The following is a 55,741-nucleotide window of genomic DNA, read 5'->3' on the forward strand; positions in this document are numbered from 1 at the left end:
GGTTTGCACTTTCCGGCTCGACCGTCGCAGCAGTGGGCGTCGGCGGCAGTGGCGGCAAGGCGGGTAAAGGCGGCGTGGTCGACGCGACCGTCGGCGGCACCGTCAACACCTCGGGGGATCGGTCGACCGGCATCGTTGCCCAATCGATCGGCGGCGGCGGCGGCAATGGCGGCTTTTCCGGCGCTGCCAGCTTCGGCGCCAGTGTGGGTGTCGGCGGCAGTGGCGCAGGCGGCGGCGATGCCGATGCCGTCACGCTGCGCACGGCTGATGGCGCGATGCAATCGATCACCACGGACGGCGCGGATTCGGCCGGCCTGATCGTGCAGTCGGTCGGCGGCGGCGGCGGCAATGGCGGCTTTTCCGGCACACTGTCGGCGATTGCCGGCTTCGGCATGGGGGGAAGAGGCGGCGCGGCCGGCAAGGGCGTGGCGACGGAAGCCACCTATAATGGTTCGGTCGAGACTTTCCGCGAAAGGTCGGCCGGTATCATCGTGCAATCGATCGGTGGCGGTGGCGGAAATGGCGGCGGCCAGTTCGGCCTGAGCGTCAACGCAAGCGTGGGCATCGGTGGTTCGGGCGCGGGGGGCGGCGAAGCCGGGACGGCAAAGTTCTTCTCGACGACAACACTTGACGTCACGACCCATCAGTCGGACTCGGCCGGCGTCATCGTGCAGTCGGTCGGCGGCGGCGGTGGCAATGGCGGCTTCTCGTTGAACGGCGCGGGTCTTGTGGCTGCTGTCAGCATCGGCGGCAAGGCCGGCACTGCCAGCGACGCCAAGGCAGTGACGGTCGGCATCAATTCAGGGCTGATTCACACGCTTGGTGACCGCTCCACGGGTATCATCGCCCAGTCGATCGGCGGCGGCGGCGGCAATGGCGGCGGCACGGCTTCCGCCGGCCTCGGCGCCAACGTCACAATCGGTGGCAAGGGAGGTGGCGGCGGCACGGGCTGGACCGTCGATGTCACCAATGGCGCGGCGGTACACACCGAAGGTGTCCAGTCTCATGGCATCCTGGCGCAGTCGATCGGCGGCGGTGGCGGCTCAGGCGGATTTGCCGTCTCGGTTGGCGGGCCGTCCTTCTCGCTTGGCGGCGATGGCGCGTCGGGCGGCGGGAGCAAGAAGGTCTATGTCGAAAACACAGGCCTGATCAGCACGGACAAGGATATGTCGATCGGCATCTTCGCGCAGTCGGTCGGCGGCTCGGGCGGCGACGGCGGGTTTGCGATGGCGGCCGGCGCCTTTGCCGCGGTCGGCATCGGTGGCAAAGGCGGGGCCGGCGGCGCGGCCGGCGAGGTAGAGGTCAAGAACACCAGCAACATCACGACCGTGGGCTCCCTCTCACACGGCATTCTCGCCCAGTCGGTCGGCGGCGGTGGCGGCAATGGCGGATCTGTCGGAACGTTTGCCGTCGGTCTGTTCGGCGCCGCTTCCGTGGCGATCGGCGGCGGTGGCGGCGATGGCAATCTCAGCAACCAGGTCACGGTCACCCACAAAGGTGACATTCATGTCGGCGGCATGGGCTCGAAGGCCATCCTTGCGCAATCGGTCGGTGGCAGTGGCGGCAACGGCGGTTCGGCTTATTCAGGCGCGGTCAGCGCTGGTCTCTACGTGTCCGCTTCGGTCGGGGTTGCCGTGGGTGGCGAGGGCGGCAACGGAGGCAATGGTGGAAAGGTAACGGTTCGGGCTGATGGCAACCTGATTGCCGACACCGACGCAGCCGGTTCCGGCGGCATCGTTGCCCAGTCCATCGGCGGCGGCGGCGGCAATGGCGGCCGCGCTGCCACGATTTCGGGTGCAGCCAGCACGGGGGTCAGCGTTTCACTCGGTGTCACTGTTGGTGGCTGGGGTGGCGACGGTGGCAAGAGCGACCTCGTCATCGTCGACAGCGGCATGAATGGCGGCGGCAGCATCGTTACCAAAGGCGCCAACGCGATCGGCATCCTCGCGCAATCGGTGGCCGGTAGCGGCGGCAATGGCGGCGATTCCTGGGGAGCTGCAGGCGGCTTCGGGGTCAACGCCAGCATCAATGCGACAGTCACCATCGGTGGCGGCGGCGGCAAGGGCAACATCAGCGGCGATGTCGCCGTTCACAACGCCATGACGATCAAGACGGGTGGGGACATGAGCGCCGCGATCGTTGCCCAGTCGATCGGCGGCGGCGGCGGCAACGGCGGAGCGACCAATGGCGCGACGGCCGATCTCGGTACAGAAAACGGCGTCAACGTCGCCGTCAACGTTGGTGTCGGCGGGGCGGGTGGCACAGGCAACAAGTCCGGTGCCGTGGATGTTACGAATTCCGCCAATTTGACCACCGACGGCGACTATTCGTCCGGCATTGTTGCCCAATCGATCGGCGGCGGTGGCGGCATGGGCGGTGCGACAAACACGCAGGCCTTCCACGTCGGCGGCACCGCCGGCACGAGCGTTACCGCAAATGTCAGCATCGGCGGCAATGGCGGCGAAGGCAACGATGCCGCCTGTGCCGCGGACGCCGGTGGCAATGCCACTTGTTTCGATGGCAAGGTCGGTGTCGCAGTCGATAATTCGGGCGAGATCCGCACAAGCGGGTTCAACTCGGTCGGCATCCTCGCCATGTCCATCGGCGGCGGTGGCGGCGGCGGCGGCTCGGCTTCGACCAAAGAGGATATCGTCGGCCCAGGCGATGCTGGCGAGACTTCGGTCGGTATCGGCGCGGCGATCGCCCTCGGTGCCGGCGGCGCCGGCAATGGCGGCACGGTTTCGGTGACCAACCGCAATCTGATCGTCACGGACGGCGCCGATTCCTATGGCATCAGCGCCAATTCGATCGGTGGCGGCGGCGGTGTCGGCGGCTCGTCCAGCTCTGGCGTGCTTGGCACTTACGCAATCGGCGGCTCGCTTGGCGGTGCGGGTGGCAAGGGCGGCAATGGCAACCAGGTCGATGTCGTCAATATGGCCGGCGCAACGATATGGACCAAGCAGGAGCGCTCGATAGGCATCTTCGCGCAGTCGGTCGGTGGCGGCGGCGGCGCAGGTGGTGCCGGCGAAAGCAAGGGCAAGAGCGATGGCGGTGAAGTCGCGGTAAACCTGTCGCTTGGCGGCTCGGGTGAGGTCGGCGGCAACGGCGGCAAGGTCAATGTCGAAAACAGCGGCATAATCCAGACCGACAAGGCCAATTCCCACGGCATCCTGGCGCAGTCGATCGGCGGCTCCGGTGGCGTCGGCGGCGCGTCCGGCACGTCATCCACCGACTCGAAGATCGCCATCACGCTGAGCCTCGGCGGCGCCGGCGGCGCTGGCGGTACCAGCGACAAGGTTCACGTCCAGAACTTCCAGAGCGGTTCGATCCTGACGCAGGACGACAACTCGCACGGCATCTTCGCACAGTCGGTGGGCGGCGGCGGTGGTGCGGGTGGCGCTGGCTCGACGGAGACCGGTAAGGCCGAGACGGCCGTTACCATGTATATTGGCGGCCAAGGCGGCAGTGGCAGCATCGGCGGTGAGGTCGAGGTCAACAACTTCGGCAAGATTGAAACACTGGGCTATATCTCGCACGGCATTTTTGCGCAGTCGATCGGCGGTGGCGGTGGTGCCTCGGGTGCCGCGACCGGCGCATCGGAAGCAGACATGACAATCGGTGGCGGTGCCAGCATACCCAACGGGATTCCGATCCCGGTGGTCGGCGACCCCAACGACCCCGACAACGAGGCCGATGGTGGCAAGGTCACCGTCACCAACGATGGCGAGATCATCACACACAAGGATGGGTCATACGGCATCTTCGCCCAGTCCATCGGCGGCGGTGGCGGATATGGCGGCACGGTTTCGTCCGACTTCGCCGGGTCCGACTCTTTTGCCCTCAGCCTGGGCGGCAAGGGCGGCAACGGCGGCGATGGCGGAGATGTGAGGGTTGAGGTTTCCGGATCGATCGAAACCTTCGGCGCCCGCGCGCATGGCGTCGTGGCGCAGTCGGTGGGCGGCGGCGGCGGTGTCGGCGGCGACGCAAAAGGTAAAACCTCGAACGCGCTCGGCATCGGCGGCCTTGGCGGCAATGGCGGCGATGGCGGCGACGTGACCGTGATCCGCACCGGCACCATCACCACGCATGGTGTCGATGCGGTCGCCATCATCGCTCAGTCGGTCGGCGGCGGCGGCGGCATCGGCGGCGCCGGCTTCGGGCGCTTCGGCGCCACGGCGGATGGCGGCAGCGGCATCGACAACAACACCATCGGCTTCAACACATTTGCGGGTGCCAAGGGCAATGGCGGCACGGTGACCATCCAGCAGGACGGCGAGATCGTCACCGATGGCGAGCGGGCGCACGGCATCGTGGCCCAGGCGGTGGGCGGCGGCGGCGGCCTGGCCGGCACGCTCTCCGCCGGCGCTGCCGGTTCCGGCGGTGGCATCGGCGATGCCGCGGCGGCGACGGCGACGGCCATGAGCCAGGTCTGGGTCAAGGGTGCGAGCTCGTATGCCATGTTCGGACAGAGCGCGACCGGCATCGGCGACGCGCACGCGGTTACGCTGACCGCGGGCGACAGCCTGTTCGCGCAGGGTGCTGGTTCCGTGGCCGCCTACGGCGAAAGCACAGCCAACGGCGCGAAAGGCAACATCACCATCAATCTCAACGGTCATTACACGATTGGCGGTGCCGGAACCGGCGTTGCCGCCATGCTCGTCGGCGGCGCCAACAACGCGCTGACCAACCACAGCCTGCTCTACGCAATGGGAGCGACGCCGACATTCGAGATCCAGGCAGCGGATATCCAGGCATTCCAGACCTTCCTGTTGGCGCCCGGTCCCGTCGTGCCGACCAATGCGATCCTGGAATCGCTGCTCGACGATTTCAGTCCGCTGGCCATTACCGGCACGTCGGGTGATGACCATGTCGACAATTCGCGGCTGGGCGACACGCTGGGACGCGTCATCGGCAACATCGATCTCGGCGGCGGCGACAACAGCTTCCACAATTTTGCCGATGCCTCGATGGTCGGACTGAAAACCATCGATCTCGGCGGCGGGCTGTTCACCAATGACGGGCTCTATACCAACCAGGGCATCGGCGTGGTGGCGAAGGTGGATGTCGGCGGCGGCTTCAAACAAAACCTCTCCGGCGATTTCGTCACCGATGTGGATCTCAACAACCAGATCACGGATGCCCTGGCACTAACGGCGGCCGGTGACTTCAACGGCGAAGCGCCGCTGAATTTCCTGTCGATCGATAAGCTGTTCACAGAATATGTGGTCGCCAATGGCTCGGGGATGACCGACTCCGGCATAGCAGCGAAGACCTTGCATCCGGCAGTGGGCTTCAACTTCCAGTTCCGGGTGGATGGCGGCACCGATCTCGTTCTTTACGCCGACAACCCGACATTCCTGGAACTGGCGCAGGATCCGGGGTCCGGCACCACCGATCCCGGCGTGTTCCAGATGGCGCAGTACCTTGACGATGTCGAGGCAGCATCGACCCCGGACAACCCGATGGCCAGGCTGATCAACATGCTGCGCTTCCTGCCCAATGAAGAGGAACTGGGTGCAGCATTGACCCGGCTCACACCGCATTATGCCGTGCATACGTTCAACATGATCAACCGCGAAGCCGACATGATGCTGGAAGCGGCGCGTGAGTGTACTGGCGTGCCTGCCTACAAGAATCCCGACGGCCGCTGCGTCTGGGCAACGATCAGCCCGCAGGCCGAGTACAGCCGCGACGCGGGCGCTGGCACTACAAGCCGCGACGACGTCCTGAAGACGATGTCGCTTGGCGGCATTGGCGAGATCGGCCAGAACTGGTCGCTTGGTGCCACGATCGGCCGCACAGAGTTCGATTCCAAGATCGGCTTCAATGGAGACCTGCTGTCGGAGACCACCGGTGAGGCCTGGCAGGCCTATGCGCTGGCCAAATATACCAACAAGAATTACTTCGTGGACTTTGCACTCGGTGGCGGCACGGGCTCGTTCAAGGGCGAACGCGACACCCATATCGACCCGGCATTCTACATTCCGGGCGAAACGTTGGCGGGTGATTATCTCGACGAGGTAATGCTGCCTGGCATCGGCAGCAGCGTCACCTACACACAGAAGACCGCGATGTTCGGCGGCTCGGCGCGGTTGGGTTTCACCCGGGAGATGGGCGCCTTCTATCTGCAGCCGACAGTGCAGTTCGACGCGCGCTGGCTGCGTGTCTCAGGCACGGAGGAGGGTTCGGTCGCCGCCTTCAACTTCGATGGCTCGGCCAACACCTACTATTCTGCAACCCCTGCAATCGAGATCGGCACCGACATCGCGCTCAGCGACATTGCCAGCCTTCGCGTCTACGGCAAGGCCGGGGCGGAGTTTTCCAACAAGGAGTGGGAAATCGAAGGTCGCTTCGCGGCGGCGGAGAATCTGCCTGGCAACCCCGCATTGCACTTGACGGAGGCCGTCGATTCGCCGCTCTATCGGGTCGGCGCCGGCCTTGAACTGAATGGCGTCAATGGCGTCGGCATGTCCGTCAGATATAATGGCGCCTTCGGCGAAACGGTTAAACAGAACGCGATCAGCGCGTCTCTCAAGGTCAGCTTCTAGCTGGCCCGAGGCGGAGCCGGGCGGGAGGGGTCTTGATGAGGAAGTTCGCGTATTTCGTGGCGATGCTGGGTGTTGCCTGCACCGTCGGTGTGCCGGCCGCGGCGGCGCAAACCAAGAGCGACAAGGCGGTCGCGGCACCGGCTGCCGCCGATGCGCCGCAGTTGCCCGGTGGCGCGTCGGCACTGTCCGAAACCCACGGCGACTGGACGGTCAATTGCCAGATATCAGGCGCGACCAAAACCTGCAGCCTGTCGCATCAGCAATTCAACAAGCAAAACAATCAGCGCCTGCTGGCGATCGAGCTGTCGAGCAAGACCGGCGAGGATGCCACGGGAACGCTTGCGCTGCCGTTCGGCCTGGCGCTGGCCAAGGGGGTGAGCCTGACCATCGACGATCAGAAGCTGGACGGCAGCCTGGCGTTCAACACCTGCCAGGTCGTCGGCTGTCTGGTGCCGGTGATGTTCGATGCGACTGTCACGCCGCTGCTGAAATCAGGCACCACGCTGAAGATCGACGCTTTCGCGGCAGACACCGGACAAGCGGTGAGCTTTTCCATTCCGCTCAACGGCTTCGCCGGCGCACTTGCCCGAACCGCGGAGCTTTTGACCAATTGATGTGAGCCGCAGGACTTAAAGCGCGCGCCGCCTGAACGCAGTCTCGCGGCAGGGCGGTGCGTCACTGCAGCAGAACATTTTTCAGTCAAACGACGATTGTTTTAAGCCGTTCGGCGATCAGGGCGGCAAGCCGAGCCGCCACTTCGTCCTTGCTCATCTCCGGCCATTCCTCGACACCGGCCTTTGACACGATCCGCACCCGGTTGCGATCGCCGCCCATCACGCCCGAAGAGCCGACGCCGCTTCCCTGCGACACGTCGTTGGCAACGATGAGATCGGCGCCTTTCTTCTTGAGCTTGGCCTCGGCGTTGCGCAGGAGATCCTGTGTCTCGGCGGCGAAGCCGATAACCAGGCCGGGTCGCTGGCTGTGATGGCCGACGCCGGCGAGAATGTCGGGATTCTCGACCATGCGCAGCACCGGCGGCCCTTCGCCCGCGACCTTCTTGATCTTCTCACCGGCCGAGTTCTCGGTGCGCCAGTCGGCCACGGCGGCGACGAACACCGCCGCATCTGCGGGCAAGAGCCGTTCCACCGCGTCGCGCATCTCCTGCGCACGCTCGACGTGAATGGTCTTCACTCCGGGGGGATCGGCGATGCCGACAGGGCCGGAGACGAGGCGCACATCGGCGCCGAGCCTGGCCAGTGCTGCCGCGATGGCATGGCCCTGCTTGCCGGACGAGCGGTTGGCGATGTAGCGCACCGGGTCGATCGGCTCATGGGTCGGGCCGGAGGTGACGATGATCTTGCGCGCCGACAGCGGCCTGGGGCCGACATCGAGCAGCGCCTCGACCGCAGCAACGATCTCCAGCGGCTCGGCCATGCGGCCTTCGCCCGCCTCATTGCTTTCGGCCATCTCGCCCCTGGCCGGACCGACGAAGGTGACGCCGTCCTTCTGCAGCGTCGCGCGGTTGCGGCGGGTGGCCGGATGCGCCCACATTCTGGGGTTCATGGCCGGCGCCATCAGCACCGGCTTGTCGGTGGCGACAAGCACGGTGGAGGCCAGATCGTTGGCGTGGCCGTTTGCGAGCTTCGCCATCAGGTCGGCGGTGGCGGGCGCCACCACCAGCAGATCGGCCTCGCGCGACAGCCTGATATGGCCGACATCGTGTTCGTCATTGCGGTCGAACAGCTCGGTGAAAACATGGTCGGCGGAGAGCGCGCCGACCGACAGCGTGGTGACGAATTCCTGCGCGGCCGATGTCATGACCACCCGAACCGCGGCCCCGCGCTCGCGCAGCCGGCGGATCAGATCCAGCGCTTTGTAGGCGGCGATGCCGCCGCCGATGATGAGCAGGATGCGCTTGCCGGAGAGGCTCATGCACCCTCCCAAGGATTGACTATGCTGATACCGCAATCGGAAAAGTCAGCAACGTTTCTAGTCACCACCGCAAAGCCCCGCGAGCGAGCAACCGAGGCGATCTGTGCGTCAAATTCGCGTATAGGACGTCCCAGAAATCGTCTGTTCGAAACAATCTCCGCGTATGCTTCGGCTTCGCGGTCACCGAACGCGAGCACTGGGGTCTTGAGCCATTTGGTGAAAAAGGCCCCGATGACACTACCCAGTGCAGCCTTACGCGTTCCGTCCGGCATGTTCGCAAGCCCAACGAGCAGCTCTGCCTTGGTCATCGCCGTGACATATGAGCGGGTCGCGAGCGAGCTATCCATCCAGGTAGCCACCCCTGCATCCGGCCGTGGTTTGAAGGTTTCCGAGATAACATTCGTATCCAGCACGAACATGGTTAGTCAAATTTCAGTGGCTCGCGCGTAGGGCCGCGCTCCGGCAACTCGACATCGAAACCGCCATGGGGCTCAACCAGCCTACGAATCGCGGCATAGAGTGACTCTCCCCGAGGGTCTTGGTCCACACCGTCCGAAAGAACACTCTTGGCAAGAACGCTACGCGCTTCCTCTTCCATTGAGACTCCCCTCACGGCAGCTCGCTCACGCAGTTTCTGCTTCACGTTGGTGTCGAGATTGCGGATGGTAAGTGTGCTCATGTTTTTGCTCCTTACCTCAACCTAGTCCATGAAAGCGTTGCTTTCAATGATAGCAATGCCGGCACTGCTGTCACCGAGAACTCAGATCATCTTCCAGGCGATATAGACCAGCGTCACGGCAATCACCCAGAGTGCCCAGCGGCCGGAACGGCTGTAGCGCGCCTCGGCCTTGCCGATGGCGTGGGCGGTGGTCTCGTCGAAGCGCAGGCCGTGCTCGGCCATCAGGTCGATCTCGCGCGACAGCCGGTCAGTGCGCGCCGCAAGCTCGGGCACCTGGCGGGCCAGCGTCAGCAGCGCCTTGGCGCCATCGCGCGCATCCATCATCATGCCACGCGGCCCAAGATTGCCTGATATCCAGTCGCCGACCACCGGCTCGGCAGTCTTCCACATGTTGAAGGCCGGGTCGAGCGTGCGCGCCACGCCCTCCACCACCACCATGGTCTTCTGCAGCAGGATCAGTTCGGGCCGCGTCGCCATGTCGAAGAGCTCGGTAACCTCGAACAGCAGCGTCAGAAGCTTGGCCATCGAGATGGTCTCGGCCGGCTGGCCATGGATCGGCTCGCCGATCGCCCGGATCGCCTGCGCGAAGGCCGCGACATTGTGCTGGCGCGGCACATAGCCGGCCTCGAAATGGACCTCAGCGACGCGCAGATAGTCGCGCGTGATGAAGCCGTAGAGGATTTCGGCGAGGAAGCGGCGCTCCTTCTTGCCGAGCCGGCCGGCAATGCCGAGATCGACGGCAACGATGGTGCCGTTCGCCTCGACGAACAAATTGCCCGGATGCATGTCGGCGTGGAAAAATCCGTCGCGCAGCGTGTGGCGCAGGAACGACTGGATCAGGTTTGTGGCGATGGTTTTCAGATCGTGGCCCGCCGCGACCAGTCCGGCAATGTCGTTCATCTTGACGCCGTCGACCCACTCCATGGTCAACACGTCGCGGCCGGTACGCTCCCAGTCGACGGACGGCACGCGAAAGCCGGGGTCGTGCCTGGTGCTTTCACCGAGCTCCGAGAGGGCCGCCGCCTCGAGGCGAAGATCCATCTCGATCTTGGTGGTCTGAGCCAGCGTCTGGGTGACCTCGACCGGCCGCAGCCGGCGGGACGAGGGGATGTATTTCTCCTGCAGGCGAGCGGCAAGGAAATAGCTTTCAAGATCCTGGAAGAAGCGGCGGCGCACGCCGGGCCGGATCACCTTGACCGCCACCTTGGTGGCAACGCCGTCATGCATGGCATCGGCGGCATGGACCTGGGCGATGGAGGCGGCGGCGACCGGATCGCCGAATTGAGCGTAGAGATCGCCGACTTTGCGCCCGAGCGAGGCTTCGATGGCCGCTATGGCTTCGGCCTTCGGAAAGGTGTGCATCTTGTCCTGCAACATGGCGAGATCGAGCGCCATGTCGTTGCCGACGACGTCGGGCCGCGTCGCCAGGAACTGGCCGAGCTTTACATAGGAGGGGCCGAGCCGGACGACCGCCTTGGCCAGCCGGTCGCTGCGCTCATAGGCCAGCGCGCGGCGGCGCGTGAACAGCCGTGCCATCCGCCAGCCGAACTTCGGCAGGCCGGACAGTTCCTCACCCGGCAGAGCGGCGACGACACCCTCGCGGACCAGCACCCAGCCGGCCCTTACGAGCCGGAATCCTGCACTGACATTGCTCATGGCAGCGCCAACCCTGCCGGCTCTTTGAACCGGCATAGCACGCGTCGATTGTGAGAAATGCGGTCCGGCCTCAAAGCTTCCAGCCCGAATGAAGTGCTGCAATACCGCCGGAATAGTTGCGGAAGGAAACGCGGTGGAAGCCGGCGCGGGAAATCATCGTCGCGAAATTCTGCTGGTTGGGAAACCTGGCGATCGATTCGACCAGATAGGAATAGGGCTCGCCGTCGCCGGTGACCATCTTGCCGATCTTTGGAATGGCGTTGAACGACCAGGCTTCATAGGCCTTGTCGAGCAGCGGCATCTCGACCTCGGAAAATTCCAGGCACAGGAAGCGCCCACCGGGCTTCAGCACGCGAAACGCTTCGCCCAAGGCCACCTCGATGCGCGGTACGTTGCGGATGCCGAAAGCGATGGTATAGGCATCGAATGTGGCATCAGGGAAGGGCAGTTCCTCGGCATTGGCCTCGACGAAATCGGTGTTGCCGGACAGGCCCTTCTTTTCGGCCCGGTCGCGGCCGACAGCCAGCATCGAGCCATTGATGTCGAGCACGGTGGCATGGGCATTGCCGTGGCTGGCATCGACGATGCGAAAGGCAATGTCGCCGGTGCCTCCGGCAACGTCGAGCACCTTCCAGCCCGCCCGTTTAGGCGGATTGAGCCAGGTGACCATGGCGTCCTTCCACAGCCGGTGCAGGCCGGCCGACATCAGATCGTTCATCAGGTCGTAGCGGTTGGCGACCTTGTGGAAAACATCGTTGACCAGGGACTGCTTGTCGCCAGCCCCTACACGCTTGAAACCATAGGAGGTTTCCATGCCGCCCGCGGCCGTGGTTCTCTCAACTGACATTTTTTTGATCCGTCATAAAACCGGCGGGACCATAGCCGATCGATGGTGCGGGCGCTATTGTTTAAGGCGCGGTGTTCAGCCGCGCTTCCAGGTGGCGGGTTTTCGAGACCTGGACGGACCGACGGGATGATTGAATGCCTTTGAAAGCGGAACTGCACTGCCACATCGAAGGGGCAGCGGCGCCCGAACTCGTCATCCGCCAGGCGCAGAAATACGGCAAGGACACCTCGCCCTATATCCAGAACGGTTCCTTCGTCTGGCACGATTTCACCTCCTTCCTGGCGGCTTATGATTTTTCCGCCGATCTGTTCCGGACCGAGGAGGACTATGCGCGGCTGGCCGACCACTATCTGACCAGCCTTGCCCGCGACGGCGCCATCTATTCCGAGGTGTTCACCTCGCCGGACCACGCTAAAAAAGCCGGCCTGTCGCCCAAGGCCTATACCGACGCGCTCGGCGAAGGCATGGCCCGCGCCAAGGCCAAGACCGGCATCGAGGGCCGCATGATCGTCACCGGCGTGCGCCATGTCGGCGTCGAGTCGATCGAGCAGGCGGCGCGCTTCGCGGCGCGCTGCGGGCATCCGCTGGTCACCGGTTTCGGCGTTGCCGGCGATGAGCGGATCGGTGATATGGAGGACTATGTCAGGGCTTTCGAGATCGCTCGCGAAGCCGGGCTCGGCATCACCATCCATGCCGGCGAACTGACGGGCTGGGAGACCGTCCAGGCGGCGCTGGATCACATCCGCCCGTCCCGCATCGGCCATGGCGTGCGCGCCATCGAGAACCCGGACCTCGTCCGGCGCATCGCCGACGAGGGTATCGTGCTGGAATGCTGCCCCGGTTCCAACATCGCGCTCAAGGTGTTCGACAGTTTCGCCGATCATCCGTTTCCGGCCCTGCAGGCGGCAGGCTGCAAGGTGACGCTCAATTCCGACGATCCGCCCTATTTCTGGACCTCGCTCAAGCGTGAATACGATATCGCTGCCGAGCATTTCTCGATGAACGACAAGGCGCTGACCGCCGTCACCAGAACGGCCATCGAGGCCGCTTTCGTCGATAGAAAGACAAAGACGGCACTTCTTGCCCGGTTGAACAGCGCGGCACGCTGATTTCCGCCGACAAAGCTGTGGTCGGTGCGGGCCAAGCGGTTCCTTGGCCGGCGCATTGCCGCTAGGGTTCGCCCAGGCAGCTTGAAGCGCGGCGCGTCCGAAAGGGCGATGCGCGCATTTTCGGGCGCAGGCATCAGGAGAACACCATGCAGGGCGTCACCGTCGTCGACCACCCGCTTGTCCAGCACAAGCTGACCATCATGCGCAAGAAGGAAACCTCGACGGCGGGCTTCCGCCGGCTGCTGCGCGAAATCTCGCTGCTGCTCGGCTACGAGGTCACCCGCAATCTCGAACTGACGACGACGACCATCGAAACGCCGATGGAAACGATGGAAGCGCCGACGCTCGAGGGCAAGAAACTGGTCTTTGCCTCGGTGCTGCGCGCCGGCAACGGCTTGCTGGAAGGCCTGCTCGACCTGGTGCCGGCGGCGCGCGTCGCCCATGTCGGTCTCTACCGCGATCACGAAACGCTGGAGGCGGTCGAATATTTCTTCAAGGCGCCGAGCGACCTCGCCGACCGGCTGGTGATCGTCGTCGATCCGATGCTGGCCACCGCCAATTCGGCGATCGCGGCGATCGACAAGCTGAAAGAGCGCGGCGCCACCAACATCCGTTTCCTTTGCCTGCTGGCGGCGCCCGAAGGCATCGAGCGCTTCATCAAGGCGCATCCGGACGTTCCCGTCTTCACCGCTTCGATCGACCGCCAGCTCAACGAGAAGGGCTACATCATGCCCGGCCTCGGCGACGCCGGCGACCGCATGTACGGGACCAAGTAATATCAGACCAAGTCGCCTGGTACGATTTACCAAATATTTACGAAAAGGCGCGGTTTTGGCGCGCGTTAAAGCGGCAAACACCATCCGGGCTTAACGATCGGCTGTCACTACAGCGCCGCGCGTCCGTTTCGGACGCGCAAAGGACGCTGTAGCACTTTGATTTTGTGCATGAGCCTTTCCGAAAATCGTTCCCGATTTTCGGGGTCATGCGGCGAGGCCGATCCATGCTGCGCAAACTTCTGATCCTCGCCGTTTTCGCCGGTACATCGGCATCGATACCGATTGTGTATCAGTCGAATCCGCAACTCGTCGAAAACCTGCTGAGGTCGGCGGTGCCGGGCAAACAAGCGGTCGAAGCCCAGCCGAACGTCAATCTGGCATCGGTGCCCAACAAGCCCGCGGCACCGCTGCCGATGGGCCGCAAGGTCCTCGTCGCGGCAGACGAACGCGGGCATTTCTCGTCACCCTTCAAGCTCAACGGACGTCAGGTCGACGGCATGATCGACACCGGCGCTACATTGGTCGCCATCAACATTTCGACGGCACGCAGGATCGGCCTGTCGCTGAACGCTTCCGACTTCAACCGCGAGGTCAACACCGCCAACGGCACCATCAAGGCGGCTGTGGCCATGATCGACCGCCTGCAGATCGGCAGCATCACCGTCAATGACGTCCAGACCATCGTGCTCGACGACAGGGCGCTGCGCACCAATCTGATCGGCATGAGCTTCCTCAACCGGCTCGACAAATACCAGGTCGAGAACGGCACGCTGCTGCTCGTCCAGTAAGGCTATTCGTTTTCCCAAATTCCCAAGGGAAAGCGCTATGCGCTTTTTCCCAGGGAGAACCGTTTCACACTTTTCCTGGAATTGCTCTAGCCGCGCGGCAGAATCCGCCGGATGACCGACTTGTCGGCGGGCGGCTTCGAGGCACCGACCATATAGGCCGAAAGCACGGTTGCCGCGGCGGCCTCGGCATCGGCCGATGAGCGGGCATGGATCAGCGCCAGCGGCTCGCCGATCCCAACCTCCGCACCGACCGGCAATAGTCTGGTGATGCCGACCGCAGGGTCGATCTGGTCGTCCGGCCGCGTGCGTCCACCTCCCAGGCCGACCACTGCGAGCCCGATATCGCGGGTGGCGATGCCGGTGACGAAGCCATTTGCGGTCGCCTTGACGGCAAGTTCGATCGCCGCCGCAGGCAGATATTTTTCCGGTTTCTCGATGAAATCGGCGGGGCCGCCAAGCGCGGCCACCATGCGTGCGAAAGTGGCGGCGGCGCGGCCGCTGGCGAGCGTCTCGGTGGCGCGCCGCATGCCATCCTGGTTGGACGACACCAGCCCGGCCGACTGCAGCATTTCGGCGGCCAGCGCCAGCGTCACATCTTCGAGCCGACGGTCACGATACCGGCCGGTGAGGAAATCGACGGCGTTGCGCACCTCGACTGCGTTGCCGGCGGCCGACGCCAGCGGCTCGTTCATGCCGGTGATCAACGCCGAGGCCTTCAGTCCGGCGCCGTTGGCGATCTCAACCAGGCTGTTGGCGAGTGCGGTGGCGTCGCGCGATTTTTCCATGAAGGCGCCGTTGCCGACCTTGACGTCGAGCACCAGCGATTGCAGCCCGGCCGCCAGCTTCTTCGACAGGATCGAAGCGGTGATCAGCGGCACCGATTCGACCGTGCCGGAGACGTCGCGGATCGCATAGAGTCGTCGATCGGCGGGCGCGAGGTCGGCGGTCTGGCCGATGATGGCACAGCCTGTTTCGAGCACCGCCTTGCGAAACAGCGCGACATCGGGCTGGCTGATGTAGCCCGGGATGGCATCCATCTTGTCCAGCGTACCGCCGGTGTGGCCAAGGCCACGGCCCGAGATCATCGGCACATAGGCGCCGCAGGCGGCGACGATCGGCGCCAGCATCAGCGAGACATTGTCACCGACGCCGCCGGTCGAATGCTTGTCGGTGACCGGGCCAGGCAGGTCCGACCAGTCGAGCACATCGCCGGAATCGCGCATCGCCAGCGTCAGCGCCACGGCCTCGTCGCGGTTCATGCCGTTGAAGAACACCGCCATGGCGAAGGCGCCGGCCTGGCCGTCGGTAACGGCGCCTGACGTCACGCCCGCGACGAAGCCGGCGATCTCGTCCTCCGACAGCCTCAGGCCATCGCGCTTGCGGCGGATGATTTCCTGGGGAAGCATCAGATCTCCAGCAGTCCGTCGCGGAACACGCGCTGCAGGATCGTCGCCAGCCGCGCGCCGCCGACCGGCGCCATGTCCTTGGTCTCCTGGTGCGAAAGCTCGGCCCCGGTCATGCCGGCCGCCAGATTGGTGATGACCGAACAGGCGGCGACGCGCAGTCCGAGGAAGCGGGCGAGAATGACCTCCGGTACGGTCGACATGCCGACCGCATTGGCGCCCATGATGCGCGCCATGCGGATTTCGGCCGGCGTTTCGAAGCATGGGCCGGAGAACCACATATAGACGCCCTTGTGCAGGGTGGTGCCGGTCGCTTTTGCCGCCCGCTCGATGGCCTGGCGGATGCCGGCATCATAGGCTTCGGTCAGGCCGACGAAACGCCGGTCGCTTGGTTCGCCGATCAGCGGGTTGGTGCCCGAGAAATTGATGTGGTCCGATATCAGCATCACCGAGCCCGGCGGCATGTCCGGATCGACCGAGCCGGCGGCATTGGTGAGGATCAGTTTCGTGATGCCGATGCCGGCAAGCACTTCCAGCACCGGCCGCATCGCCGCGGCGTTGCCGTGCTCATAGTAATGGGCACGGCCCGACAGCAGCAGCACCGGCACGCCGGCAAACAGCCCTGCCACCACTTCGCCGGCGTGCCCGGTGACACCGCTTCTGGGAAAGCCGGGCAGGTCGGCATAGGAGATGCGGATCGGGTCCTCGATCTGGTCGACCAGACCGCCGAGGCCCGAGCCGAGCACCAGTGCCGTGGCCGGCGCCAGGCCGTCCAGCCTTTCGACGAGATGATCCAGGGCTTTTTCCGTCATCGTTGCCAGCTGTTCATTTGAGCCTGTTGCTCATTTCAAAATATCGCCGCGGAAGCCGTAAGGCAGCATGTCGCCCATGGTCACGGTTTCGGCCACACCCGCATTGTCGCAGAGATAGAGCTTTGTTTCCGGCCGGCAGAATTCGGCAAGCCGCTGGCGGCAGCCGCCGCAAGGCGAGCATTTGGCCATGCGTTCGGCAAGCACGGCGATTTCCACGATCTTGCCGCCGCCGCCCATAATATAGTGGCCGAGCGCCGTGGTCTCGGCGCACCAGCCTTCCGGATAGGAGGCGACTTCGATGTTGGCGCCGGTAAAGACGCGACCGTCCTCGGTGCGCAAGGCAGCGCCGACCGGAAACTTAGAATAGGGCGCGTAGGCCTTGGCCATGGCGGCCTTGGCGGCCTCGAACAGATCATGCGACATTCAGCGTTCTCTCCGATGATCGTGTTCAAAACCCGGCGCAAAGCCGACCCGTCGCTCAACGTTCCTTGACATAAGGCACGCCGCCGGCGCGTGGCGGGATTGCCTTGCCGATGAAGCCGGCGAGCAGGATGACGGTGAGGATGTAGGGCAACGCCTGCATGAACTGCGCCGGCACCTTGCCGATGATGGGCAGCGGGGATCCTTGCAGGCGGATCGACGCAGCGTCCAGGAAGCCAAACAGCAGGCAGGCGAACATGGCGTTGACCGGCTTCCACTTGGCGAAGATCAAGGCTGCCAGCGCGATATAGCCCTTGCCGGCAGTCATGTCCTTCACGAAGCCGCCATTTTGCACCATCGACAGGTAGGCGCCGGCAATGCCGGTGAGGATGCCGGTGCAGATCAGCGCCCGGTAGCGCAGCCAGGCGACCGAGATGCCGGCGGTGTCGACGGCGGCCGGGTTCTCGCCGACGGCGCGAAGGCGCAGGCCGAAGCGGGTGCGAAACAGCACCCACCAGGTGAACGGCACCATCAGGAAGGCAAGATAGACCAGGATCGAGTGGCCCGACAGGAGTTCGGCATAGATCGGTCCGATGATCGGCACGTCGCGGATGGCCTCGGCGCCCGGCAAGGTGATGGCCTCGAAGCGCTCGCCCGGTTGCAGCGCCGGCGTGCGCCCGCCCTGCTGGAACCAGGCCTGGCCGAGGATGATGGTTGAGCCGGCGGCGATGAAATTGATCGCCACGCCGGAGACGATCTGGTTGCCGCGATGAGTGATCGAGGCAAAGCCGTGGATCATGGCGAAGGCGACCGAGATCACGACCGCCATGCCGAGGCCGAGAAAGGCCGAATGGAACACGGAAGCTGCGGCCGCACCGGCGAAGGCGCCGACAAGCATCTTGCCTTCGAGGCCGATGTCGAAGATGCCGGCGCGTTCCGAATAGAGCCCGGCGAGGCAAGCAAGCAGCAGCGGCACCGAGAGGCGGATGGTGGAGTCCAGTGTCTGGATGATCGCGTTGAACACATCCATCTCAGGCACCTTTCCCCTTGACCGCTTCCATGCCGACCGATCGCGGACTGAACGAGGCAAACAGCGCCTGGATGTAGCGCCGGAACATGTGCTCGAGGGCACCGGCAAACAGGATCACCAGGCCTTGAATGATGACGATCATGTCGCGGCTGATTGCCGGCATCTCGAAGGCGAGTTCGGCGCCGCCCTGGTAGAGCATGCCGAACAGGACCGCCGCCAATACGATGCCGACAGGGTGCAGGCGGCCCATCAGCGCCACGGCGATGCCGACGAAGCCGGCGCCGGAAACGAAGTCGATGGCGACATTGTGCTGATCGCCCATCACCGGATTGAGCGCCATCATGCCGGCCAGTGCGCCCGAGATCATCATGGCGGTGATGATGATGCGGGTTTCGGAAATGCCGGCATAGCGTGCCGCCTTCGGGCTGTGACCGTAGGTGCGCATCTCGTAGCCGAGCTTGGTGCGCCAGATCAGCAGCCAGACCAGGAAGGCCATGACCAGCGCCAGCAGGAAGGTGACGTTGAGCGGCGCCGAACGGATCTTGGCGCCGAACAGCTCGATGATCCAGTTGAGTTTGGGCAATTCCGCGCCGGCGAGGAAGTTGCGCGTCTGCGGCGCTTGCGAGGCGGCTGGCTTCAACGGGCCGACCAGCAGGTAAACCATGATCGAGGCGGCGATGAAGTTGAACATGATGGTGGTGATGACGATGTGCGAGCCACGCTTGGCCTGCAGATAGGCCGGGATAAGCGCCCACAATGCGCCCACCGCCGCCGCAGCAATGATCGCCAGCGGGAAGGTCAGCCACCATGGCAGTGTACTGTCGAAGCTCAGGCAGACGATGGCGATGCCAAGGCCGGCGATGTAGGCCTGCCCCTCGGTGCCGATGTTGAACAGGCCGCAATGCGCGGCAACCGCGACCGAAAGCCCGGTGAAGATGAAGGTGGTGGCATAAAACAGGGTGAAGGCAATGCCTGTGCCTTTGCCGAAGGCGCCTTCGACCAGGATGACGGCGGCGCGCAACGGATTCTCGCCGACCAGAAGCACGACGAAGCCGGCGACGACGAAGGCGACGAACAGATTGATCAGCGGGATCAGGCCATAGTCGGCCCAGGCCGGCAGTTTGGCGTAAGGCGTGCTCATTGCGCGGCCTCCTGGTGCTCGATGCCGGCCATCAGCAGGCCGAGCTCGCCCTCGGTCGCTTCCGGACCGCGCTCGCCGACGATGCGGCCGGCAAACATCACCAGGATACGGTCGGACAGCGAACGGATCTCGTCCAGCTCGACCGACACCACCAGCACCGCCTTGCCCTGGTCGCGCATGGCGATCAGGCGCTTGTGGATGAACTCGATGGCGCCGACATCGACGCCGCGTGTCGGCTGGCCGACGATCAGCACGCCCGGGTCCTGTTCCATCTCCCGTGCCAGCACGATCTTCTGCTGGTTGCCGCCGGAGAAATTGGCGGTCTTCAGCCGGCAGTCGGCCGGGCGGATGTCGTATTTGGCGATCTTGTCCCTGGCATCGTTGCGGATGGCATCGATGTTGAGGAACGGCCCCTTCAAATAGCGGGGATCATCGTGATAGCCGAGGATCGAATTCTCGTTCTCCTCGAAGGCCAGCACCAGCCCGACGTGATGGCGGTCCTCCGGCACATGCGCCAGGCCACGGTCGCGCAACTCTCCGGGGTCGGCGGCACCGGTCAGGTCGATCGGCTTGCCATCCAGCATGACCGAGCCGGAAACGGCACGCCTGATGCCGGAAATCGCCTCGAGCAGTTCGGATTGTCCGTTGCCGGCGACACCGGCGATGCCGACGATCTCGCCGGCCCTGATATCGAAGGAGATGTCGTCGACCATGGTGACGCCGCGCGTATCCCTGACCGTCAGGTTCTTGACTGCGAGCTTGACGGCGCCGGCCTCTGCCTCGCCCTTCTCGACCCGCAAGAGCACGCGCCGGCCGACCATCAGCTCGGCCAGTTCCTCGACAGTCGTTTTCCTGGTCTCGCGCGTCGCCACCATCGTGCCCTGGCGCATGACCGACACCGTGTCGGTGATGGCCATGATCTCGCGCAGTTTGTGGGTGATCAGCACCACCGTCTTGCCCTGGTCCTTCAACTGCCGAAGGATGCGGAACAGATGGTCGGCCTCGGCCGGCGTCAAAACGCCCGTCGGTTCGTCGAGGATCAGGATCTCGGCGCCGCGATAGAGCGCCTTCAGGATCTCGACACGCTGCTGCAGGCCGACCGGCAGTTCCTCGATGATTGCATCGGGATCGACTTCCAGCCCGTATTCACGCTCCAGCCGCTCCAGTTCGGAGCGCGCCTTGGCGATGCTCTTCTTCAAGAGCGCATCGCTTTCGGCGCCGAGGATGACGTTCTCCAGCACTGTGAAATTGTCGACCAGCATGAAGTGCTGATGCACCATGCCGATGCCGAGCGCGATGGCGTCATTGGGGGTCTTGATCGAAGCCGGCTGGCCGCCAACGCGGATCTCGCCGCTGTCGGCCTGGTAGAAGCCGTAGAGGATCGACATCAGCGTCGACTTGCCAGCGCCGTTCTCGCCGACAATGCCGTGGATCGTGCCGCGACCGATCTCAAGATTGATGTCCCGGTTGGCGCGCACCGCACCAAAACTCTTGTTGATGCCGATCAACTCGATTGCGGCTTGCGCCATGCAGCCTGTCCCACTCTTATTTTTTTATCGCTTGGTCAAAACGCCTAGCATGACGCTCCGCCCGTGCCAATTGGCGGAGCAGGTTCACTCTCGACAAATCCCGGTGCGCTTGTCAATTTGCAACGTGGCCGGGGCCTTCACATTCGCTAGTATGGCGGAGCCGAAATTCGCATTGCGGCGCAAGACATCGCGGCGCAAGACATCGCGGTGAAGACTGGGGAATTCACATGACCATACCCGCCGACCGGCTGACGACGCTGGAAATCCGCGCCGCCGAGCAGGAGAAGACCATCGAGGAACTGTCCGGCCAGATCGCCGAGCAGTGGAAAGTGATCGAGCGCATGCAGCGCAAGCTCGACGCGCTGACGGATCGCTTCCTGGCGCTGGAGGAGCAGACGGGAGATGAAGTGCCTGTAACCAAGCCGCCGCACTGGTGAGGAAAAAGGGAAGGGCGCATGCCATGGCCAGTGAAAGCGATCGCATTGCACGGGCCAGCGACTATGTGCGTGGCCTGATGAACGATGCGGAGCGCGAACGGGCCGAACGTGATCTGGAGATCGACCCGGCCTTCCGCGACGAGGTCGTGCGACTTGCCGAGCGCATGCACGTCTTCGACCGTGCCGAACCGGGGGATGGCGAAGAGCGCTGGAAGCAGATCACGCAGCGCATTGGCGACCTGCCGCAGATGCGTAGTTCTGGCCTGAGCGACGCCAGGCCGCCAACCGTGATCCGAAGCCTGTCGCAGCGGCCATACGGCGTCGGCGTGCACGCGCTGGGCGGCCGGCGTGGATTTGTGGTTGCCGCCGGACTGATGGTGGCGTTCGCGCTCGGTTGTCTCGCCGCGAAGCTGCTATAGGCGAGGCCGGCGAGACATCAGAGCCATCGTCTCGCCGTCCGAACGGCATATCTCAACGGTGTTCCAGCCGAGGGCCGCGTAGAAACCACGCGCATCCCATGTGTAGAGATAGAGCATCTCGACGCCCCGTGACGCCGCATGGGCTTCCGTTGCCTTGACCAGCGCGGTGGCGATGCCTCGGCGTCGATACCTTGCATCGACAACCAACCCGGCCAGCCATGGCGTCAGATCATGCGCGGGCTCCAGTTCGTGGCGCACCAGCAGGCATGTCCCGACCGGGGTGTCGCCGATCCGGGCCACGAATGCCGCCTCGAAACCGTCACCGGCGATCAAGTCGCGAAGCCCTGCCGCATCTTCCCCGAGAGTCCTTCCGGTTCCCTCGAAAAAGGCAGACAGGCGCAGTTGCGCGACCGCTGCTACGTCGTGCTCGCCCATGGGTCCGATCGTCGGCTGCATCTGTATCTCGAAACGGTGTCCGGCACGGAGCGAAGGTTTCGCTCGATCCGGTAAAGGCAAAACCGCCGGGCTGGCGCCCGGCGGTTTGCAGATCATGGCTGTGTGTTCGTGCCGCTCAATAGGGGCAGGCGTTGTCAGTCGTATAGTCGTGTACTTCGACCTTGCCGGCAATGATGTCGGCCTTGGCTTTTTCGACGGCCGCCTTCATCTCGTCCGTCACCAGCGCCTTGTTGTTGTCGTCCATGGCGTAGTCGACGCCGCCTTCCTTGAGGCCGAGATTCTCGACGCCGCCCTTGAAGGTGCCGTTCTTGCCGTCCATGAAGGCGGTGTAGACGGCGACGTCGACGCGCTTCAGCATCGAGGTCAGCACCTTGCCGGGCTGCAGGCCGTTCTGGTTGGAATCGACGCCGATGCCAAGCTTGCCGGCATCTGCCGCCGCCTGCAGCACGCCAACGCCGGTACCGCCTGCCGCGGCGTAGACCACGTCGGAGCCCTGGTCGATCTGCGTCTTGGCGATCTCGCCGCCCTTGGCCGGATCGTTCCAGGCAGCCGGCGTGTCACCCGTCATGTTCTGGATGACATCGGTCGCGCCGGCCGATTTGGCACCGCCGACATAGCCGCATTCGAACTTGCGGATCAGCGGGATGTCCATGCCGCCGACGAAGGAGACCTTCTTCGACTTCGAGGCCATCGCCGCCATGATGCCGACGAGATAGGAGCCTTCGTTTTCCTTGAATACCAGCGAGCGGACATTGGGCATGTCGACGGCGTCGTCGATGATGGCGAAGTTGAGATCGGGATATTCGGCCGCGACCTTCTTCAGCGCATCCTCCCAGGCGAAGCCGGCCATGACGATCGGGTTGTGGCCGTCCTCGGCGAAGCGGCGCAGCGCCTGCTCACGCTGCGAGGCGTTGGAGACCTCGAATTCGACGTAGGCCGTGCCGGTTTCCGTCTTGAATTTCTCGGCGCCGTGATAGGCAGCCTCGTTGAAGGATTTATCGAATTTGCCGCCGAGATCATAGAGGATGGCCGGCTGGACATCCGCGGCGAAAGCCGGAAGAACCATTGCGGTTGCGGCCAGGAGGCCGAGAACGATACGTTTCATGTGATCCACACCCTGTCGGTTATTTTTTCCGTTACGCACCGCATGCCGGCCCGGTTCTCCGGCAGGCATGCGACGTCAGCCAGGAGTGTATTCCCTCCCGCTCGGCGGCAATCTGGCATGGCCCGAAACAAAATTCACGCGGAATTTTGACCTTTTGGAAAAGCTTGGTGCGGGCAAGCCGCACCGCAGCTTGTGTCAGGCGGAGGCGGCGGCAGGGATGGCGCAAGCGACACCGGTGCCTTTGAGGTTGCACGTGCCGTAAGGATTCTTCGCCAGATATTGCTGGTGATCGGCTTCGGCGAAGTAGAATTCGGCCGCCGGGGCGATCTCGGTGGTGATCCTGCCGTGGCCGGCACCGCGCAGCGAGGTCTCATACGCATCGCGCGAGGCGCTCGCCGCCAACAGTTGCGCCTCGTCGCTCGTGTAGATCGCGGAGCGATAGGCGGTGCCGACATCATTGCCCTGGCGCATGCCCTGCGTGGGATCGTGGCTTTCCCAGAACAGCTTCAGAAGCCCAGCATAGGAGACGATCCCGGGGTCATGGACCACCAGCACCGCTTCGGCATGACCGGTTAGCCCGGTGCAGGTCTCCTGATAGGTCGGATTGGGCGTGAAGCCGCCGGCATAGCCGGCCGCGGTGACCCAGACGCCTTCGACCTGCCAGAACAGCCGCTCCGCAGCCCAGAAGCAGCCGAGCCCGAACATGGCCGTCTCCAGCCCCTCGGGATAAGGACCCTTGAGCGGTCTTTTCAAGACCTTGTGCCTGGATGCGGTCGGGATCGCCCTGGCGCGGCCCGGCAGGGCCTCGGAGGGCTTCGGCAGATTGAGCTTCTTGTTCAGCATGTCGCTGAGAAAGAACATGCGCGGGTTTCCCTCTCTTCGCGGAAAGCGGATCAGTTTGCGACGAACTGTCCGGCGCGACGTTGCCGCCTGTAGCCTATCGCATAGAGCAGGAAAGCCAGCACCGCGAACACGGCGAAGCCCGGCTGGTTCAGCACCCAGGCGATGGCGCCATCCCATAGCAGCGGGCTGGTCTTGGTTCGGATGAAGGTCTCGAAGGCGGCCCGCGTGTCGGGCGAGACCGCGAGCCAACTGCTGTTGAGCGGGGTCAGCACCAGCACGGAGGCCGCCACTGTGCGTGTCGCGTCGAGCACCGCCATGATGACGGAAATCGACAGCGCGATCATTGCGGCAAGACGAAAGACGAAGCGAAACATCAGAACCCTCCTCCGGGCTGGTCCTCTCCCGAGGGGCTTTTCAGAGATAGAATGCGCATGGCTGGATCGCAATCGCCATACGCGAATTTGCAGACTCCAAACTCAGGTCAACGGAGGGCCGGACGACAGTCAGTCGGGTCGCTTTTCATTGACATGTGAGGGCAGCTATGCTAATAGTTTGGGTATGGCGTTGACTTGCGCCGACGACCCGCCGCACAGGCGGGTTTTTGCGTTTGGTGCTCGCAAACCGACGCGCCGGCGAAGTCTCCCAAGACCGTGTGAACCCGGATTTGTTGCCCGCGCGAATTATGCGGCCGGCTTCCTTTTGTGCCGGTGGACACGCCAGACAGCAAAAACGCCGCCGCCGATGGCGCCGATCACCAGACCGGCCAGGCCGGTGAACACGGCGAAATAGCCGCAGGCGCCCTCGAAACAGCTCATCTCGGTGGCATCGGCGATCACCGAGCCGATGGCGAATCCGCCCACGGCGCCGATGACCGCGCCCAGGACGATGCCGAGCAGCGCGGCGATGACCGAGACGAAGGCCGATGGGCTCTCGGTTTTCGGATTGACATAAACGGCATCGGCTTCGGATCCATGGCGCAGCAGATAGATGCAGAGCGCGCCGATGGCGATTTCGGCGCCGGTGATGACAAGCGCCTGGCCCGAGAAGACGAATCCCGGCACCGTAGGGGCATAGGCATGGATGACCAGCAGCCCGACGATTATGGCAATCTGCCAGATCGTGAACTGGCGCGGGAAGCGGGCCGAGCGGCCGAAGGCGAGGCCGAGCAGGTAAAGCCCCCATAGGATGGTGACGATGTCGACGACGAGCCCGCCATAGATAAGGTAAAGCACGCTGTCTGGCAGGCCGGTGGCGCCGACCGCGGGCCAGACGGAGATCAGGCCGTAGACTGACCACGCCATGACGAAGACAAGCCAGCCCACCGGCACGAAGGACAGCCCGCTGTCCGGCCGCCTGACTGGCGTCTGTCCATTGCTCGATGTCATGTCCGCACAATGCCCCCGCAAAGCCTCGGCACCCGACAGGCAACTCCGGGGGAAGTCAAGGGCGGCCGTCCCTGCGGTCCTGCCTGTGCACACCATTGCAGCGGCGGCGCCCGCAAAAACGGGCATGCCGGCGGCCTCGTGAAAGACTGTGTGGCCGGCAAAGCGAATAGACTGCCGTTATGGCTTGGCATTCGCCGTCGGATCGACTAGATGAGCCCCGCGCCTGTTGCTTCGACGGCTCAGGTGCAGGGGAAGGCGTTTGCTGGTTGGCGACGCCGATGGCGAAAGTTTCGTCTTGCCCCAAGGGAGGTGCATCTCCCCAACCCGCGCGGCAAAACCGGCCGACGCGACATGCATGGACGGAGAGGTGGCCGAGTGGTTGAAGGCGCACGCCTGGAAAGTGTGTTTACGGGAGACCGTAACGCGGGTTCGAATCCCGCTCTCTCCGCCATCCTGCTTCGCTCTACGAGCTTCGCAGGACAAGCCCGAGCCTTTGCGCGAAGCAGGGCGGTAAACATCCCGCCGCGCTCTGCCCTTGAAACCTGCCAATCACAGGAGATGGCATGCCGAACGATGTAATCGTGCGCGACAGCAATGGCGCTCAATTGAATGACGGCGATTCCGTCACGCTGATCAAGGACCTCAAAGTCAAAGGCACTTCGGAAACGATCAAGCGCGGCACGTTGGTGAAGGCTATCCGCCTGAACGGCAATCCCGGCGAGATCGAATGCAACACCAAGCAAGTGAAAGGCCTGGTGCTCAAGACCGAGTTCGTGAAGAAGGCGTGAGCCTCAGGGCGGCAAGCGATCTCGATGGCTCCTTCGGGATTTTGGAGAGCCTGCCGTCGCCAAGTGGAAGCGGAGCCGTTGAGCGTCCGGCACATGATCGTTGCGCTGCGAAATTGATAATTTCGCCGACCAGGCACAATCAAAAACCGCCAAGACCCAAGTCTGGAACCTCCGGCCTCGTTGCGCGTTTCAGGGCGTCCCGTTCGCGGACCCGCCGGATATCTCTCCAAGCGCGCAAAAAAACCAGGAGCCCGCTTCATGCACGACAAGCTGTTTCATTCCCCGGTCGCACTCTCGGTCGGCCTTGGCTTCAAGCGCGAGATTGCGTCGCTGGCCGAAATGCACGACTTCCTTACCAATTGGACGACCTCCCGCCGCGGCCCCCTCTACCGCAACGCGGTGGAAGCATGTGAACTCGCCATCCCAGGCTATGTGACCATCGAGCAGGCCCGCCACGCGCTCGTCCAGTTTGCGCAAGCTTCTTGTATCCTGTGGCCGGACCTCGAGCCGGTGGCGGGCGTGCACGCCGTTGCGCGTGGCTATGGCGGCTACGCCGCCTGAAGATCGATACCCTCCGTGGCGGCTAAAGCCACACCACCATAGAAGGCCCGGCTGGCCCCAGCCGGGCTTTCCCGTTTCCGGCAGCTCGCAAGCAAATCGCAATCCTGTGGCTGGCCGCCTGCCTTGCGCGACAATCCCTGCGTGGAGTGTTGGGAAGAGCCCGCGCAAAAATCTTTATGAAATTCCTATTTCTTTCCACTGCGCTCCGTCTCGAACCTTTATGGCGATCGGGTCCATATTCCCTTCAGAAAACACATTCGGTTTCGTCGCCAAAGATGCGACGGGACACTTTCGATATATTGCGAACTCTCCTGTCAAGTTCGCAAAGTACAAAAGAACAAAAGGAATAAAAACAATGGATATGGCCGTTATCGGAATCGGAATTTTGTTCTTTGCCCTTTGTTTCGCCTACATAAAAGCTTGCGACGCTCTCTAGAGCGAGGCTGAAAAAATGATCGTCGACTATATTCTCGGTGGCGGCGTTACGCTGTTCCTGCTCGCCTACCTGACCTACGCCCTCGTTCGTCCAGAACGCTTCTGAAGGCACGGAAAGCCACAGCCATGACACTGAACGGTTGGATACAGATCCTGGTCTATTGCGGGATCGTCATATTGCTGGTGAAGCCGCTCGGCGGCTACATGCACCGCGTCTTCGACGGCGACCGGACGCTGCTCTCGCCCGTCTTCGGCCCGCTCGAGCGCGGGCTGTACCGTGTTTGCGGAACCAGCGAACGGGAGGAACAGCACTGGACCACCTATGCGGTCGCCCTGCTGCTCTTCAACCTTGCCGGCTTCCTGGTGCTCTACGCCCTGCAGCGCCTGCAGGGCAGCCTGCCCTACAACCCGGCCGGCATGACAGCGGTTGAACCAGGGCTCGCCTTCAACACCGCCGCCAGCTTCATGACCAACACCAACTGGCAGAACTATGGTGGCGAGAGCACGATGTCCTATCTCGTGCAGATGGCTGGGCTGACGGTGCAGAACTTCGTTTCGGCGGCCACGGGCATTGCCATAGCCATCGCGCTGATCCGCGGCTTTGCCCGGGCTTCGGGCAAGTCGATCGGCAATTTCTGGGTCGATATGACCCGCTCCACACTCTATTTGCTGCTGCCGTTCTGCGTCGTGCTGACGCTGGCCTATGTCTGGCTCGGCATGCCGCAGACGCTGGGCGCCTATGTCAACGCCACGACGCTCGAAGGCGCGCAGCAGACCATCGCCGTCGGCCCGGTCGCTTCGCAGGTGGCCATCAAGATGCTCGGCACCAATGGCGGCGGCTTCTTCAACGCCAATGCCGCGCACCCGTTCGAGAACCCCGACGCGATCTCCAACCTGATCCAGATGGTGTCGATCTTCGCCATCGGCGCCGCCTTGACCAATGTCTTCGGCCGCATGATCGGCAACCAGCGCCAGGGCTGGGCGATCCTCTCGGCCATGGGCGTCATGTTCATCGCCGGTGTCGCCATCTGCTACTGGGCGGAAGCCGCCGGCAACCCGCTGGTGCATGCGCTGGGCATCGACGGCGGCAACATGGAGGGCAAGGAGACACGTTTCGGCATCGCCTTGTCGGCGCTGTTTGCCGTCATCACCACGGCCGCTTCCTGCGGCGCTGTCAACGCCATGCACGGCTCGTTCACGGCGCTCGGCGGCATGATCCCGATCATCAACATGCAGCTTGGCGAAGTCATCGTCGGCGGTGTCGGCGCGGGCCTCTACGGCATCCTGATGTACATCGTCGTCGCCGTCTTCGTCGCCGGCCTGATGGTCGGTCGCACGCCCGAATATCTCGGCAAGAAGATCGAGGCCAAGGAGGTCAAGATGGCGATGCTGGCCATATTGTGCCTGCCGCTGGCGATGCTGATCTTCACGGCCATCGCCGTCGTGCTGCCGACCGGCGTGGCGTCGATGGGCAATGCCGGCCCGCACGGCTTCTCCGAGGTCCTCTATGCCTACACGTCGGCGGCGGCCAACAACGGTTCGGCCTTTGGCGGCCTCAGCGGCAACACGCCCTGGTACAACATCACCATCGGCATCGGCATGCTGATGGGCCGCTTCCTGGTCATCATCTCGGCGCTGGCCATTGCCGGCTCGCTGGTGGCGAAGAAAACGGTTCCGGCCTCCGCCGGCACCTTCCCGACCGACGGCCCGCTGTTCGTCGGGCTGCTGATCGGCGTCATCCTGATCGTCGGTGGCCTCACCTTCTTCCCCGCGCTCGCCGTCGGGCCGATCATCGAGCACCTGGCGATGGCTCACGGGCAGACCTTCTGAGACCGCCATGTCGTGGTTCAATGCCATGCGCCGCAAGGTCGCCCACAGGGACGATCACGGAAAGGAGGAGGGACCTCCTCCTTTCCCGACCCTGTCGACGTTTCTCGGCCTTGCGGCAGTCATGCTCGTCCTCTGGCTGCTGGCCTACGGGCCGCCCCATCTCTTTTCGGCATCCGATCATCCGGTGCCGTCCAACAACACCGAAGCCGGAGCTTCAAAATGAGCAACTCGAAATCAGCCAGCATCATGGATGCCAGCATCCTGCTTCCCGCCATCGGCGGCGCCTTCCGCAAGCTCGACCCGCGCACGCTGGCCAGGAACCCGGTGATGTTCGTCGTTGCCGTCGTCTCGGCGCTCACCACCGTGCTGTTCGTCAAGGACCTGGTCTCCGGCGGCGGCAATCTCGGCTTCACGCTGCAGATCATCATCTGGCTTTGGTTCACCGTGCTGTTCGCCAACTTCGCCGAAGCGGTCGCAGAAGGCCGCGGCAAGGCGCAGGCGGATTCGCTGCGCAAGGCACGCACCGAGACCAAGGCCAAGCTTTTAACCGGTGAAGACCGCACCAAATACAAACTTGTGCCCGGCACCAGCCTCAAGGTCGGCGATGCCGTGCTGGTCGAGGCCGGCGACATCATCCCGTCCGACGGCGAAGTGATCGAAGGCGTCGCTTCGGTCAACGAGGCCGCGATCACGGGCGAATCCGCGCCGGTGATCCGCGAATCCGGCGGCGATCGTTCGGCGGTCACCGGCGGCACGCAGGTGCTGTCCGACTGGGTTCGCGTGCGCATCACGGCGGCTTCCGGCCACACCTTCCTCGACCGCATGATCTCGCTGGTCGAAGGTGCGGAGCGCCAGAAGACGCCGAACGAGATCGCGCTCAACATCCTGCTCGTCGGCATGACGCTGATCTTCGTGCTGGCCACCGCGACGATCCCGAGTTTTGCTTCCTATTCGGGCGGCTACATTTCGGTGACCGTTCTGGTGGCGCTGTTCGTCACCTTGATCCCGACCACGATCGGGGCGCTGCTTTCGGCCATCGGCATCGCCGGGATGGACCGCCTGGTGCGATTCAACGTGCTGGCCATGTCGGGTCGCGCCGTGGAAGCCGCAGGCGACGTCGACACGCTGCTGCTCGACAAGACCGGCACGATCACGCTCGGCAACCGCCAGGCGACGCAGTTCCGCCCGGTCAAGGGCGTCACCGAACAGGAACTGGCCGACGCGGCCCAGCTTGCCTCGCTCGCCGACGAAACGCCGGAAGGCCGTTCCATCGTCGTGCTGGCCAAGGAGAAATACGCCATCCGCGCCCGCGACATGGCAACGCTGCACGCCACCTTCGTGCCCTTCACAGCACAGACCCGTATGAGCGGCGTCGACATCGATGGTTCGTCGGTGCGCAAGGGCGCCGTGGATTCCGTGCTTGCCCATGTCAACCAATCGACGGTCGCAGCCCATGCCACGCGGCCCGGCAGCGATACCGTCAGGGATCTCCAGGCCATCGCCGACGAGATCGCCAAGTCCGGCGGCACGCCGCTGGCGGTCGAACGCGACGGCCGCCTGCTCGGCGTCATCCACCTCAAGGACATCGTCAAGGGCGGCATCAGGGAGCGCTTCACCGAACTGCGCCGCATGGGCATCCGCACGGTGATGATCACCGGCGACAACCCGATGACGGCGGCGGCGATCGCCGCGGAAGCCGGCGTCGACGACTTCCTCGCCCAGGCCACACCGGAGGACAAGCTGAAGCTGATCCGCGACGAACAGGCCAAGGGCAAGCTGGTTGCCATGTGCGGCGACGGCACCAACGATGCGCCGGCCCTCGCGCAAGCCGATGTCGGTGTCGCCATGAACACCGGCACGGTCGCCGCCCGCGAGGCCGGCAACATGATCGATCTCGACAGCGATCCGACCAAGCTCATCGAGATCGTCGAGATCGGCAAGGCGCTCTTGATGACGCGGGGTTCGCTGACGACCTTCTCGATCGCCAACGACGTCGCCAAATATTTCGCCATCATCCCGGCGATGTTCGCCGTCTTCTACGTCGCACCGGGACAGACGACCGGTCCGCTGCAGGCACTCAACGTCATGCATCTGGCGACGCCGCAGAGTGCCATCCTGTCGGCCATCATCTTCAACGCGCTGATCATCATCGCGCTGATCCCGCTGTCGCTGAAGGGCGTCAAATATCGGGCCATCGGCGCCGGCGCGCTGCTCAGCCGCAATCTTCTCGTCTACGGCCTCGGCGGCCTCATCGTGCCTTTCGTCGGCATCAAGGCGATCGACATGATCGTCACCACGCTTGGCCTCGCTTAACTCTTTGTTTTAACGCAATTCCCTAGGGAAAACCGCTTCACACTTTTCCTGGAATTGCTTTGAGGAACATCTCCATGCTCACCCAGATAAGACCCGCGATCATCATGATCGTCTTCTTCACGGTCCTGACCGGCCTGATCTATCCCCTGGGCATGACCGGCATCGCCCAGGCGCTGTTTCCGCGGCAGGCCAATGGCAGCCTGGTCGAGAGGGACGGCAAGATCATCGGCTCCGAATCGATCGGCCAGGGGTTTGCCAGCGACAAGTATTTCCACGGCCGCCCTTCGGCTGCCGGCGACGGCTACAATGCAGCCTCCTCGAGCGGCAGCAATCTCGGCCCGACCAGTCCCAAGCTGATCGACCGCATCAAGGGCGACGCCGAGAAGTTGAAAGCGGAAAACCCGAACCAGCCTGTTCCGATGGATCTGGTGACGACGTCCGGCAGTGGCCTCGATCCCGACATCAGCCCGGAAGCCGCCTACTTCCAGGTCGCTCGGGTGGCCAAGGCCAGGGGCATCGAGGAAGCCAGGGTCAAGGCGCTTGTCGATGCCCAAGTCGAGGGCAGGGAACTCGGCTTCATGGGCGAGCCTGTGGTCAATGTGCTTGGCCTCAACCTTGCGCTGGACGTAGCGAAAGAGTGAATGGCGGCGGCCGGGGATCGACAGTACCCCCGGCGCCATCCATGATCGATCCCGATGCCTGACGACAGAAGCAGCGACACCAGACCCTCGCCCGACGCACTGCTTGACCATGCCGAGCGGGAGGGTCGCGGCCGCCTGAGAATTTTCCTCGGCGCGGCACCGGGCGTCGGCAAAACCTATGAGATGCTGATGTCGGGCCGCGCCAGGCTGGCCGACGGCGTGGATGTGGTGATCGGCGTCGTCGAGACGCATGGCCGCAAGGAAACAACGGCCCTGGTCGAGGGCTATGAGGTCATTCCCCGCCGCAAGGTCGACTACAAGGGGCGTATCCTCGACGAGATGGATATCGACGCCATCCTCGCCCGGCGCCCGGCGCTGGTTCTTGTCGACGAGCTCGCCCACACCAACGCGCCCGGCAGCCGCCACCCCAAGCGCTACCTCGACGTCCAGGAGATCCTGACGCACGGCATCGACGTCTATACGACGCTTAACATCCAGCATGTCGAAAGCCTGAACGACGTCGTCGCCCAGATCACCAAGGTCAGGGTTCGCGAGACGGTTCCCGATTCCATCATCGACCAGGCCGACGATGTCGAGATCATCGATCTCACCCCCGACGACCTGATCAAGCGGCTCGAGGAAGGCAAGGTCTATTTCCCCAACACCGCGCAGCGCGCGATCGAGAACTATTTCTCGCCGGGCAATCTGACGGCGCTCAGGGAACTGGCGCTGCGCCGCACCGCGCAGCGTGTCGACGACCAGTTGCTCATCCATATGCAGGCGCACGCCATTCCAGGACCGTGGGCGGCAGGCGAAAGGGTCCTCGTCTGCCTCGACGCGCGACCTGGAGGAGCGGCCCGCGTGCGCTATGCGCGCAGGCTGGCCGACCGGCTGCGTGCGCCGTGGACGGCGCTGCACGTCGACAGCACGCGCTCGGCCAGCATGCCCGAGAATGACAAGGACCGGCTGGCGACGAACCTGCGCCTTGCCCAGCAGCTTGGCGCCGAGGTGACGACCATTCCGGGTCAGAATGTGGCGCAGGACATCGTGCGTTATGCGACGGCGAACAATTTTACCCATATCGTCGTCGGCAGGCCGACCCGGTCGCGCTGGCGCGAATTGATCGAAGGCTCGCTCACCTACGATCTCATCCGCAATGCCGGCGATATCAGCGTCCATGTCATTTCGGGAAGCGAACGCGGCACCGAGGCGGCGTCGCGGAGCGTCAAGGCGGCCGACGAGCAGTGGCAGTTCGAAATCTGGCCCTATCTCAAGGCGACGGCCTTTGTCATCGGCTCGCTCGCCTTCGCCGTCCTTCTCGATCAGTTTCTCGACGTTCGCAATCTGGCGATCATTCTGCTCATCGGGGTGCTGGCATCGGCGGTGACCGGCGGCCTGTGGCCGGCTCTGTATGCTTGTTTCGTCAGCGCCCTTGCTTTCAATTATTTCTTCCTGGAGCCGCGCTATACGCTGACGATCAGGGATCCGGAGAGCATCGTCGCGCTTGGCGTCTTTCTCGTCGTTGCGGTCATTGCCAGCAATCTGACGGCGCGCGTGCAGCGCCAGGCGGTCGCCGCCCGCTCGCGGGCGCGGGCGACGGAGGATATCTACCTCTTTTCGAAGAAGCTCGCCGGCGCCGGGACGCTGGACGACGTCCTCTGGGCCACCGCCTTCCAGATCGCCTCGATGCTGAAGCTGCGCGTGGTGCTGCTTTTGCCGGAAGACGGGACGATCACCGTCAAGGCCGGCTATCCGCCTGATGACACGCTGGCCGAAGCCGACATCGCCGCCGCCCGCTGGGCCTGGGAGCACAATCGTGCCGCAGGTCGCGGCGCCGACACGCTTCCGGGTGCCAAGCGCCTCTATCTGCCCTTGCGGACCGGGCGCACGGCCATCGGCGTCGTCGGCCTCGACAACGACAAGCAGGGACCGTTGCTGACGCCCGAGCAGCAGCGGCTTCTCGACGCACTGGCCGACCAGGCGGCAGTCGCCATCGAGCGTATCCAACTGGTCGCCGACGTCGACCGGGCCAAGCTCGCCGCCGAGGCGGACAGGCTGCGCTCGGCGCTGCTCACCTCCATTTCCCATGATCTGAAGACGCCGCTCGCCGCCATCATGGGCGCCGCCGGCACGCTGCGGGATTTTTCAGCAGCACTTCCCGAACCGGATCGGGCCGAACTGCTGTCGACGGTGCTCGACGAATCCGAGCGGTTGAACCGCTTCATCGCCAATCTGCTCGACATGACCAAGATCGAGTCCGGCGCGATGGAGCCGAACTACGCCTTTCACTATGTCGGCGACATCGTCGGCTCCGCCCTGCAAAGGGCCAGGAAAATCATCGGCGAGCACAAGATCGAGACGGACATCCCCAGGGATTTGCCGATGTTGAAGGTCGACCCGGTGCTGTTCGAGCAAGCGTTGTTCAATCTTCTCGACAATGCGGCGAAATATGCCCCGGCCGGCTCGACGATCCGCGTCCAGGGCTGGACCGACAATGGCTCCGTCCTGCTGCAGATCATGGATGAAGGGCCGGGCATTCCTCCCGGCGATCTGGAACGGATTTTCGACACCTTCTACCGGGTGCGCAAGCGCGACCAGATCCGCGCCGGCACCGGGCTCGGCCTGTCGATCTGCCGCGGCTTCATAGAGGCGATGGGTGGCACGATCACGGCGGCAAACCGGACCGACGGTTCGGGCGCGGTCTTCACCATCAAAATGCCCAAGCCGGCAAATCCGCCCAACTTCGACGCTTCGAATACCGACGATGTGGGTGACCTGGCATGACAAACTCGAACGTCAGGATACTGGTCGTCGATGACGAGCCGCCGATCCGCAAGCTGCTGCGCGTCGGCCTCGGCAGCCAGGGCTACGCGATCAGCGAGGCGCCGAATGCCAGGGCGGCCATCGAGCTGATGGAGGCGGAGAAGCCGGACCTCGTCCTGCTCGACCTTGGCCTGCCCGGCATTAGCGGCCATGAGTTGCTGCGCAAATGGCGCGACGACGGCCTCGACATTCCGGTGGTCATCCTGTCCAGCCGGACCGACGAGGCCGGTATCGTCCAGGCCCTGGAGCTCGGCGCCGACGACTATGTCACCAAACCCTTCGGCATGAACGAACTGGTCGCACGCATCCGCGTGGCGCTCCGCCACAAGTTCCAGCAGCAGGGAGAGAAGCCGATTTTCCAGACCGGCGATCTCAGCGTCGATCTGGTCAAGCGCATCGTCAAGGTCGAGGGCAAGGAGGTAAAGCTGTCGCCGAAGGAATACGACATCCTGCGCATGCTGGTGCAGCACGCCGGCAAGGTGCTGACCCACCATTTCCTGTTGAAGCAGGTCTGGGGCGACTCGTCCGACGTGCAGTATCTCAGGGTCTATGTGCGCCAGCTCAGGCAGAAGATCGAGAAGAGCCCCGACCAGCCACGCTACATCACCACCGAGACCGGCGTCGGCTACCGCCTGCGCGAGGTCGAATGAGCGGGTTGGGCGCTTCTAGCCAGTAGCTTCCAGCTGCTGGCCAAGCGGCTTGGAAACCCGCAAGGCCGCGAGACAGCCGACAATGCCGAGCGGGACGAAGGCAAGAAACAGCCAGGACGCGACATTCGCCGCCGCGTCGTGGTTCAAACCTTGCGAAAAGCCGCTGGCATTGGCGACGATGCCGGCAAGGGCTGCACCCACGGCGTAGCCGATGCGCTGCATGGTCGGCACCGCCGCCGAGGCGATGGTCTGCTCGCTCTTCGGGGCGGAGGCGACGATGACGCGTGTCAGGAACGGCCAGGCGATGCCGAAGCCGCCGCCTTGCAACAGGGCACAGATCAGGATGAGCGGGATGGAGCCCAGGGGTATCGTGTAGGCAAAGCCGGCGATGCCGGCCGCGATCATCACCGCGCCGCCGATGATGATCAGCCGCTCGCGCCGCGGCGGCGCGTTGGCGACCAGGATCGACAGGATCGACCAGGCGATCGATTCGGCGGCGATGATGTAGCCGGTGGTCAGCAGCGGAATGTCGTGAAGGCTGGTCAGCAGCAGCGGCCCGTAGACGCCGAAGGAACAGGTGGCCACCGAAAAAGCGGCAACCATGGTCATGCCGGCGCCGACCGGCGTGCGCCATGAGAACAGCCGCGCCGGGAACAGCCGCGAAAGCGGCTTCAGCGCGTCGATGGTGAAGAACAGCAGCAGGCCGATGAGGCCGAAGGCCATCAGCAGCGAAGAGCGCAGCAAGGCGATGTCGACGCCGGCCGAGGCGATCAGCACCACGGCAACGGCAAGGCAGGCAAGGGCCGCGAACGGGAAGGGCGGCGCCCCGCCTGCGCTCGCCTTCGGCCTCGTCGCCTCCGGCGTGTCGAGCACGATGAAACTTGCCAGCGCCATGGCTGCGCCGCCGAGGGTGAAGATGCCGAAGGCCCAGCGCCATGACAAAAGCTCGGTCATGATCGCGCCGAGCAATGGTCCGCTGAAGGCGGCGACGCCCCAGATCGCCGACATGATGCCGAAAAGCTGCGGCCAGATGGCGCGCGAGAACAGTCGTTCGACCGAGACGAAGGCCAGCGACACCAGCGCACCGCCGCCAAGTCCTTCGATCAGGCGGCCGGCGAGGAACAGTTGCATGGAAGGCGAGGTGGCGCAGATCAGGGCGCCTGCTGCGTAGAGCAGGGCTGCGACCACCATGTTGGTGCGCAAGGGGACATAACTCACCAGCCGTCCGGCGGCCGCGCCGGCAACGATGGCACCGAGTTCGTAGATCGCCAGCGACCAGCCGACGAGCTGCACGCCCGCCAGTTCGCCGACCATGGCCGGCATCACCGTTGCCACCATCGTCTCGTTGGTGGCGTGCAACAGGATGCCGAGGCTGATGAAGCAGAAGCGCGCCAGGTCGCCGCTTGCCCATAATCCGCGCCAGTCGACCTTGTTTGTGCTGATCTCGGTCATTTCCACCCCTGTCTTGCATATCTCGACGCCAGCGCAGGACGCCAGAAGCCAGTGCGGCTTTCCGGCAGGACCATGCGGTTCGACAGCGCCGGATCGGGCGCCGCATCGAGGCGTTGTTTCGTTCGGGGCAGGCTTGTAAAACCTCAACCGGGGTTGAGCTCAAGCGGTTTTTTGAGGACCGTTCGCGCGGCAGCCTTTCCGATTGGCGGGTTCGTTGCGCGATCAGTTCTCGGTGCTGCGCAGCTGGAACTGGCTGACGCCGATCGCGAGGTTCATGCCGGTCTGCGTCTGCAAGCTGAGCGGCTGCAAGGTGAAGGCTTGCGAGGAGCCGCCGACCAGCAGATTGGCGCCGGCGCCGACGGCGGCCGTCACCTCGGCGCTGGCGCCGATGTAGTCGCCGGCCAGCGCACCCGGCGCGTAGATGTTCTTCAGCGGCGTCAGCACGATCCACTGCATGACCGTCTGCTTCGTCGTGCCGATGTCGAGGCCGTATTTGTTGACGGCGCCGAAATAGGCTTCCGACGCGAAGCTCTTGTCGGCGGGGTTGAAGGTGCAGCTCAGATCCTTGCTCGAGCCGAAGATGAAGCCGGTGCCGCCGCCAATGGCACAGTCAAGCGTACCGAGCTCTATGCCTCGGTCCTGCGCCTGCGCTGCTCCGACAAACACGGTAGCGAATATGGCAGCGATGGCTGTCTTCAGCATGATGGTCCCCTCAAAAATCAACGGCGCGGAACCATCCTATCTGGTTCCGCGCCGCGGGGTGAGGGGTCATGGAGCGCACGGCTCCATGCGATCACTTGAATGAATGGATCAGCTGGAGCGAGGTCACGGCCACGGCAAGGTTGACGCCGGTCTGCGCCTGGACGCTGAGCGGCTCCAGCATGAAGGCGCTGTCCAAGCCGCCAACCAGCAGATTGGCGCCGCCGCCGGTCACCACGCTCGCCTCGGCGTTGACGCCGTAATAGCTGCCGGCGAGATCGCCTCCGTCACGGTCCCGGGTCGCAGCCAGCACGGCCCAAACGAGCTGGCCCTGATGCGTCTGGCCGACATCGAGGCCGATCTTGGAGATGACGCCTGTGTAAACCTCGGACGGCCCGTGATGATGAGGCCGGAAGACACAGGACACGCCCTTGTTGGAAGCGACGATATAAGCGGTGCCGCCGTCGATGGTGCAATCGAGCGTGCCGAGTTGCAGCTTGCCGGCGCTGGCTGGAGCCACCGCGAACATCGTCGTGGCGAGGGCAGCGGCGCAGGCGAGTTTCTTGATCATGGGAGGGTCCTTTCGCAAATTGCTTTTCGATAACGGCTTGGGAGGCCAGACCGTTCCGCTGAAAACTTGGCGCGATCAAGGCAGGGGCCGAAAGCCTCCTGCCGGGGTTAATGCGCGGTTGCGAAGTGCGTCTTTTCGGACACGCCAAGGATCCCGCGGCATTTGGATGTCACGCGGATTTGTATGGGAAGCGTTTGCCGAAACCGAGATCAGCTGACGCGGGCGAGGCCATCCTTGGCCGGCTGGTAGGTCGGGTCGAGGCGAACGGCTTCCTTATAGGATTTCGCGGCTTTCGCCTTGTCACCGCGCCGCTCGTAGATCAGCGCCTGGTTGGCCCAGGCCTCGGCGTTCTTGCCGTCGAGCTTGATCGCCATGTTGAAATCGGAGAAGGCGTTGTCCTCGTCATTGGTCGCCAGATAGGAGAGGCCGCGGCCGTTGTAGGGCTCGGCGGCGTCCGGCGCCAGCGAGATGGCGGTCGAGAAATCCTCGATGGCGAATTTGTGCTGGCCCTGGCTCTGATAGATCAGGCCTCGATTGTGGTAGGCGCGCGCGTCGGTCGTATCGAGCTGGATCGCCTTCTGAAAGTCGTTGAAGGCGTCCTGGGTGCGACCCGCCTTGCGGTAGAGATTGCCGCGGCCGATATAGGCGGCGTCATAGTTCGAGTTGATCTGGATCGAACGGTTGTAGTCCGCGAGCGCGGCTTCCTGGTTGCCGAGGAAGCGCTGGATGAGCGCACGATTCGAATAGGCCTGGAAGAAATTCGGATTGAGCTGGATGGCTTGATTGAAATCCTTGAGCGCCGCCTGGTATTGGCCGCCACGGCCATAGGCCGAGCCGCGCACATTGTAGCCTTCGGGATCCTGGGGATTGCGCTGGATGACCGCCGACAGCGAGGAAATGTTCTCGCTCGAGCCTTGCGCCTTGTCGATGTTGTTGAATTCACCGGTCGGGCCCGCCGTTTGGCAGCCGGCAAGCGCCAGTCCGGAGAGCAGGGCCGCTGTCAGGGCGAAACCACGCAATGCGGTCCCGCGCTCCACGCTCGTTGCGTTCATGTCTGCCCTGTCCTCACTTCAAGCCGCGTCGTTCAGATCCGGCTCCCCCTCCGGACCGGTCACATCAAAACAAAAAGGTGGCGGCGATTCCACATCGCGCCACCTCTGATATCCTTCGAAAAGGACGAAAAATTGGCGTTAGAACCGCGGCGGACGCGGAGCGCCAGCTGCACCACCAGCGGCGCCGGCAGCAACAGGGCGCGGCGTCATCGGCAGCAGGCCTTCGCGCTGGGCGCGCTTGCGGGCCAGCTTGCGGGCGCGGCGAACGGCTTCAGCCTTTTCGCGGGCGCGCTTCTCGGACGGCTTCTCGTAGTGACCGCGCATCTTCATTTCGCGGAAAATGCCCTCGCGCTGCATCTTCTTCTTGAGAGCGCGAAGCGCCTGATCAACGTTATTGTCGCGGACGAGTACCTGCACGGGCAATCCTGTCTTTCGGGTTTGATATCAACAGGCAAGCGATCATAGCCGCTAGCCTCCGCGGCGGTTTACACCACGAATTGTGGCGGCTGATAGCAGAATCATGCCGCGCTGTCCACAGCGGAAATGAATTTGCGGTGCCAGCCGCAGTCTGTTTGCCTTGAGATAAGGAGCCGACTAGGCCGTCGCGAGGTGCAGCCGCTCGAAATCCTCGAAGAACTCGCCGTAGTCGCAGGTGATCTCCTCGCCCACGGCGATGTCGCGGGTCGCGGTGGCCCCGCCATATTGCGAAAAATCCGTATTCGGATTGCTGGAATGGTTCATGAAGCGGCCATTGTCGACTTCATAGACCATGAAACCTGGCCGGTCGGGGCTGGGATAGGCATAGCGGTCGAGCAGTTCCCTGAGATGCGGGGGGGCCGCTTCGTATTTGTCCATGGGGACCAGTCGGTCGAAATCCGGATCGAGCCGCCAGATCGAAGCCCCTTTCCTGATCGGCTCCGCAGCGAACACGCCGACGCCTTCGATCGCACTCGCAGTCACATAGGTTCTGATCAACAACATAGTTCCAGACCCCGCTTTTGGACAGAAACGGCATCGCCAAATCGCGGCGAAAAATCAAGACCGGCCGTCTGCCTGGCGGCTATGAACATGCATTCCGGACGCGAAAAGTCTTCACGTCCGGTTGATCGACACGCCGCCATCGGCAAACAGAGCGGCTCCGGTGGTAAAGCTCGAGGCATCGGAGGCGAGATAGAGCGCCGAGCGAGCGATCTCCTCCGGCATAGCGACACGCTTCAAAGCATGCAGGCCTTCGACGAAGGCCCGTGATTCCGGGGTCTTGAAGGTTGCCGCCGGCGTGTCTGTGCCGCCGGGCAGCAGCGCGTTGACCCGCACGCCTTTCGGGCCGTATTCGGCGGCAAGCACCTGTGTCAGTCCGATCAGGCCGGCCTTGCTCGCGGCATAACTGGTCATGCCTGGCATGCCGACTGTGTGGCCGACGAAGGTGGAGGTGAAGATCAGCGAACCACCGCCACGCTCGACCATTGCCGGCACCTGGTATTTGGCGCCGAGAAACGCGCTGGTGAGATTGGTGTCGAGCGTCTCGCGCCAGCCTTCCAGCGGCAGTTCGGCTATCGGTCCCATCAGGCCGACAGCGCCGGCATTGTTGAAGGCGATGTCGAGCCCGCCGAATTTTTCGACCGCCAGATCGACAAGGGCCTTTGCGTAGGCTTCGTCGCGGACATCGCCGGCAAGCGCGATGGCGATGCCATCGGCATCCGCGATTTCGGCGACAAGCGCGTCGAGCTCGGCCTGGCGGCGGGCGGCGACGATGACCTTGGCGCCTTCCTCCGCGAAGAGTTTTGCCGTGGCGCGGCCGATGCCGGAACTGGCGCCGGTGACGATGGCGATCTTGTTTGCGAGTGCGAACATTTTTGCATCCTTTTCTTCGCGCCGGCTTGACCGGCAGTTGGGATGCTTGGTCGCAGATCGAGGCCAGGCGAGCCACCCGATACCCGCCAAGATGCTGGAAAGCGCCGACGCGCCGGATGCGTCTTTTTCACCACGGCGCAAAACGGCAAGCGCCGTCGCAAACAGCGCAAGGGTGGAAGCGCTGTTTCGCTAGTGATACACCTCGCGCGCCGGGACCGACTGAACGCCGGCCGCCATTCGCGAAGCCTTTTTGGGGCGAGGTTGGGACGTTGAAGAAATATTCGGTATTCGCCATCGCCCGTGAAGCCATGCGCGGCCACAAGGGCTGGGAAGAACAGTGGTCCTCGCCTGAGCCCAGGAAAGAATACGACGTCATCATCGTCGGCGCCGGCGGCCATGGCCTGGCCACCGCCTATTACCTCGCCACGGTTCACGGCATCACCAATGTCGCGGTGCTGGAAAGGGGCTGGCTCGGCGGCGGCAACACAGGCCGCAACACCACCATCATCCGCTCCAACTATCTCTATGACGAGAGCGCCGGCATCTACGACCATGCACTGAAGCTGTGGGATGGGCTGAGCCAGGAGCTCAACTACAACGTCATGTATTCGGCGCGCGGCGTCATGATGCTCGCGCACAATGTGCACGACGTGCAGGTGCTGAAGCGCCACGTGCACGCCAACCGGCTGAACGGTATCGACAATGAGTGGCTGACGCCGGAGCAGGCGAAGGAATTCTGCCCGCCGCTCAACACCTCCAGGGATGCGCGCTATCCGGTGGTCGGTGCGGCGCTGCAGCGGCGCGGCGGCACGGCGCGCCACGATGCGGTTGCCTGGGGCTATGCGCGCGGCGCCTCGGCGCGCGGCGTCCATATCATTCAGAATTGCGAGGTCACCGGGGTCAAGCGGGCGGCCAATGGCGCGGTTTTGGGCGTCGACACGACGCGCGGCTTCATCGGTGCCAAGAAGGTCGGCGTCGTTGCCGCCGGCCATTCCTCAGTGATCATGAACATGGCCGGCGTGCGCATGCCGCTGGAGAGTTATCCATTGCAGGCGCTGGTGTCGGAACCGGTCAAGCCGGTGGTGCCCTGCGTGGTCATGTCGAACACGGTGCACGCCTATATCTCGCAGTCCGACAAGGGCGAGCTGGTGATCGGCGCCGGCACCGACCAGTATGTCTCCTATTCGCAGACCGGCGGCCTGCACATATTGCAGCACACGCTGGACGCCATCTGCGAGATGTTCCCGATCTTCACGCGCATGAAGATGCTGCGCTCGTGGGGCGGCATCGTCGACGTCACGCCCGACCGCTCGCCGATCCTGGCCAAGACGCCGGTGCCCGGGCTTTATGTCAATTGTGGCTGGGGCACGGGCGGCTTCAAGGCGACGCCGGGCTCGGGCCATGTCTTTGCCCACACCATCGCCAAAGACGATCCGCATCCGATCAATGCGCCCTTCACCATCGAGCGCTTCCGCACCGGCCGGCTCATCGACGAGGCGGCGGCGGCGGCGGTGGCGCACTGATGATGGCTGGGATGGCTGTCGCGATGCCGCTGATTCTGGCGGGGGAACACGTGCTGGCGGGGGAACGGGGCATGTTCCATTTTCCGTCGGCTGACGAAGTGCGCACGCAACCGATCAGCCGCACCGGCAACGAGACCGTCTGGCCGTTTTCGGTCGACGACGGCACGCTGGCCTGCGTCTGGAGCGGCGGCCAGCGGGTGGTGATGTTCTTCGAGGGACGTCCCGAAGGGCTTGACGAAGACGAGACATTCCAGCCGCGTCAAGTCATCGTCACCACCGATCCGATGCAACTCACTCTCGGCAACATGGCGTCGCGCGATCTGTTTCGTCCCGCTGCAAGCGTGGAGGAACGCATCCGGCTCGTCGCGCCGTTCGCGACCCTGGGACAGAAGCTTTGCGATCAACCGGCGGGCGCCCGCGTCGGCCACGGCGAATTGTAGGAACGAACAAATGCTTCTCATCCGCTGCCCCTATTGCGAGGAAGAGCGTCCGGAACTCGAGTTCCGCAACGCCGGCGAGGCGCATATCGCGCGCTCGGCCAATATGGCCGGCGAGAGCGACGACGATTTCGAAAAGTTCTTCTTCATCCGCTCCAACCCCAAGGGCATCATCTATGAGCGGTGGCGGCACATGCATGGCTGCGCGCGTTTCTTCAACGCCGTGCGCGACACCGTCACCGACAGGTTCGTCATGACCTACAAGGCCGGCGAACCCAAACCCTCCAAGCTGCCAGGAGTTGGCAAATGAGCGGCGCGTCGTACCGCATTTCCGGCGCCGGCCGCTTCAGCCAAGCCAAGACCGCGCGTTTCAGCTTCGATGGCCAGTCCTATGCCGGCATCGAGGGCGACACGCTGGCCTCGGCGCTGCTCGCCAATGGCGTCCATCTGGTCGGCCGTTCGTTCAAGTACCACCGTCCGCGCGGCATCCTGTCGGCGGGCGCCGAGGAGCCGAACGCGCTGGTCGAAATCAGGCGCGACGCGGCACGCAAGACGCCGAACGTGCGCGCGACTGTGCAGGAGCTTTATGACGGGCTCGAGGCGCAGTCGCAGAACCGCTGGCCGTCGCTGTCCTTCGACGTCGGTGCGGTCAACGACATCGCGTCGCCGATGTTTTCGGCCGGCTTCTACTACAAGACCTTCATGTGGCCGAAGGCGGCATGGAAGAGCCTGTACGAGCCCAAGATCCGCGCCGCGGCCGGTCTTGGAGTTTCCCCGGACCAGCCCGATCCCGACCATTATTCGTCACGCTATGCGCATTGCGACGTGCTGGTGCTGGGCGGCGGTGCGGCGGGCATCGCTGCGGCATTGGCAGCGGCGGAGACCGGCGTGCGGGTCATCCTCGCCGACGAGCAGGCCGAGTTCGGCGGCAGCCTGCGTTTCGAGAGCGGCGCGAAAATCGACGGCCAGGACGGCTTTGCCTGGGCGCAAGCTGCCGTGGCGAAGCTCGCCGCGATGGACAATGTCCGCGTGCTCCCGCGCACGACGGCGTTTGGCTATTACGCGCAGAATTTCGTCGGCCTGGTCGAGCGTGTCAGCGATCATCTGAAGGCTCCCGGCCACGATCTGGCGCGCGAGCGGCTGTGGCAAGTCAGGGCCAAGCGCGTGGTGCTGGCCTCGGGCGCCATCGAGCGCCACATGGTGTTCGCCGACAACGACCGCCCGGGCATCATGCTGGCGGGTGCCGCGCGCACCTATCTCAACCACTATGGCGTCGCGGTCGGCAGGAATGTCGGCGTCTACACCGCCAATGATTCCGCCTATGCAGCGGCGATCGACCTGAAGAAGGCCGGCGTCAACGTGGCGGCGATCGTCGATCTGCGCGACAATCCGACCGGACCGGTGATCGACGAGGCGAGGGCGCTCGGCATCGAGGTCAATTTCGGCCGCGCGGTGATCCGCGCCGGCGGCAAGCTGCGCGTTTCCTCGATGACGGTGCAGCCGAAGAATGGCGGCGGCGAACGCATCATTCCAGTCGACGCGATCCTGATGTCGGCCGGCTGGACGCCGTCGGTGCATCTGTTCTCGCAGTCGCGCGGCAAGGTCGCCTTCAACGACGAGACCAAGCGCTTCGTGCCGGGCACCTATGCGCAGGATTGTGTCTCTGTCGGCGCCTGCAATGGTACCGACGGCCTATCGGCGACGGTCGACGAGGCCTATGCCGCGGGCGCCAAAGCGGCCAGGGATGCGGGCGCGAAAACCGCCAAGGGTACGAAGCCGAAGGTCGACACCTCGGAGAGCTGGTCGCGCGGCATGCTGGGTGCGGCTCCTGGCGCCGGGCCGGACACCACGGTGAAGGCGTTTGTCGACTTCCAGAACGACGTCACCGCCAAGGATATCCGCCAGGCGGTGCACGAAGGCATGCGCTCGATCGAGCACGTCAAGCGCTTCACCACCAACGGCATGGCCACCGATCAGGGCAAGACCTCCAACATGCACGGCCTGGCGATTGCCGCCGAGATGCTGGGAAAGCCGATCCCGGAGGTCGGCCTGACCACGTTCCGGGCGCCCTATACGCCGGTGACCTTCGGCGCCATCGTCAGCCATGCGCGCGGGCCGCTGTTCGACCCGACGCGTAAAACGGCGATCCATCCCTGGGCCGAGGCGCAAGGCGCGGTGTTCGAGGATGTCGGCCAGTGGAAGCGCGCCTGGTATTTCCCCAAGGCGGGCGAGGACATGCATGCTGCTGTCGACCGCGAATGCGTCGCCGTGCGCAAGACTGCCGGCCTGTTCGATGCCTCGACACTGGGCAAGATCGAAGTGGTCGGGCCGGATGCGGCCAAATTCATGGAGCTGCTCTACACCAACCCTTGGGAGAAGCTGGAACCCGGCCGCTGCCGCTATGGCATCATGCTGCGCGAGGACGGTTTCATCTATGATGACGGCGTCGTCGGCAGGCTGGCGCCCGACCGTTTCCATGTGACGACGACGACCGGCGGCGCGCCGCGTGTCATGAACCACATGGAGGACTATCTCCAGACCGAGTTCCCGCATCTCAATGTCTGGCTGACCTCGATCACCGAACAATGGGCTGTCATCGCCGTGCAGGGACCAAAATCCCGCGACATCATCGCGTCGCTGGTCGAAGGCATCGACATGTCGGACGAGGCGCTGCCGCATATGTCGGTGCGCGAAGGCAAGATCTGCGGCGTGCCGACGAGGTTGTTCCGCATGTCGTTCACCGGCGAGCGGGGCTTCGAGGTCAACGTGCCTGCCGACTATGGCCAGGCGGTCTGGGAAGCGCTTTGGGCCGAAGGCCAGAAGCATGGCGCCGCCGCCTACGGCACCGAGGCGATGCACGTGCTGCGCGCCGAAAAGGGCTACATCATCGTCGGCCAGGACACTGACGGCACGGTGACGCCGAACGATGCCGGTCTCGACTGGGCGGTCGGCAAGAAGAAGACCGACTTCGTCGGTATCAGGGGCATGGCGCGGCCCGACCTGGTCGCCAAGGGCCGCAAGCAACTGGTCGGCTTGAAAACGAAAGACCCAAAGGTGGTGCTGGAGGAAGGCGCGCAGATCGTCGCCGACCCCAAGCAGGCGATCCCGATGAAGATGATCGGTCACGTCACCTCGAGCTACTGGTCGGAAAATTGCGGCCGCTCGATCGCGCTGGCGCTGGTCGCCGGCGGCCGCGACCGGATGGGCGACACGCTCTACGTGCCGATGCCGAACGGGGTGATCGAAGTGGAGGTTACCGGCATGGTGTTCTTCGACGAGACGGGAGGGCGCCTCAATGGCTAAGGCCGCTGCAAGGAAGACGGCTCCGGCTGCATCGCCTTCGGTCGAGCGCCGTCCGGCGCTGGCTGGACGCAGCACCACTGCTGCCGCCGTCAAGGTCGAGGTGCTGCCGCCGGCCGAGCGCATTTCGCTGCGTGCGCCGGAGGCTTCGGCCGCAGCGCTTTCGAAGGCGCTCGGCGTGACCTTGCCGAAAAAGCCGAAGACATCCTCCTCGAAGGGCGGGCGCACCGCCTTGTGGCTCGGCCCCGACGAATGGCTTGTCATCGATGAAGCCGGCAACGATCCGCTGGCCGATTGCGCCGGGGTTGCCGCTTTGCACTCGGCGGTCGGCATCTCGCATCGCAACATCGCGATATCAGTGACGGGCGCGGGGGCAGCGGCGACGATCAATGCGGGCTGCCCGCAGGATCTGTCGCTCGACGCCTTCCCGGTGGGCGCGGCGTCGCGCACCATCCTGGGCAAGACCGAGATCGTGCTGTTGCGCACAGCCGCCGATGCCTTCCGGGTCGAATGCTGGCGTTCCTTCTCGGACTATGTCTTTACTTTCCTGTCCGAGGGATCGCGCGACGCGGCGGTCTGAACTCGGAACGTTTTGCAGGGCACGCTCGTTCTGCATCCGCACGCCGAGGGAGAAATGCCGATGCCGTCGAATTCCGCGCCGAAGTCGCCGGTCAAAAAGACATCGGCCGTCCGCTCGCTCGAACATGAGCGACATGAAGCCCCGAGCGCCGAAGAGGAACTCGAGGAAGGCCTCGAAGACACGTTCCCGGCCAGCGATCCGGTATCCATTACCGGAACCGCCATCCCCGGCGCACCGGCGAAACCGGGCAAGGCCAAGACCGTGCCGGGGCGCAAGAAGCGCAAGACCTAGTATTCCATCGGGCCAGATCGCATCGGACCTTCTCAATCTCCTTGGGCGTGCTATTTAAAGCGCTTTGGGAGATGAAAATGCCGACAAAAGCGATCGTTTGGGGCGAGAACGTCCACGAGCAGACCAATGAAGCCGTGCGCGAACTCTATCCCTTGGGGATGCACGGCACCATCGCCGCCGCGCTCAACCAGGACAAGGGCATCGAGGCGGCCACCGCCACCTTGCAGGAGCCCGAGCACGGCCTGAGCGAAAAGCGCCTGGCGGCCACCGACGTGCTTTTGTGGTGGGGCCACGCGGCGCATGGCGAGGTCAAGGACGAGATCGTCGAGCGGGTGCAGAAGCGGGTCTGGGAAGGGATGGGCCTGATCGTGCTCCATTCCGGCCACTACTCGAAGATCTTCAAGCGGCTGATGGGCACGCCCTGTTCGCTGAAATGGCGCGAGGCGGGCGAGCGCGAGCGCGTCTGGGCGATCAACCGCGGCCACCCGATCGCGCAAGGCATTGGCGAGTGCCTGGAGATCGGCGAGACCGAAATGTATGGCGAGCCGTTCGCGGTGCCGGAGCCGCTGGAGACGGTGTTCGTCTCCTGGTACGAGGGCGGCGAGGTGTTCCGGTCAGGGCTGACCTACCAGCGCGGCGCGGGACGGATCTTCTACTTCTCGCCCGGCCACGAAACCTATCCGATCTATCACAATGAGGGCGTGCAGCAGGTGCTGCGCAACGCCGTCCATTGGGCGCACAATCCGGCGCCGGCCTGGTCCGGCATCACCAATGCGCCGAACGTGCCGACGGATGCGGCCAAGGAGAAGATCGTGCAGAAGGGGCTGCGCCTGCATGCCGATGGCGACAAGGGCCTGAGCTGATTGGGGCGGCCTGAGCTGATCGGGCCTGAGTTGCCCAAGGCGTGAGTTGATTTTGGGGGCTTGGGGCTAATGCATCGAATTCTTCTGCTCGGCACCGGCGGTATCGCCGGGCATCATGTCGAGGAGTTTGCCGGGATTCCCGGCTGCAGCATCGTCGCCTGTGTCGACCAGGTGCCCGGTCGCGCTGCGGCGTTCGCCGCGGCCAGCAAGATCGGCGATTCTTTCGAGAGCCTGGAGGCGGCGATCGCCTGGGGCCAGTTCGATGCCGCCATCAACGCGACGCCGGATGGTGCCCATAGGGCGACGACGCTGGCGCTGCTCGGCGTAGGAAAACATGTGTTTTGCGAAAAGCCGCTGGCGCCGAATCATGCCGACGCACTTGCTATGACCGAAGCGGCCGAGGCTGCCGGGGTGATCAACATGGTCAACCTCACCTATCGCAACTCACCGGCGATCCACGAGGCGCGGCGCATGGTTCAGGCCGGCGAGATCGGCGCATTGCGCCATGTCGAGGCGAGCTACCGGCAAAGCTGGCTGGTCAGCAAATCATGGGGTGACTGGCGGGTCGAGGACAAATGGCTGTGGCGCTTGTCCAGCCGGCACGGTTCGACCGGCGTGCTGGGCGATGTCGGCATCCATATCCTGGATTTCGCCACCTATGGCGCCGGCCAGGATATCGTCAGCCTGCATGCCGATCTGGTGACGTTTCCGAAGGCCGAGGGCGAGCGCATCGGCGACTATGTGCTGGACGCCAATGACAGCGTGGCAATGACGGCGCGGCTCGATTGCGGCGCGCTCGCCACGATCGTGGCGAGCCGCTACATGACCGGTCACGCCAACGATCTGTCGCTGGCCCTGCACGGCACCCAGGGCGCCATCAAGGTCGAGACCGACGGCAAGGCATCGAGCCTGTCGGCCTGCCTCGGCGGGGATGTCGATCTTCAGCGCTGGCGGACTTTGGATCTGCCCAGTGTCAAGCGCAATGCGCGACGCTTTGCCGATGCGCTGGATGCAGGCCGGAATGGCGATCCGTCGTTCCGGCGCGCCGCCGACATGCAGAAGCTGATCGACGCAGCCTTTGAAAGTTCAGCGGCGAAGCTGCCGATTTCGGTCGCTTGAAGCTGGCCGACTTGTGCCGGCCAGACGTGATCTTTGCTGATATCAGAATGCGCTCGGCACAATCCACGGATTGATGCTGATGCCGAGCCGCGGGCCCTTGCCTTCAGCGGTGTTTTCCGTGGCACCCTTCTTCTCGACCGAACCGGTCGAAGCGCAATCGAGCTTCAGGTTGGTCTTGGTGTCAACGCAGGCCGCCACCGGCGCATGCTTGACCGGATGGGTGGTGTTGGCGGCGAAAGCCGAGCCCGAAAGTGCCAGCACGGCGGCGAGGGTGAGGAGTGTCTTTTTCATTGTCAGTCTCCGGTTTCCGGGTCGAATTCAATTCGTACCGACGGGTGAATTTTTCTCGTACATGTACGATAGACTGTACATATACGCCGTCGATTGGGAATTCAAGGGAAAACCGTACGCGTACGATAAATTTTTCGTTAACCAAGAAATCCCCCCAGGGTCTGGCTGGGGCGGAGAGAAAATATGGAAATGAAAGGTCAGCAGTTGACCGGTGTCTCGGTCAATGGCGGGACGTTTTGCGTGCTGAGCGTGGCGAGCGTGAAATCGCACATCCGCTTCACGAAGGCCTGCGGGTCGCCGAAGGGGTAGAATGGAAAGGTGATGAGCAGCGAGATCGTGCCGTGGCCAACCGCCCACAGCATGGTGGCGATGGCGCGCGGATCGCCCTGCAATTTTCCGGCGGCAACGCAGGCCTCGACCCGGCTGATCAGCGCCTTCATCGCCGGGTTGCTCTCTTCCATGTCGTCGTAGCTCCTGCCTTCCGGCAGCTTGGTCTTTTCGGTCATGAATACGGTGCGGTATTCGTTGGGATTGCCGAGCCCGAAGGCGGCATATTCCGTCATCACCGCCTGCAAGGCTGCGATCGGATCATCGGACGGATGCTCCTCGATGCGGCGAGCAAGCGTCTCGAATGCGTCCTCGGCCAGAGCGAACAGGATGTCCTGCTTGTCGGCGAAGTAGGAATAAACGGACATCGGGGCGTAGCCGACCCGCTTGGCCAGCTTGCGGATGGTCAGGCCCTCATAGCCCTCTTCCTGGACAAGCTTATGCGCGGCCTCGAGCAATTCGGAGCGCAGTTCTGCTTTTTGTTTCTCGCGGCGTGTCTGGACGCTCTGCGGCAAGATCTGGTGCCTTCGGTTGGGTTGGTGGCTGGCTAAATTATATACGCTGTACGGAAACGGACAAGGGCACGGGAAGTTCCCAAACGGTATGCTTCGGATCGTGCCGACGCTTTTCGAATTTTGGCAGCCCCGTGATCAGCACCGTTCCTCTCTCGAAATGGCCCATCACGCCTCCCTGTCGATCAGTTCTGCGGCAAGACACGAAAGCAGTTTCACCGCCTCGCCATAGGTTTTCGCCTTCTCGGGATTGGAGGCGTTGCCGTCCAGCGCCCGCTTGAAGACGCCCTGGCAGATGGCAGCCAGCCGGAAGAAGGAAAAGGCGAGGAAGAACGTCCAGTTGCCGATACCGGTGAGCCCGCGCCGCCGGCAGTAGGCGGCGACGTAGTCCTCTTCGGAAGGCAGGCCGAGTGCGGAACGATCGATACCGCCCAGGCCGCGAAAGCCGGAAGCGTGCGGCAGCCGCCATTGCATGCATTGATAGGCGATATCGGCGAAGGGGTGGCCTGATGTCGAAAGTTCCCAGTCGAGCACTGCCAGAACCGTTGGCCGGTCCGGCGCGAAGATCAGATTGTCCAGCCGGTAGTCGCCATGGACCAGTGAGATCCGGCCGTCATCTACGGGCATATGCGTTTCCAACCAGGCAATCAGCCGGTCCATGTCGGCGACGGTGCCGGTTTCCGAGGCACGGTACTGGCTCGTCCAGCGCGCCAGTTGGCGCTCGAAATAATTGCCCGGCCGGCCGAAATCGCCGAGCCCCACAGTCTCGACATCGACCTCGTGCAGGGCGGCGAGGGTGTCGTTCATGGCATCGTAGATGGCGGCGCGTTCATCATTGTCGCCAGCCTCCGGCAGAGCCGGATCCCAGAAAATGCGGCCGTCGAGGAAATCCATCACGTAGAACATGCGGCCGATGGGCGAGCCTTCCGCCGACAGATGCAGCATGGCCGGCACAGGCACGGCGGTGCCGGCAAGCGCGCTCATCACCCTGAATTCGCGGTCGACCTGGTGCGCCGATTTCAGCAATTGCCCCGGCGGCTTGGCGCGCAGCACGTAACGGCCGCTTGCCGCCGTCAAAAGGTAGGTCGGGTTCGATTGGCCGGATTTGAACTTCTCGACTGCCGCAAGCCCGGAAAAGCCCGGTATGTTCGCCTCGAGGTAAGGCGCAAGCGCTGCCTGGTCGAGAACGGGATCACTCATGCCGTCTCGGGCTGGCGTTCGATCAAGGTCAGCGTCAGCCAGCGCGCGGTCAGTGCCGGCTTCTTCGAACCCTCGATCTCGATCGTCACGTCATGCGCGGTCTGCACCCAGCCCGACGGCCTGACCTTGACGTCGGCCAGCACGAAACGCGTGCGGATGCGCGCGCCGGTTTTCACCGGCGCCAGGAAGCGCAGCGAATCGAAGCCGTGGTTGACGCCCATCTTGCCGTTTTCCAGCGGCGGCATGGTCTCGAAGGTCATCGCCGACAACAGCGACAGCGACAGGAAGCCGTGCGCGATGGTGCCGCCGAACGGCGTTTCACGCATCGCCCGCTCCGGATCGCAGTGGATGAACTGATGGTCGTCCGTGGCGTCGGCGAACTGGTCGATCATGCGTTGCGTGACCACCCGCCACGGCGACACGCCGACCTCCTTGCCGACACTGGCCAGAAGCACATCGAGACTGATCGGTTCCACGCTCATGTCCTCCAGTTCACCCCCGGCTTCTGTGGCCGGAAAATGTCATTCCTTGAACAAGGTCAGCCCATGCTGCACCGACTGTCCGCCGTCGATCGGCAAGATGGCGCCAGTGACATAGCTGCCTGCACGGCTGCACAAATAGAGCGTTGCGCCGGCGATGTCATCCGGTGCGCCGATACGGCCGATCGGAACATGGCTGCCGACGTGCCTGGCCTGTTCCTCTGTGGCGGTGGCAAATGCCGTCATCCGGCTCTGGAAGGGGCCGGGGGCAAAGGCGTTGACGGTGATGCGGCGGGCGGCGAACTCGAGCGCCAGTGTGCGCGTCAGATGATGAACCGCAGCCTTCGAGGCGGTGTAGGAATAGGCGTCGTCGGCCAGCGGCTGCGTGCCCATTACCGAACCGAGGTTGATCACCCTGGCCGGATCGGCGTCGCTGGCGGCGGCATCGAGCAGCCGCAGCAATTCGCGCGTCAGATGGAAGACCGCGGTGACGTTGACGCCAAACACCTTGGCCCATGCCGAATAGGGGAAGCTTTCCAGCGGCGCGCCCCAGGAGACGCCGGCGTTGTTGACCAGAATGTTCAGCCGTTCGGTGCGCGATTTGACCTCGGCGACGAGTGCGGCGATGCCGGCTTCGCTGGAAACGTCGCCGACGAAGCCGTCGGCCCGGCCCGGTGCACCAAGCTGGTTCAACTCTTCGGCGACCTTGATACAATCCTCGCCCTTGCGCGACGCGATCATCACGCTGGCGCCGGCCCTGACCAGCGCGGTCGCCGCCATGCGGCCGATGCCGGTCGCCGCACCCGTCACCAGCGCGGTCTTGCCGGCCACCGAAAACAGTTCGTCCAGATAGCTCATCACAATTCTCCGCGCTCGGCATGCGGGCAAACAGTTCGTTGACAAGGCTATCCGAAGTACGGTCATCCTTGCCACTGACAAAATGCCTGGCGTGTATGAAGGGTTAGCGACCGATGACGGAGATGAATCTCGGCATGACCGAGCGGCTGAAGCCAATCCACGCGCGCGTCGCGGCCATGGTGCGCGACGAGATCATGCCGCTCGACCATGAATTCCTCAGCGAAGTGGGCAAGGCAGGCAGCCGCTGGGTCTACAGTGCGCGTCAGAGCGAGATCCTCGAAGGGCTGAAGAAGACCGCAAGAGAGCGCGGCCTGTGGAATTTCTGGCTGACCGGCTCGGAACGCGGCTATGGCCTTTCCACTGTCGAATACGCCTATCTGGCCGAAGAGATGGGCAAGGCGCATCTCGGCGCCGAGACCTTCAACTGCTCGGCGCCCGACACCGGCAACATGGAGGTGCTGGAGCGATACGGCTCGGCCGACCACAAGAAAGCATGGCTGGAACCGCTGCTCGACGGCAATATCCGCTCGGCCTATCTGATGACCGAGCCGGATGTCGCTTCATCCGATGCCACCAACATTGCCATGCGTTGTGAACGCCACGGCGGCGACTATGTGCTCAATGGCGAGAAATGGTGGGCTTCGGGCGCCGGCGATCCGCGCTGCGCCATCTACATCGTCATGGTCAGGACCGGGGGCGATGACGAGCCGCAGCACCGCCGCCATTCGATGATCCTGGTGCCATCAGACACCAAAGGCGTGACCAAGGTGCGGGCCATGCAGGTCTATGGCGATGACGACGCGCCGCATGGCCACATGCATCTTCGCTTCGACAATGTGCGCGTACCGGCGTCGAACCTGATCCTCGGCGAGGGCAGGGGGTTCGAGATCGCGCAAGGGCGGCTCGGTCCCGGCCGCATCCACCACTGCATGCGCGCCATCGGACAGGCCGAGATGGCGCTCGAGATGCTGTGCCAGCGTTCCGTGCGCCGCGAGGCCTTCGGCCAGAAGCTGGCAAAGCTCGGCGCCAATTTCGACATCATCGCCGAATGCCGCATGGAGATCGAGATGGCGCGGCTGCTCTGCCTCAAGGCGGCGTGGATGATCGACCAGGGCGATGCGCGGGCCGCTGCTCCCTGGATCAGCCAGATCAAGGTGGTCGCACCGCGCGTCGCGCTCAAGGTCACCGACGAGGCGGTGCAGATGTTCGGCGCGCAAGGCATCAGCCAGGACACACCGCTGGCGCGGTCGTGGACGCATCTGCGGACCTTGCGCCTTGCCGACGGGCCGGACGCCGTGCATCGCCGTCAGGTGGCGCGGACGGAGTTGAGGAAATACACGCAGGAGAAGGTTTGAGCGCCGGCATCGTCATGCGGGCGCGACTCGAGGCTCGAGCGAGGAGTGTTCCGATGACCGTCCCATCCGAAATGAAGGCGCTGCTGCTTGTCGGCGATGGCTACACCAGGACGCGGAGCGGCAGTGTGCTGGAGGCGATGGAGCCCTATCTCGAGCCGGGCAGCATCGCGGTGCCGACACCGGGCCCCAGCCAGGTGCTGATCAAGGTCAGCCTCGCCTCGATCAATCCGTCCGATGTCGCCTTCGTCAAGGGCCAGTACGGCCAGCCGCGTGCCAAGGGCCAGCCGGCCGGTTTCGAGGGTGTCGGCATTGTCGTCGCCAGCGGGGACGAGCCCTATCCCAAAAGCCTGATCGGCAAGCGCGTGGCCTTTGCCACCGGCGTCACCAACTGGGGCTCGTGGGCCGACTATGCCGTCGCCGAGGCGGCTGCCTGCATCCCGCTGCTCGACACCGTTCGCGACGAGGACGGTGCGGCGATGATCGTCAACCCGCTCACGGCGCTCGCCATGTTCGACATCGTCAAGGAGGAAGGCGAGAAGGCCTTCGTCATGACCGCCGGCGCCAGCCAGCTCTGCAAGCTGATCATCGGCCTGGCCAGCGAAGAGGGTTTCCGGCCGATCGTCACCGTGCGCCGCGACGACCAGATCGCGGCTCTGAATGCGCTTGGCGCGGCGCACGTGCTCAATGAAAGGGCGCCGGATTTCAAGGCGGCGCTGCGCGAGGTGATGAAGGCCGAACAGCCGCGCATCTTCCTTGACGCGGTAACCGGGCCGCTTGCCTCCGCCATCTTCGACGTCATGCCGAAGCGGTCGCGCTGGATCATTTATGGGCGGCTCGATCCCGAAGCCACCGTTATCCGCGAGCCCGGCCAACTGATCTTCCAGCACAAGCATATCGAAGGGTTTTGGCTGAGTGAGTGGATGCGCCAGTTCCGCGACCGTCGCGGCCCGGCGATCCTGGAAGCGCAGAAGCGTTTTTCCGATGGGCGCTGGTCGACCGACGTGACGGCGGTGGTGCCGCTTGCCGAAGCAATGGCGCGGCTGCCAGCCGAACTGGCCAAACCCAACGGCAAGGTGTTCATCCGGCCTTGAACGAAAATGGCTGGCGAGCGAAGTCCAGTTACTGCAAAAAAGGGGCTGCTTGTGAGAACAGGCTGCCGAAAAGTTCCCGCCGTTTTGGCGCAAGGCGATGACGAACGATCCCGGTACGAATTACTTTCTCAAGAAATATTCGGCCCCGCTGGATGATCCTGCCGGGACTGCGGTCAGGAACATCATGCTGGCGCGGGTCGTCGGCGCCGAATGTCAGGCCTCCAGACTCAACAAGGCCAAGATCAAAGCCTATCGCGACAGGATGATCGGGCCGCTCATGCCTGAGCAACTCAAAACAGCTGCATTTGAAGGTGGCAGTGCGTTGCGCAGTTTCAACTACCAGGATCTCGCTCACCTCTGTGCCGGCATCGACTATCAGTTCGGGCCGAAAGGCGTGCTGATTCCGGGGGCTGTTCTTGCTGGTAAGGGCGAGCCGAAATATCCCTTTGATCCGCGCAACCCCTATTTTCGTTTGCCCGAATTCACTGACGATTAGTCAGGTCGCCAGCCTCGGACGGCAGCCATGAAGGTGGG

55 protein-coding genes and 1 tRNA gene are annotated in these 55,741 nt (G+C 63.9%); 28 read left to right on the top strand and 28 right to left on the bottom strand.

Annotation, left to right across the window (positions count from 1 at the left end; translation table 11 throughout):
• The first annotated feature begins 74 nt into the window (after positions 1 to 74).
• Together EOC83_RS33535 and EOC83_RS00010 are read left to right on the top strand one after the other, a co-directional pair.
• Positions 75 to 6,548, top strand: coding sequence for an autotransporter outer membrane beta-barrel domain-containing protein (locus tag EOC83_RS33535; RefSeq protein ID WP_281034819.1), 6,474 nt, complete (start codon positions 75 to 77; stop codon positions 6,546 to 6,548).
• Between the two features lie 35 nt (positions 6,549 to 6,583).
• Positions 6,584 to 7,162 (top strand): invasion associated locus B family protein, encoded by a 579-nt coding sequence (locus EOC83_RS00010; RefSeq protein ID WP_063168994.1) that lies wholly within the window; start codon positions 6,584 to 6,586, stop codon positions 7,160 to 7,162.
• Between the two features lie 85 nt (positions 7,163 to 7,247).
• Here the strand turns inward: EOC83_RS00010 and coaBC are convergent, their stop codons facing one another.
• The 5 genes from coaBC to ubiE all read right to left on the bottom strand — a co-directional run bounded on the left by coaBC (position 7,248) and on the right by ubiE (position 11,662).
• The gene (gene coaBC / locus EOC83_RS00015) at positions 7,248 to 8,480 is read right to left on the bottom strand and encodes a bifunctional phosphopantothenoylcysteine decarboxylase/phosphopantothenate--cysteine ligase CoaBC (RefSeq protein ID WP_063168993.1); all 1,233 of its coding nucleotides are present in this window, start codon (positions 8,478 to 8,480) and stop codon (positions 7,248 to 7,250) included.
• Complete coding sequence (locus EOC83_RS00020; protein ID WP_024502801.1) at positions 8,477 to 8,899, bottom strand: type II toxin-antitoxin system VapC family toxin; 423 nt, start codon at positions 8,897 to 8,899, stop codon at positions 8,477 to 8,479. The genes coaBC and EOC83_RS00020 overlap by 4 nt, the downstream gene beginning before the upstream one ends.
• A 2-nt stretch (positions 8,900 to 8,901) precedes the next feature.
• The gene (locus EOC83_RS00025) at positions 8,902 to 9,159 is read right to left on the bottom strand and encodes a plasmid stability protein (protein ID WP_013529622.1); all 258 of its coding nucleotides are present in this window, start codon (positions 9,157 to 9,159) and stop codon (positions 8,902 to 8,904) included.
• An 81-nt stretch (positions 9,160 to 9,240) separates the two neighbouring features.
• Complete coding sequence (gene ubiB, locus EOC83_RS00030; RefSeq protein WP_063168992.1) at positions 9,241 to 10,815, bottom strand: 2-polyprenylphenol 6-hydroxylase; 1,575 nt, start codon at positions 10,813 to 10,815, stop codon at positions 9,241 to 9,243.
• A 70-nt stretch (positions 10,816 to 10,885) separates the two neighbouring features.
• Positions 10,886 to 11,662, bottom strand: coding sequence for a bifunctional demethylmenaquinone methyltransferase/2-methoxy-6-polyprenyl-1,4-benzoquinol methylase UbiE (gene ubiE, locus EOC83_RS00035; protein WP_063168991.1), 777 nt, complete (start codon positions 11,660 to 11,662; stop codon positions 10,886 to 10,888).
• 134 nt (positions 11,663 to 11,796) lie between these two features.
• Between ubiE and EOC83_RS00040 the strand changes: the two genes are divergently transcribed.
• From EOC83_RS00040 to EOC83_RS00055, 3 genes are all read left to right on the top strand, one after another.
• Positions 11,797 to 12,771 carry an adenosine deaminase gene (locus tag EOC83_RS00040; RefSeq protein ID WP_063168990.1) on the top strand — a complete coding sequence of 325 codons (975 nt, stop codon included), beginning with the start codon at positions 11,797 to 11,799 and terminating at the stop codon, positions 12,769 to 12,771.
• 146 nt (positions 12,772 to 12,917) lie between these two features.
• Positions 12,918 to 13,547, top strand: coding sequence for a uracil phosphoribosyltransferase (gene upp, locus EOC83_RS00045; protein WP_013529626.1), 630 nt, complete (start codon positions 12,918 to 12,920; stop codon positions 13,545 to 13,547).
• A 224-nt stretch (positions 13,548 to 13,771) separates the two neighbouring features.
• Positions 13,772 to 14,335 carry a TIGR02281 family clan AA aspartic protease gene (locus tag EOC83_RS00055; RefSeq protein ID WP_024502797.1) on the top strand — a complete coding sequence of 188 codons (564 nt, stop codon included), beginning with the start codon at positions 13,772 to 13,774 and terminating at the stop codon, positions 14,333 to 14,335.
• Positions 14,336 to 14,421: 86 nt separating this feature from the next.
• Here EOC83_RS00055 and deoA read toward each other — a convergent pair whose 3' ends face one another.
• The 6 genes from deoA to EOC83_RS00085 are packed head-to-tail and all read right to left on the bottom strand — an operon-like array spanning position 14,422 to position 20,670.
• A complete protein-coding gene (gene deoA, locus EOC83_RS00060) occupies positions 14,422 to 15,741 on the bottom strand; it encodes a thymidine phosphorylase (protein ID WP_063168989.1) in 1,320 nt (439 codons plus the stop codon).
• Positions 15,741 to 16,550 (bottom strand): purine-nucleoside phosphorylase, encoded by an 810-nt coding sequence (locus EOC83_RS00065; protein WP_024502795.1) that lies wholly within the window; start codon positions 16,548 to 16,550, stop codon positions 15,741 to 15,743. The genes deoA and EOC83_RS00065 overlap by 1 nt, the downstream gene beginning before the upstream one ends.
• Positions 16,551 to 16,580: 30 nt before the next feature.
• Positions 16,581 to 16,973: a cytidine deaminase gene (gene cdd / locus EOC83_RS00070; protein ID WP_013529630.1), complete on the bottom strand. Its 393-nt coding sequence runs from the start codon at positions 16,971 to 16,973 to the stop codon at positions 16,581 to 16,583.
• 55 nt (positions 16,974 to 17,028) lie between these two features.
• Positions 17,029 to 18,000, bottom strand: a complete 972-nt coding sequence (locus EOC83_RS00075) for an ABC transporter permease (protein WP_013529631.1) — start codon at positions 17,998 to 18,000, stop codon at positions 17,029 to 17,031.
• A gap of 1 nt (position 18,001) precedes the next feature.
• Entirely contained in the window at positions 18,002 to 19,141 is a 1,140-nt protein-coding gene (locus EOC83_RS00080) for an ABC transporter permease (RefSeq protein ID WP_063168988.1), read from the bottom strand.
• A complete protein-coding gene (locus EOC83_RS00085; RefSeq protein WP_024502792.1) occupies positions 19,138 to 20,670 on the bottom strand; it encodes an ABC transporter ATP-binding protein in 1,533 nt (510 codons plus the stop codon). Before EOC83_RS00085 ends, EOC83_RS00080 begins: the two co-directional genes overlap by 4 nt.
• Positions 20,671 to 20,897: 227 nt before the next feature.
• Here EOC83_RS00085 and EOC83_RS00090 point away from each other — a divergent pair, with 227 nt between their 5' ends.
• Positions 20,898 to 21,107 carry a SlyX family protein gene (locus EOC83_RS00090; protein WP_013529634.1) on the top strand — a complete coding sequence of 70 codons (210 nt, stop codon included), beginning with the start codon at positions 20,898 to 20,900 and terminating at the stop codon, positions 21,105 to 21,107.
• Between the two features lie 23 nt (positions 21,108 to 21,130).
• The gene (locus EOC83_RS00095) at positions 21,131 to 21,526 is read left to right on the top strand and encodes a hypothetical protein (protein WP_063168987.1); all 396 of its coding nucleotides are present in this window, start codon (positions 21,131 to 21,133) and stop codon (positions 21,524 to 21,526) included.
• Here the strand turns inward: EOC83_RS00095 and EOC83_RS00100 are convergent.
• The 5 genes from EOC83_RS00100 to EOC83_RS00120 form a co-directional block, all read right to left on the bottom strand.
• Complete coding sequence (locus EOC83_RS00100; protein ID WP_063168986.1) at positions 21,521 to 21,982, bottom strand: GNAT family N-acetyltransferase; 462 nt, start codon at positions 21,980 to 21,982, stop codon at positions 21,521 to 21,523. The two genes, EOC83_RS00095 and EOC83_RS00100, sit on opposite strands and share 6 nt — an antisense overlap.
• Positions 21,983 to 22,097: 115 nt before the next feature.
• Positions 22,098 to 23,087, bottom strand: coding sequence for a BMP family ABC transporter substrate-binding protein (locus EOC83_RS00105; protein WP_024502791.1), 990 nt, complete (start codon positions 23,085 to 23,087; stop codon positions 22,098 to 22,100).
• Positions 23,088 to 23,282: 195 nt separating this feature from the next.
• Entirely contained in the window at positions 23,283 to 23,948 is a 666-nt protein-coding gene (gene msrA / locus EOC83_RS00110; protein WP_063168985.1) for a peptide-methionine (S)-S-oxide reductase MsrA, read from the bottom strand.
• 32 nt (positions 23,949 to 23,980) lie between these two features.
• Positions 23,981 to 24,304, bottom strand: coding sequence for a hypothetical protein (locus EOC83_RS00115; RefSeq protein ID WP_024502789.1), 324 nt, complete (start codon positions 24,302 to 24,304; stop codon positions 23,981 to 23,983).
• A gap of 306 nt (positions 24,305 to 24,610) precedes the next feature.
• The gene (locus EOC83_RS00120; protein WP_164919868.1) at positions 24,611 to 25,315 is read right to left on the bottom strand and encodes a hypothetical protein; all 705 of its coding nucleotides are present in this window, start codon (positions 25,313 to 25,315) and stop codon (positions 24,611 to 24,613) included.
• Between the two features lie 361 nt (positions 25,316 to 25,676).
• Here EOC83_RS00120 and EOC83_RS00125 point away from each other — a divergent pair.
• From EOC83_RS00125 to EOC83_RS00175, 10 genes are all read left to right on the top strand, one after another.
• Positions 25,677 to 25,766: transfer RNA gene (locus EOC83_RS00125), tRNA-Ser, on the top strand.
• Between the two features lie 112 nt (positions 25,767 to 25,878).
• Entirely contained in the window at positions 25,879 to 26,103 is a 225-nt protein-coding gene (locus EOC83_RS00130; protein ID WP_013529641.1) for an alkylphosphonate utilization protein, read from the top strand.
• Positions 26,104 to 26,361: 258 nt separating this feature from the next.
• A complete protein-coding gene (locus tag EOC83_RS00135) occupies positions 26,362 to 26,664 on the top strand; it encodes a DUF982 domain-containing protein (RefSeq protein ID WP_013529642.1) in 303 nt (100 codons plus the stop codon).
• A gap of 451 nt (positions 26,665 to 27,115) precedes the next feature.
• Positions 27,116 to 27,205 (top strand): K(+)-transporting ATPase subunit F, encoded by a 90-nt coding sequence (locus EOC83_RS00145; RefSeq protein WP_032808122.1) that lies wholly within the window; start codon positions 27,116 to 27,118, stop codon positions 27,203 to 27,205.
• 20 nt (positions 27,206 to 27,225) lie between these two features.
• The gene (kdpA, locus tag EOC83_RS00150) at positions 27,226 to 28,929 is read left to right on the top strand and encodes a potassium-transporting ATPase subunit KdpA (protein ID WP_063168983.1); all 1,704 of its coding nucleotides are present in this window, start codon (positions 27,226 to 27,228) and stop codon (positions 28,927 to 28,929) included.
• A gap of 25 nt (positions 28,930 to 28,954) precedes the next feature.
• Positions 28,955 to 29,152 (top strand): hypothetical protein, encoded by a 198-nt coding sequence (locus tag EOC83_RS00155; protein ID WP_224621338.1) that lies wholly within the window; start codon positions 28,955 to 28,957, stop codon positions 29,150 to 29,152.
• The gene (gene kdpB / locus EOC83_RS00160; protein WP_063168982.1) at positions 29,149 to 31,242 is read left to right on the top strand and encodes a potassium-transporting ATPase subunit KdpB; all 2,094 of its coding nucleotides are present in this window, start codon (positions 29,149 to 29,151) and stop codon (positions 31,240 to 31,242) included. The genes EOC83_RS00155 and kdpB overlap by 4 nt, the downstream gene beginning before the upstream one ends.
• A gap of 74 nt (positions 31,243 to 31,316) precedes the next feature.
• Positions 31,317 to 31,883 carry a potassium-transporting ATPase subunit KdpC gene (gene kdpC / locus EOC83_RS00165; RefSeq protein WP_063168981.1) on the top strand — a complete coding sequence of 189 codons (567 nt, stop codon included), beginning with the start codon at positions 31,317 to 31,319 and terminating at the stop codon, positions 31,881 to 31,883.
• 54 nt (positions 31,884 to 31,937) lie between these two features.
• Positions 31,938 to 34,667, top strand: coding sequence for a sensor histidine kinase KdpD (locus EOC83_RS00170; RefSeq protein WP_063168980.1), 2,730 nt, complete (start codon positions 31,938 to 31,940; stop codon positions 34,665 to 34,667).
• A complete protein-coding gene (locus tag EOC83_RS00175) occupies positions 34,664 to 35,356 on the top strand; it encodes a response regulator transcription factor (protein WP_063168979.1) in 693 nt (230 codons plus the stop codon). The genes EOC83_RS00170 and EOC83_RS00175 overlap by 4 nt, the downstream gene beginning before the upstream one ends.
• Positions 35,357 to 35,371: 15 nt before the next feature.
• On the opposite strand, the gene EOC83_RS00180 is transcribed toward EOC83_RS00175, so the two are convergent.
• From EOC83_RS00180 to EOC83_RS00210, 7 genes are all read right to left on the bottom strand, one after another.
• On the bottom strand, positions 35,372 to 36,808 hold the full coding sequence (locus EOC83_RS00180) for an MFS transporter (RefSeq protein ID WP_063168978.1): 1,437 nt from the start codon (positions 36,806 to 36,808) through the stop codon (positions 35,372 to 35,374).
• A 222-nt stretch (positions 36,809 to 37,030) separates the two neighbouring features.
• Positions 37,031 to 37,510, bottom strand: coding sequence for a DUF992 domain-containing protein (locus EOC83_RS00185; RefSeq protein WP_063168977.1), 480 nt, complete (start codon positions 37,508 to 37,510; stop codon positions 37,031 to 37,033).
• 91 nt (positions 37,511 to 37,601) lie between these two features.
• The gene (locus EOC83_RS00190) at positions 37,602 to 38,078 is read right to left on the bottom strand and encodes a DUF992 domain-containing protein (RefSeq protein ID WP_024502781.1); all 477 of its coding nucleotides are present in this window, start codon (positions 38,076 to 38,078) and stop codon (positions 37,602 to 37,604) included.
• Between the two features lie 209 nt (positions 38,079 to 38,287).
• A complete protein-coding gene (locus EOC83_RS00195) occupies positions 38,288 to 39,130 on the bottom strand; it encodes a tetratricopeptide repeat protein (protein WP_013529652.1) in 843 nt (280 codons plus the stop codon).
• A gap of 138 nt (positions 39,131 to 39,268) precedes the next feature.
• Positions 39,269 to 39,547: a 30S ribosomal protein S21 gene (rpsU, locus tag EOC83_RS00200; protein WP_013529653.1), complete on the bottom strand. Its 279-nt coding sequence runs from the start codon at positions 39,545 to 39,547 to the stop codon at positions 39,269 to 39,271.
• 177 nt (positions 39,548 to 39,724) lie between these two features.
• Positions 39,725 to 40,111 (bottom strand): SET domain-containing protein-lysine N-methyltransferase, encoded by a 387-nt coding sequence (locus EOC83_RS00205; RefSeq protein WP_063168976.1) that lies wholly within the window; start codon positions 40,109 to 40,111, stop codon positions 39,725 to 39,727.
• A 111-nt stretch (positions 40,112 to 40,222) separates the two neighbouring features.
• Positions 40,223 to 40,981, bottom strand: coding sequence for an SDR family oxidoreductase (locus tag EOC83_RS00210; protein ID WP_063168975.1), 759 nt, complete (start codon positions 40,979 to 40,981; stop codon positions 40,223 to 40,225).
• 269 nt (positions 40,982 to 41,250) lie between these two features.
• Between EOC83_RS00210 and EOC83_RS00215 the strand changes: the two genes are divergently transcribed.
• The 8 genes from EOC83_RS00215 to EOC83_RS00250 all read left to right on the top strand — a co-directional run bounded on the left by EOC83_RS00215 (position 41,251) and on the right by EOC83_RS00250 (position 49,094).
• Positions 41,251 to 42,504 carry a sarcosine oxidase subunit beta gene (locus tag EOC83_RS00215; protein WP_063168974.1) on the top strand — a complete coding sequence of 418 codons (1,254 nt, stop codon included), beginning with the start codon at positions 41,251 to 41,253 and terminating at the stop codon, positions 42,502 to 42,504.
• Positions 42,504 to 42,944, top strand: coding sequence for a hypothetical protein (locus tag EOC83_RS00220; RefSeq protein WP_013529657.1), 441 nt, complete (start codon positions 42,504 to 42,506; stop codon positions 42,942 to 42,944). The genes EOC83_RS00215 and EOC83_RS00220 overlap by 1 nt, the downstream gene beginning before the upstream one ends.
• A gap of 10 nt (positions 42,945 to 42,954) precedes the next feature.
• Positions 42,955 to 43,251, top strand: a complete 297-nt coding sequence (locus tag EOC83_RS00225; RefSeq protein WP_013529658.1) for a sarcosine oxidase subunit delta — start codon at positions 42,955 to 42,957, stop codon at positions 43,249 to 43,251.
• Entirely contained in the window at positions 43,248 to 46,244 is a 2,997-nt protein-coding gene (locus EOC83_RS00230) for a sarcosine oxidase subunit alpha (protein ID WP_063168973.1), read from the top strand. Before EOC83_RS00225 ends, EOC83_RS00230 begins: the two co-directional genes overlap by 4 nt.
• Positions 46,237 to 46,821 carry a sarcosine oxidase subunit gamma gene (locus EOC83_RS00235; RefSeq protein ID WP_063168972.1) on the top strand — a complete coding sequence of 195 codons (585 nt, stop codon included), beginning with the start codon at positions 46,237 to 46,239 and terminating at the stop codon, positions 46,819 to 46,821. The genes EOC83_RS00230 and EOC83_RS00235 overlap by 8 nt, the downstream gene beginning before the upstream one ends.
• Before the next feature lie 60 nt (positions 46,822 to 46,881).
• On the top strand, positions 46,882 to 47,112 hold the full coding sequence (locus EOC83_RS00240) for a hypothetical protein (RefSeq protein WP_024502775.1): 231 nt from the start codon (positions 46,882 to 46,884) through the stop codon (positions 47,110 to 47,112).
• A 77-nt stretch (positions 47,113 to 47,189) separates the two neighbouring features.
• A complete protein-coding gene (locus tag EOC83_RS00245) occupies positions 47,190 to 47,975 on the top strand; it encodes a ThuA domain-containing protein (RefSeq protein ID WP_027161369.1) in 786 nt (261 codons plus the stop codon).
• 69 nt (positions 47,976 to 48,044) lie between these two features.
• The gene (locus tag EOC83_RS00250) at positions 48,045 to 49,094 is read left to right on the top strand and encodes a Gfo/Idh/MocA family oxidoreductase (protein WP_063168971.1); all 1,050 of its coding nucleotides are present in this window, start codon (positions 48,045 to 48,047) and stop codon (positions 49,092 to 49,094) included.
• 42 nt (positions 49,095 to 49,136) lie between these two features.
• Here EOC83_RS00250 and EOC83_RS00255 read toward each other — a convergent pair whose 3' ends face one another.
• The 5 genes from EOC83_RS00255 to EOC83_RS00280 all read right to left on the bottom strand — a co-directional run bounded on the left by EOC83_RS00255 (position 49,137) and on the right by EOC83_RS00280 (position 52,761).
• Complete coding sequence (locus EOC83_RS00255; RefSeq protein WP_013529664.1) at positions 49,137 to 49,385, bottom strand: DUF680 domain-containing protein; 249 nt, start codon at positions 49,383 to 49,385, stop codon at positions 49,137 to 49,139.
• Between the two features lie 197 nt (positions 49,386 to 49,582).
• Positions 49,583 to 50,227, bottom strand: coding sequence for a TetR/AcrR family transcriptional regulator (locus EOC83_RS00260; RefSeq protein WP_013529665.1), 645 nt, complete (start codon positions 50,225 to 50,227; stop codon positions 49,583 to 49,585).
• A 165-nt stretch (positions 50,228 to 50,392) separates the two neighbouring features.
• On the bottom strand, positions 50,393 to 51,424 hold the full coding sequence (locus EOC83_RS00270) for a phosphotransferase family protein (RefSeq protein ID WP_063168970.1): 1,032 nt from the start codon (positions 51,422 to 51,424) through the stop codon (positions 50,393 to 50,395).
• Positions 51,421 to 51,906 carry a MaoC family dehydratase gene (locus EOC83_RS00275; protein WP_263484965.1) on the bottom strand — a complete coding sequence of 162 codons (486 nt, stop codon included), beginning with the start codon at positions 51,904 to 51,906 and terminating at the stop codon, positions 51,421 to 51,423. The genes EOC83_RS00270 and EOC83_RS00275 overlap by 4 nt, the downstream gene beginning before the upstream one ends.
• 39 nt (positions 51,907 to 51,945) lie before the next feature.
• Positions 51,946 to 52,761 carry an SDR family oxidoreductase gene (locus EOC83_RS00280; protein ID WP_063168969.1) on the bottom strand — a complete coding sequence of 272 codons (816 nt, stop codon included), beginning with the start codon at positions 52,759 to 52,761 and terminating at the stop codon, positions 51,946 to 51,948.
• 113 nt (positions 52,762 to 52,874) lie between these two features.
• Between EOC83_RS00280 and EOC83_RS00285 the strand changes: the two genes are divergently transcribed.
• The 3 genes from EOC83_RS00285 (at position 52,875) to EOC83_RS00295 (ending at position 55,703) form a co-directional block, all read left to right on the top strand.
• Positions 52,875 to 54,116: an acyl-CoA dehydrogenase family protein gene (locus EOC83_RS00285; RefSeq protein ID WP_063168968.1), complete on the top strand. Its 1,242-nt coding sequence runs from the start codon at positions 52,875 to 52,877 to the stop codon at positions 54,114 to 54,116.
• 53 nt (positions 54,117 to 54,169) lie between these two features.
• On the top strand, positions 54,170 to 55,207 hold the full coding sequence (locus tag EOC83_RS00290) for a zinc-binding dehydrogenase (protein WP_013529671.1): 1,038 nt from the start codon (positions 54,170 to 54,172) through the stop codon (positions 55,205 to 55,207).
• 97 nt (positions 55,208 to 55,304) lie between these two features.
• Positions 55,305 to 55,703, top strand: coding sequence for a hypothetical protein (locus tag EOC83_RS00295; protein ID WP_013529672.1), 399 nt, complete (start codon positions 55,305 to 55,307; stop codon positions 55,701 to 55,703).
• Positions 55,704 to 55,741 lie beyond the last annotated feature (38 nt).

Origin of the sequence: Mesorhizobium sp. Primo-A (assembly GCF_003997175.1) — a bacterium.
Taxonomy (GTDB): domain Bacteria; phylum Pseudomonadota; class Alphaproteobacteria; order Rhizobiales; family Rhizobiaceae; genus Mesorhizobium; species Mesorhizobium ciceri.

Excerpts from the sequence above, each read along its gene's own strand:
- EOC83_RS00010 (WP_063168994.1), top strand. The coding sequence starts at position 6,584 with ATGAGGAAGTTCGCGTATTTCGTGGCGATGCTGGGTGTTGCCTGCACC.
- coaBC (WP_063168993.1), bottom strand. The coding sequence starts at position 8,480 with ATGAGCCTCTCCGGCAAGCGCATCCTGCTCATCATCGGCGGCGGCATC.
- EOC83_RS00020 (WP_024502801.1), bottom strand. The coding sequence starts at position 8,899 with ATGTTCGTGCTGGATACGAATGTTATCTCGGAAACCTTCAAACCACGG.
- EOC83_RS00025 (WP_013529622.1), bottom strand. The coding sequence starts at position 9,159 with ATGAGCACACTTACCATCCGCAATCTCGACACCAACGTGAAGCAGAAA.
- ubiB (WP_063168992.1), bottom strand. The coding sequence starts at position 10,815 with ATGAGCAATGTCAGTGCAGGATTCCGGCTCGTAAGGGCCGGCTGGGTG.
- ubiE (WP_063168991.1), bottom strand. The coding sequence starts at position 11,662 with ATGTCAGTTGAGAGAACCACGGCCGCGGGCGGCATGGAAACCTCCTAT.
- EOC83_RS00040 (WP_063168990.1), top strand. The coding sequence starts at position 11,797 with ATGCCTTTGAAAGCGGAACTGCACTGCCACATCGAAGGGGCAGCGGCG.
- upp (WP_013529626.1), top strand. The coding sequence starts at position 12,918 with ATGCAGGGCGTCACCGTCGTCGACCACCCGCTTGTCCAGCACAAGCTG.
- EOC83_RS00055 (WP_024502797.1), top strand. The coding sequence starts at position 13,772 with ATGCTGCGCAAACTTCTGATCCTCGCCGTTTTCGCCGGTACATCGGCA.
- deoA (WP_063168989.1), bottom strand. The coding sequence starts at position 15,741 with ATGCTTCCCCAGGAAATCATCCGCCGCAAGCGCGATGGCCTGAGGCTG.
- EOC83_RS00065 (WP_024502795.1), bottom strand. The coding sequence starts at position 16,550 with ATGACGGAAAAAGCCCTGGATCATCTCGTCGAAAGGCTGGACGGCCTG.
- cdd (WP_013529630.1), bottom strand. The coding sequence starts at position 16,973 with ATGTCGCATGATCTGTTCGAGGCCGCCAAGGCCGCCATGGCCAAGGCC.
- EOC83_RS00075 (WP_013529631.1), bottom strand. The coding sequence starts at position 18,000 with ATGGATGTGTTCAACGCGATCATCCAGACACTGGACTCCACCATCCGC.
- EOC83_RS00080 (WP_063168988.1), bottom strand. The coding sequence starts at position 19,141 with ATGAGCACGCCTTACGCCAAACTGCCGGCCTGGGCCGACTATGGCCTG.
- EOC83_RS00085 (WP_024502792.1), bottom strand. The coding sequence starts at position 20,670 with ATGGCGCAAGCCGCAATCGAGTTGATCGGCATCAACAAGAGTTTTGGT.
- EOC83_RS00090 (WP_013529634.1), top strand. The coding sequence starts at position 20,898 with ATGACCATACCCGCCGACCGGCTGACGACGCTGGAAATCCGCGCCGCC.
- EOC83_RS00095 (WP_063168987.1), top strand. The coding sequence starts at position 21,131 with ATGGCCAGTGAAAGCGATCGCATTGCACGGGCCAGCGACTATGTGCGT.
- EOC83_RS00100 (WP_063168986.1), bottom strand. The coding sequence starts at position 21,982 with ATGCAGCCGACGATCGGACCCATGGGCGAGCACGACGTAGCAGCGGTC.
- EOC83_RS00105 (WP_024502791.1), bottom strand. The coding sequence starts at position 23,087 with ATGAAACGTATCGTTCTCGGCCTCCTGGCCGCAACCGCAATGGTTCTT.
- msrA (WP_063168985.1), bottom strand. The coding sequence starts at position 23,948 with ATGTTCTTTCTCAGCGACATGCTGAACAAGAAGCTCAATCTGCCGAAG.
- EOC83_RS00115 (WP_024502789.1), bottom strand. The coding sequence starts at position 24,304 with ATGTTTCGCTTCGTCTTTCGTCTTGCCGCAATGATCGCGCTGTCGATT.
- EOC83_RS00120 (WP_164919868.1), bottom strand. The coding sequence starts at position 25,315 with ATGACATCGAGCAATGGACAGACGCCAGTCAGGCGGCCGGACAGCGGG.
- EOC83_RS00130 (WP_013529641.1), top strand. The coding sequence starts at position 25,879 with ATGCCGAACGATGTAATCGTGCGCGACAGCAATGGCGCTCAATTGAAT.
- EOC83_RS00135 (WP_013529642.1), top strand. The coding sequence starts at position 26,362 with ATGCACGACAAGCTGTTTCATTCCCCGGTCGCACTCTCGGTCGGCCTT.
- EOC83_RS00145 (WP_032808122.1), top strand. The coding sequence starts at position 27,116 with ATGATCGTCGACTATATTCTCGGTGGCGGCGTTACGCTGTTCCTGCTC.
- kdpA (WP_063168983.1), top strand. The coding sequence starts at position 27,226 with ATGACACTGAACGGTTGGATACAGATCCTGGTCTATTGCGGGATCGTC.
- EOC83_RS00155 (WP_224621338.1), top strand. The coding sequence starts at position 28,955 with ATGCGCCGCAAGGTCGCCCACAGGGACGATCACGGAAAGGAGGAGGGA.
- kdpB (WP_063168982.1), top strand. The coding sequence starts at position 29,149 with ATGAGCAACTCGAAATCAGCCAGCATCATGGATGCCAGCATCCTGCTT.
- kdpC (WP_063168981.1), top strand. The coding sequence starts at position 31,317 with ATGCTCACCCAGATAAGACCCGCGATCATCATGATCGTCTTCTTCACG.
- EOC83_RS00170 (WP_063168980.1), top strand. The coding sequence starts at position 31,938 with ATGCCTGACGACAGAAGCAGCGACACCAGACCCTCGCCCGACGCACTG.
- EOC83_RS00175 (WP_063168979.1), top strand. The coding sequence starts at position 34,664 with ATGACAAACTCGAACGTCAGGATACTGGTCGTCGATGACGAGCCGCCG.
- EOC83_RS00180 (WP_063168978.1), bottom strand. The coding sequence starts at position 36,808 with ATGACCGAGATCAGCACAAACAAGGTCGACTGGCGCGGATTATGGGCA.
- EOC83_RS00185 (WP_063168977.1), bottom strand. The coding sequence starts at position 37,510 with ATGCTGAAGACAGCCATCGCTGCCATATTCGCTACCGTGTTTGTCGGA.
- EOC83_RS00190 (WP_024502781.1), bottom strand. The coding sequence starts at position 38,078 with ATGATCAAGAAACTCGCCTGCGCCGCTGCCCTCGCCACGACGATGTTC.
- EOC83_RS00195 (WP_013529652.1), bottom strand. The coding sequence starts at position 39,130 with ATGAACGCAACGAGCGTGGAGCGCGGGACCGCATTGCGTGGTTTCGCC.
- EOC83_RS00205 (WP_063168976.1), bottom strand. The coding sequence starts at position 40,111 with ATGTTGTTGATCAGAACCTATGTGACTGCGAGTGCGATCGAAGGCGTC.
- EOC83_RS00210 (WP_063168975.1), bottom strand. The coding sequence starts at position 40,981 with ATGTTCGCACTCGCAAACAAGATCGCCATCGTCACCGGCGCCAGTTCC.
- EOC83_RS00220 (WP_013529657.1), top strand. The coding sequence starts at position 42,504 with ATGATGGCTGGGATGGCTGTCGCGATGCCGCTGATTCTGGCGGGGGAA.
- EOC83_RS00225 (WP_013529658.1), top strand. The coding sequence starts at position 42,955 with ATGCTTCTCATCCGCTGCCCCTATTGCGAGGAAGAGCGTCCGGAACTC.
- EOC83_RS00230 (WP_063168973.1), top strand. The coding sequence starts at position 43,248 with ATGAGCGGCGCGTCGTACCGCATTTCCGGCGCCGGCCGCTTCAGCCAA.
- EOC83_RS00235 (WP_063168972.1), top strand. The coding sequence starts at position 46,237 with ATGGCTAAGGCCGCTGCAAGGAAGACGGCTCCGGCTGCATCGCCTTCG.
- EOC83_RS00240 (WP_024502775.1), top strand. The coding sequence starts at position 46,882 with ATGCCGTCGAATTCCGCGCCGAAGTCGCCGGTCAAAAAGACATCGGCC.
- EOC83_RS00245 (WP_027161369.1), top strand. The coding sequence starts at position 47,190 with ATGCCGACAAAAGCGATCGTTTGGGGCGAGAACGTCCACGAGCAGACC.
- EOC83_RS00250 (WP_063168971.1), top strand. The coding sequence starts at position 48,045 with ATGCATCGAATTCTTCTGCTCGGCACCGGCGGTATCGCCGGGCATCAT.
- EOC83_RS00255 (WP_013529664.1), bottom strand. The coding sequence starts at position 49,385 with ATGAAAAAGACACTCCTCACCCTCGCCGCCGTGCTGGCACTTTCGGGC.
- EOC83_RS00270 (WP_063168970.1), bottom strand. The coding sequence starts at position 51,424 with ATGAGTGATCCCGTTCTCGACCAGGCAGCGCTTGCGCCTTACCTCGAG.
- EOC83_RS00275 (WP_263484965.1), bottom strand. The coding sequence starts at position 51,906 with ATGAGCGTGGAACCGATCAGTCTCGATGTGCTTCTGGCCAGTGTCGGC.
- EOC83_RS00280 (WP_063168969.1), bottom strand. The coding sequence starts at position 52,761 with ATGAGCTATCTGGACGAACTGTTTTCGGTGGCCGGCAAGACCGCGCTG.
- EOC83_RS00285 (WP_063168968.1), top strand. The coding sequence starts at position 52,875 with ATGACGGAGATGAATCTCGGCATGACCGAGCGGCTGAAGCCAATCCAC.
- EOC83_RS00290 (WP_013529671.1), top strand. The coding sequence starts at position 54,170 with ATGACCGTCCCATCCGAAATGAAGGCGCTGCTGCTTGTCGGCGATGGC.
- EOC83_RS00295 (WP_013529672.1), top strand. The coding sequence starts at position 55,305 with ATGACGAACGATCCCGGTACGAATTACTTTCTCAAGAAATATTCGGCC.